The sequence below is a fragment of the Candidatus Thioglobus sp. genome, assembly GCF_028599055.1.
Taxonomy (GTDB): domain Bacteria; phylum Pseudomonadota; class Gammaproteobacteria; order PS1; family Pseudothioglobaceae; genus Thioglobus_A.
In genome coordinates this window covers 1-54066 of sequence record NZ_JAQRMS010000001.1, presented here as the reverse complement: position 1 = coordinate 54066, position 54066 = coordinate 1, and the positions used below count along the sequence as shown (strand labels likewise).

At 39.9% G+C, this 54066-nt stretch carries 68 protein-coding genes and 2 tRNA genes; 23 read left to right on the top strand and 47 right to left on the bottom strand.

The annotated features are described in order from the left end of the window. From PSN35_RS00350 to PSN35_RS00325, 6 genes are all read left to right on the top strand, one after another. Positions 1-508, top strand: a 508-nt coding sequence (locus PSN35_RS00350; RefSeq protein WP_300028147.1) for an indole-3-glycerol-phosphate synthase, incomplete at its 5' end; no start/stop codon positions are given. Positions 509-523: 15 nt separating this feature from the next. Next, positions 524-937, top strand: a complete 414-nt coding sequence (locus tag PSN35_RS00345; RefSeq protein ID WP_300028145.1) for an OsmC family protein — start codon at positions 524-526, stop codon at positions 935-937. Continuing rightward, on the top strand, positions 930-1151 hold the full coding sequence (locus PSN35_RS00340; protein WP_300028143.1) for a hypothetical protein: 222 nt from the start codon (positions 930-932) through the stop codon (positions 1149-1151). Before PSN35_RS00345 ends, PSN35_RS00340 begins: the two co-directional genes overlap by 8 nt. Next, a complete protein-coding gene (locus PSN35_RS00335) occupies positions 1139-1567 on the top strand; it encodes a hypothetical protein (RefSeq protein WP_300028141.1) in 429 nt (142 codons plus the stop codon). The genes PSN35_RS00340 and PSN35_RS00335 overlap by 13 nt, the downstream gene beginning before the upstream one ends. 49 nt (positions 1568-1616) lie before the next feature. Next, a tRNA-Ser gene (locus tag PSN35_RS00330) sits at positions 1617-1708 on the top strand. Positions 1709-1730: 22 nt separating this feature from the next. Beyond that, a complete protein-coding gene (locus PSN35_RS00325; protein ID WP_300028139.1) occupies positions 1731-2510 on the top strand; it encodes a thiazole synthase in 780 nt (259 codons plus the stop codon). A gap of 60 nt (positions 2511-2570) precedes the next feature. Here PSN35_RS00325 and PSN35_RS00320 read toward each other — a convergent pair whose 3' ends face one another. Next, positions 2571-2891 (bottom strand): DUF6172 family protein, encoded by a 321-nt coding sequence (locus tag PSN35_RS00320; protein ID WP_300028137.1) that lies wholly within the window; start codon positions 2889-2891, stop codon positions 2571-2573. Between the two features lie 60 nt (positions 2892-2951). Continuing rightward, positions 2952-4244: an erythromycin esterase family protein gene (locus PSN35_RS00315; protein WP_300028135.1), complete on the bottom strand. Its 1293-nt coding sequence runs from the start codon at positions 4242-4244 to the stop codon at positions 2952-2954. 105 nt (positions 4245-4349) lie between these two features. On the opposite strand from PSN35_RS00315, the gene PSN35_RS00310 reads away from it, so the two are divergent. Genes PSN35_RS00310 through PSN35_RS00300 form a run of 3 tightly spaced genes read left to right on the top strand, consistent with a single transcriptional unit; the run spans position 4350 to position 6743 of the window. Then, on the top strand, positions 4350-5456 hold the full coding sequence (locus PSN35_RS00310; RefSeq protein ID WP_300028133.1) for an 8-amino-7-oxononanoate synthase: 1107 nt from the start codon (positions 4350-4352) through the stop codon (positions 5454-5456). Beyond that, a complete protein-coding gene (locus PSN35_RS00305) occupies positions 5446-6144 on the top strand; it encodes an alpha/beta fold hydrolase (protein WP_300028131.1) in 699 nt (232 codons plus the stop codon). Before PSN35_RS00310 ends, PSN35_RS00305 begins: the two co-directional genes overlap by 11 nt. After that, the gene (locus PSN35_RS00300; RefSeq protein ID WP_300028129.1) at positions 6141-6743 is read left to right on the top strand and encodes a DUF2238 domain-containing protein; all 603 of its coding nucleotides are present in this window, start codon (positions 6141-6143) and stop codon (positions 6741-6743) included. Before PSN35_RS00305 ends, PSN35_RS00300 begins: the two co-directional genes overlap by 4 nt. Here the strand turns inward: PSN35_RS00300 and PSN35_RS00295 are convergent. Beyond that, positions 6738-7325 (bottom strand): hypothetical protein, encoded by a 588-nt coding sequence (locus PSN35_RS00295; RefSeq protein WP_300028127.1) that lies wholly within the window; start codon positions 7323-7325, stop codon positions 6738-6740. The genes PSN35_RS00300 and PSN35_RS00295 overlap by 6 nt on opposite strands. A 122-nt stretch (positions 7326-7447) precedes the next feature. On the opposite strand from PSN35_RS00295, the gene purE reads away from it, so the two are divergent. Genes purE through PSN35_RS00280 form a run of 3 tightly spaced genes read left to right on the top strand, consistent with a single transcriptional unit; the run spans position 7448 to position 9348 of the window. Further along, complete coding sequence (purE, locus tag PSN35_RS00290; protein WP_300028125.1) at positions 7448-7936, top strand: 5-(carboxyamino)imidazole ribonucleotide mutase; 489 nt, start codon at positions 7448-7450, stop codon at positions 7934-7936. A gap of 3 nt (positions 7937-7939) precedes the next feature. Next, the gene (locus PSN35_RS00285; protein WP_300028123.1) at positions 7940-9031 is read left to right on the top strand and encodes a 5-(carboxyamino)imidazole ribonucleotide synthase; all 1092 of its coding nucleotides are present in this window, start codon (positions 7940-7942) and stop codon (positions 9029-9031) included. Between the two features lie 5 nt (positions 9032-9036). Further along, the gene (locus PSN35_RS00280) at positions 9037-9348 is read left to right on the top strand and encodes a hypothetical protein (protein ID WP_300028121.1); all 312 of its coding nucleotides are present in this window, start codon (positions 9037-9039) and stop codon (positions 9346-9348) included. On the opposite strand, the gene PSN35_RS00275 is transcribed toward PSN35_RS00280, so the two are convergent. The 8 genes from PSN35_RS00275 to PSN35_RS00240 form a co-directional block, all read right to left on the bottom strand. Next, complete coding sequence (locus tag PSN35_RS00275) at positions 9343-9573, bottom strand: hypothetical protein (protein ID WP_300028120.1); 231 nt, start codon at positions 9571-9573, stop codon at positions 9343-9345. The two genes, PSN35_RS00280 and PSN35_RS00275, sit on opposite strands and share 6 nt — an antisense overlap. A gap of 138 nt (positions 9574-9711) precedes the next feature. Beyond that, a complete protein-coding gene (locus tag PSN35_RS00270; RefSeq protein WP_300028118.1) occupies positions 9712-10050 on the bottom strand; it encodes a hypothetical protein in 339 nt (112 codons plus the stop codon). 3 nt (positions 10051-10053) lie between these two features. After that, positions 10054-10428: a glutaredoxin domain-containing protein gene (locus PSN35_RS00265; RefSeq protein ID WP_300028116.1), complete on the bottom strand. Its 375-nt coding sequence runs from the start codon at positions 10426-10428 to the stop codon at positions 10054-10056. Positions 10429-10433: 5 nt separating this feature from the next. Next, entirely contained in the window at positions 10434-11267 is an 834-nt protein-coding gene (gene folD, locus PSN35_RS00260) for a bifunctional methylenetetrahydrofolate dehydrogenase/methenyltetrahydrofolate cyclohydrolase FolD (RefSeq protein WP_300028114.1), read from the bottom strand. 4 nt (positions 11268-11271) lie between these two features. Beyond that, positions 11272-12021: a 3-deoxy-manno-octulosonate cytidylyltransferase gene (gene kdsB, locus PSN35_RS00255; protein WP_300028112.1), complete on the bottom strand. Its 750-nt coding sequence runs from the start codon at positions 12019-12021 to the stop codon at positions 11272-11274. Between the two features lie 3 nt (positions 12022-12024). After that, on the bottom strand, positions 12025-12186 hold the full coding sequence (locus PSN35_RS00250) for a Trm112 family protein (protein WP_300028110.1): 162 nt from the start codon (positions 12184-12186) through the stop codon (positions 12025-12027). Then, a complete protein-coding gene (lpxK, locus tag PSN35_RS00245; protein WP_300028107.1) occupies positions 12183-13130 on the bottom strand; it encodes a tetraacyldisaccharide 4'-kinase in 948 nt (315 codons plus the stop codon). Before lpxK ends, PSN35_RS00250 begins: the two co-directional genes overlap by 4 nt. A gap of 6 nt (positions 13131-13136) precedes the next feature. Further along, entirely contained in the window at positions 13137-13568 is a 432-nt protein-coding gene (locus PSN35_RS00240; protein ID WP_300028106.1) for a phosphate-starvation-inducible PsiE family protein, read from the bottom strand. A 59-nt stretch (positions 13569-13627) separates the two neighbouring features. On the opposite strand from PSN35_RS00240, the gene PSN35_RS00235 reads away from it, so the two are divergent. Together PSN35_RS00235 and lolD are read left to right on the top strand one after the other, a co-directional pair. Further along, positions 13628-14863: a lipoprotein-releasing ABC transporter permease subunit gene (locus PSN35_RS00235; RefSeq protein ID WP_300028104.1), complete on the top strand. Its 1236-nt coding sequence runs from the start codon at positions 13628-13630 to the stop codon at positions 14861-14863. Beyond that, positions 14856-15527, top strand: coding sequence for a lipoprotein-releasing ABC transporter ATP-binding protein LolD (gene lolD / locus PSN35_RS00230; RefSeq protein ID WP_300028102.1), 672 nt, complete (start codon positions 14856-14858; stop codon positions 15525-15527). The genes PSN35_RS00235 and lolD overlap by 8 nt, the downstream gene beginning before the upstream one ends. On the opposite strand, the gene panD is transcribed toward lolD, so the two are convergent. The 6 genes from panD to infA all read right to left on the bottom strand — a co-directional run bounded on the left by panD (position 15520) and on the right by infA (position 19632). Continuing rightward, positions 15520-15888 (bottom strand): aspartate 1-decarboxylase, encoded by a 369-nt coding sequence (gene panD / locus PSN35_RS00225; RefSeq protein WP_300028100.1) that lies wholly within the window; start codon positions 15886-15888, stop codon positions 15520-15522. The genes lolD and panD overlap by 8 nt on opposite strands. Before the next feature lie 179 nt (positions 15889-16067). Next, complete coding sequence (locus PSN35_RS00220; protein ID WP_300028098.1) at positions 16068-17198, bottom strand: sodium ion-translocating decarboxylase subunit beta; 1131 nt, start codon at positions 17196-17198, stop codon at positions 16068-16070. Between the two features lie 17 nt (positions 17199-17215). Beyond that, positions 17216-19024 (bottom strand): sodium-extruding oxaloacetate decarboxylase subunit alpha, encoded by a 1809-nt coding sequence (oadA, locus tag PSN35_RS00215; RefSeq protein ID WP_300028096.1) that lies wholly within the window; start codon positions 19022-19024, stop codon positions 17216-17218. 26 nt (positions 19025-19050) lie between these two features. Next, positions 19051-19296, bottom strand: coding sequence for an OadG family protein (locus tag PSN35_RS00210; RefSeq protein ID WP_300028094.1), 246 nt, complete (start codon positions 19294-19296; stop codon positions 19051-19053). A gap of 21 nt (positions 19297-19317) precedes the next feature. Then, positions 19318-19402: transfer RNA gene (locus tag PSN35_RS00205), tRNA-Leu, on the bottom strand. An 11-nt stretch (positions 19403-19413) separates the two neighbouring features. Continuing rightward, positions 19414-19632, bottom strand: coding sequence for a translation initiation factor IF-1 (infA, locus tag PSN35_RS00200; protein WP_010645628.1), 219 nt, complete (start codon positions 19630-19632; stop codon positions 19414-19416). A 135-nt stretch (positions 19633-19767) separates the two neighbouring features. On the opposite strand from infA, the gene metF reads away from it, so the two are divergent. Continuing rightward, on the top strand, positions 19768-20589 hold the full coding sequence (gene metF, locus PSN35_RS00195) for a methylenetetrahydrofolate reductase [NAD(P)H] (protein ID WP_300028075.1): 822 nt from the start codon (positions 19768-19770) through the stop codon (positions 20587-20589). Positions 20590-20592: 3 nt separating this feature from the next. Here metF and PSN35_RS00190 read toward each other — a convergent pair whose 3' ends face one another. From PSN35_RS00190 to PSN35_RS00180, 3 genes are read right to left on the bottom strand one after another with little or no spacing between them, the layout of a single operon-like run. Beyond that, the gene (locus tag PSN35_RS00190) at positions 20593-21030 is read right to left on the bottom strand and encodes a hypothetical protein (protein ID WP_300028073.1); all 438 of its coding nucleotides are present in this window, start codon (positions 21028-21030) and stop codon (positions 20593-20595) included. A gap of 53 nt (positions 21031-21083) precedes the next feature. After that, entirely contained in the window at positions 21084-21821 is a 738-nt protein-coding gene (locus PSN35_RS00185) for a uroporphyrinogen-III synthase (RefSeq protein ID WP_300028071.1), read from the bottom strand. Positions 21822-21825: 4 nt separating this feature from the next. Continuing rightward, entirely contained in the window at positions 21826-22419 is a 594-nt protein-coding gene (locus tag PSN35_RS00180) for a hypothetical protein (RefSeq protein WP_300028068.1), read from the bottom strand. Between the two features lie 50 nt (positions 22420-22469). Here PSN35_RS00180 and PSN35_RS00175 point away from each other — a divergent pair, with 50 nt between their 5' ends. Next, complete coding sequence (locus PSN35_RS00175) at positions 22470-23423, top strand: calcium/sodium antiporter (RefSeq protein ID WP_300028065.1); 954 nt, start codon at positions 22470-22472, stop codon at positions 23421-23423. Next, positions 23408-23878, top strand: coding sequence for a tRNA (adenosine(37)-N6)-threonylcarbamoyltransferase complex ATPase subunit type 1 TsaE (tsaE, locus tag PSN35_RS00170; protein ID WP_300028062.1), 471 nt, complete (start codon positions 23408-23410; stop codon positions 23876-23878). The genes PSN35_RS00175 and tsaE overlap by 16 nt, the downstream gene beginning before the upstream one ends. A gap of 13 nt (positions 23879-23891) precedes the next feature. Here the strand turns inward: tsaE and PSN35_RS00165 are convergent, their stop codons facing one another. The 16 genes from PSN35_RS00165 to PSN35_RS00090 all read right to left on the bottom strand — a co-directional run bounded on the left by PSN35_RS00165 (position 23892) and on the right by PSN35_RS00090 (position 38348). Continuing rightward, positions 23892-24266 carry a YbaN family protein gene (locus tag PSN35_RS00165; RefSeq protein ID WP_300028059.1) on the bottom strand — a complete coding sequence of 125 codons (375 nt, stop codon included), beginning with the start codon at positions 24264-24266 and terminating at the stop codon, positions 23892-23894. Between the two features lie 31 nt (positions 24267-24297). Then, positions 24298-24630 carry an iron-sulfur cluster biosynthesis family protein gene (locus PSN35_RS00160; RefSeq protein ID WP_300028057.1) on the bottom strand — a complete coding sequence of 111 codons (333 nt, stop codon included), beginning with the start codon at positions 24628-24630 and terminating at the stop codon, positions 24298-24300. Next, positions 24627-25982: a cobyrinate a,c-diamide synthase gene (locus tag PSN35_RS00155; RefSeq protein ID WP_300028054.1), complete on the bottom strand. Its 1356-nt coding sequence runs from the start codon at positions 25980-25982 to the stop codon at positions 24627-24629. The genes PSN35_RS00160 and PSN35_RS00155 overlap by 4 nt, the downstream gene beginning before the upstream one ends. A 22-nt stretch (positions 25983-26004) precedes the next feature. Then, positions 26005-27207: an NrfD/PsrC family molybdoenzyme membrane anchor subunit gene (gene nrfD, locus PSN35_RS00150; RefSeq protein ID WP_300028052.1), complete on the bottom strand. Its 1203-nt coding sequence runs from the start codon at positions 27205-27207 to the stop codon at positions 26005-26007. 9 nt (positions 27208-27216) lie between these two features. After that, on the bottom strand, positions 27217-27951 hold the full coding sequence (gene dsrO / locus PSN35_RS00145; protein WP_300028049.1) for a sulfate reduction electron transfer complex DsrMKJOP subunit DsrO: 735 nt from the start codon (positions 27949-27951) through the stop codon (positions 27217-27219). Beyond that, the gene (locus tag PSN35_RS00140) at positions 27951-28355 is read right to left on the bottom strand and encodes a cytochrome c3 family protein (RefSeq protein ID WP_300028046.1); all 405 of its coding nucleotides are present in this window, start codon (positions 28353-28355) and stop codon (positions 27951-27953) included. Before PSN35_RS00140 ends, dsrO begins: the two co-directional genes overlap by 1 nt. A gap of 30 nt (positions 28356-28385) precedes the next feature. After that, complete coding sequence (locus PSN35_RS00135; protein ID WP_300028043.1) at positions 28386-30344, bottom strand: NAD(P)-binding protein; 1959 nt, start codon at positions 30342-30344, stop codon at positions 28386-28388. 17 nt (positions 30345-30361) lie between these two features. Then, positions 30362-31945: a sulfate reduction electron transfer complex DsrMKJOP subunit DsrK gene (gene dsrK, locus PSN35_RS00130; protein WP_300028040.1), complete on the bottom strand. Its 1584-nt coding sequence runs from the start codon at positions 31943-31945 to the stop codon at positions 30362-30364. 1 nt (position 31946) lies between these two features. Further along, the gene (locus PSN35_RS00125; protein ID WP_300028038.1) at positions 31947-32720 is read right to left on the bottom strand and encodes a respiratory nitrate reductase subunit gamma; all 774 of its coding nucleotides are present in this window, start codon (positions 32718-32720) and stop codon (positions 31947-31949) included. Positions 32721-32799: 79 nt separating this feature from the next. Beyond that, positions 32800-33123 (bottom strand): TusE/DsrC/DsvC family sulfur relay protein, encoded by a 324-nt coding sequence (locus PSN35_RS00120; RefSeq protein ID WP_300028036.1) that lies wholly within the window; start codon positions 33121-33123, stop codon positions 32800-32802. A gap of 27 nt (positions 33124-33150) precedes the next feature. Next, entirely contained in the window at positions 33151-33447 is a 297-nt protein-coding gene (tusB, locus tag PSN35_RS00115) for a sulfurtransferase complex subunit TusB (protein ID WP_053951021.1), read from the bottom strand. A 12-nt stretch (positions 33448-33459) separates the two neighbouring features. After that, positions 33460-33864 carry a sulfurtransferase complex subunit TusC gene (gene tusC / locus PSN35_RS00110; RefSeq protein WP_300028032.1) on the bottom strand — a complete coding sequence of 135 codons (405 nt, stop codon included), beginning with the start codon at positions 33862-33864 and terminating at the stop codon, positions 33460-33462. A gap of 1 nt (position 33865) precedes the next feature. After that, positions 33866-34267, bottom strand: coding sequence for a sulfurtransferase complex subunit TusD (gene tusD, locus PSN35_RS00105; RefSeq protein ID WP_300028030.1), 402 nt, complete (start codon positions 34265-34267; stop codon positions 33866-33868). A gap of 12 nt (positions 34268-34279) precedes the next feature. Next, positions 34280-35353 (bottom strand): dissimilatory-type sulfite reductase subunit beta, encoded by a 1074-nt coding sequence (gene dsrB / locus PSN35_RS00100; RefSeq protein WP_300028027.1) that lies wholly within the window; start codon positions 35351-35353, stop codon positions 34280-34282. Between the two features lie 67 nt (positions 35354-35420). After that, a complete protein-coding gene (gene dsrA / locus PSN35_RS00095; RefSeq protein WP_300028024.1) occupies positions 35421-36725 on the bottom strand; it encodes a dissimilatory-type sulfite reductase subunit alpha in 1305 nt (434 codons plus the stop codon). A 186-nt stretch (positions 36726-36911) separates the two neighbouring features. Next, positions 36912-38348: a glutamate synthase subunit beta gene (locus tag PSN35_RS00090; RefSeq protein ID WP_300028020.1), complete on the bottom strand. Its 1437-nt coding sequence runs from the start codon at positions 38346-38348 to the stop codon at positions 36912-36914. Positions 38349-38503: 155 nt separating this feature from the next. On the opposite strand from PSN35_RS00090, the gene rplS reads away from it, so the two are divergent. Together rplS and xerD are read left to right on the top strand one after the other, a co-directional pair. Further along, positions 38504-38854 (top strand): 50S ribosomal protein L19, encoded by a 351-nt coding sequence (gene rplS / locus PSN35_RS00085; protein WP_300028017.1) that lies wholly within the window; start codon positions 38504-38506, stop codon positions 38852-38854. 65 nt (positions 38855-38919) lie between these two features. Further along, positions 38920-39801: a site-specific tyrosine recombinase XerD gene (gene xerD / locus PSN35_RS00080; RefSeq protein ID WP_300028149.1), complete on the top strand. Its 882-nt coding sequence runs from the start codon at positions 38920-38922 to the stop codon at positions 39799-39801. A gap of 422 nt (positions 39802-40223) precedes the next feature. Here the strand turns inward: xerD and greA are convergent, their stop codons facing one another. Genes greA through carA form a run of 4 tightly spaced genes read right to left on the bottom strand, consistent with a single transcriptional unit; the run spans position 40224 to position 45743 of the window. Beyond that, the gene (gene greA / locus PSN35_RS00075; RefSeq protein WP_300028014.1) at positions 40224-40700 is read right to left on the bottom strand and encodes a transcription elongation factor GreA; all 477 of its coding nucleotides are present in this window, start codon (positions 40698-40700) and stop codon (positions 40224-40226) included. 8 nt (positions 40701-40708) lie between these two features. Continuing rightward, on the bottom strand, positions 40709-43918 hold the full coding sequence (gene carB / locus PSN35_RS00070; protein WP_300028011.1) for a carbamoyl-phosphate synthase large subunit: 3210 nt from the start codon (positions 43916-43918) through the stop codon (positions 40709-40711). Positions 43919-43941: 23 nt separating this feature from the next. After that, positions 43942-44625, bottom strand: a complete 684-nt coding sequence (locus PSN35_RS00065) for a VacJ family lipoprotein (RefSeq protein ID WP_300028008.1) — start codon at positions 44623-44625, stop codon at positions 43942-43944. Beyond that, on the bottom strand, positions 44625-45743 hold the full coding sequence (carA, locus tag PSN35_RS00060; RefSeq protein WP_300028005.1) for a glutamine-hydrolyzing carbamoyl-phosphate synthase small subunit: 1119 nt from the start codon (positions 45741-45743) through the stop codon (positions 44625-44627). The genes PSN35_RS00065 and carA overlap by 1 nt, the downstream gene beginning before the upstream one ends. A gap of 115 nt (positions 45744-45858) precedes the next feature. Here carA and PSN35_RS00055 point away from each other — a divergent pair, with 115 nt between their 5' ends. Together PSN35_RS00055 and thiS are read left to right on the top strand one after the other, a co-directional pair. Beyond that, complete coding sequence (locus PSN35_RS00055; protein ID WP_300028002.1) at positions 45859-46128, top strand: heavy-metal-associated domain-containing protein; 270 nt, start codon at positions 45859-45861, stop codon at positions 46126-46128. After that, on the top strand, positions 46125-46325 hold the full coding sequence (thiS, locus tag PSN35_RS00050; protein WP_300027999.1) for a sulfur carrier protein ThiS: 201 nt from the start codon (positions 46125-46127) through the stop codon (positions 46323-46325). The genes PSN35_RS00055 and thiS overlap by 4 nt, the downstream gene beginning before the upstream one ends. Here the strand turns inward: thiS and PSN35_RS00045 are convergent. Together PSN35_RS00045 and prmA are read right to left on the bottom strand one after the other, a co-directional pair. Further along, positions 46322-47365 carry a tRNA (5-methylaminomethyl-2-thiouridylate)-methyltransferase gene (locus PSN35_RS00045; protein ID WP_300027996.1) on the bottom strand — a complete coding sequence of 348 codons (1044 nt, stop codon included), beginning with the start codon at positions 47363-47365 and terminating at the stop codon, positions 46322-46324. The two genes, thiS and PSN35_RS00045, sit on opposite strands and share 4 nt — an antisense overlap. Before the next feature lie 39 nt (positions 47366-47404). Beyond that, on the bottom strand, positions 47405-48319 hold the full coding sequence (gene prmA, locus PSN35_RS00040; protein WP_300027993.1) for a 50S ribosomal protein L11 methyltransferase: 915 nt from the start codon (positions 48317-48319) through the stop codon (positions 47405-47407). Positions 48320-48456: 137 nt separating this feature from the next. Between prmA and PSN35_RS00035 the strand changes: the two genes are divergently transcribed. Beyond that, a complete protein-coding gene (locus tag PSN35_RS00035; RefSeq protein WP_300027990.1) occupies positions 48457-48624 on the top strand; it encodes a hypothetical protein in 168 nt (55 codons plus the stop codon). A 178-nt stretch (positions 48625-48802) separates the two neighbouring features. Beyond that, positions 48803-49093, top strand: a complete 291-nt coding sequence (locus PSN35_RS00030; protein WP_300027987.1) for a TusE/DsrC/DsvC family sulfur relay protein — start codon at positions 48803-48805, stop codon at positions 49091-49093. Positions 49094-49414: 321 nt separating this feature from the next. On the opposite strand, the gene alaS is transcribed toward PSN35_RS00030, so the two are convergent. Genes alaS through PSN35_RS00005 form a run of 5 tightly spaced genes read right to left on the bottom strand, consistent with a single transcriptional unit; the run spans position 49415 to position 53957 of the window. Further along, complete coding sequence (gene alaS / locus PSN35_RS00025; protein ID WP_300027984.1) at positions 49415-52012, bottom strand: alanine--tRNA ligase; 2598 nt, start codon at positions 52010-52012, stop codon at positions 49415-49417. A 50-nt stretch (positions 52013-52062) separates the two neighbouring features. After that, entirely contained in the window at positions 52063-52674 is a 612-nt protein-coding gene (locus PSN35_RS00020; protein ID WP_300027981.1) for an L-threonylcarbamoyladenylate synthase, read from the bottom strand. A 2-nt stretch (positions 52675-52676) separates the two neighbouring features. After that, positions 52677-53501, bottom strand: a complete 825-nt coding sequence (locus tag PSN35_RS00015) for a PHP domain-containing protein (RefSeq protein WP_300027978.1) — start codon at positions 53499-53501, stop codon at positions 52677-52679. Further along, entirely contained in the window at positions 53501-53743 is a 243-nt protein-coding gene (locus tag PSN35_RS00010; RefSeq protein ID WP_300027975.1) for a type II toxin-antitoxin system RelE/ParE family toxin, read from the bottom strand. Before PSN35_RS00010 ends, PSN35_RS00015 begins: the two co-directional genes overlap by 1 nt. 4 nt (positions 53744-53747) lie before the next feature. Beyond that, positions 53748-53957 (bottom strand): ribbon-helix-helix domain-containing protein, encoded by a 210-nt coding sequence (locus tag PSN35_RS00005; RefSeq protein WP_300027972.1) that lies wholly within the window; start codon positions 53955-53957, stop codon positions 53748-53750. Positions 53958-54066: the final 109 nt, after the last annotated feature.

Sequence of the window (54066 nt, the reverse complement as noted above, 5' to 3'; positions counted from 1 at the left end):
AACTGACAAAGATTTCTTTCAAGGTGATGATCAATATGTTGCACAAGTTAGGTCCGTCTCCACGCTGCCAGTATTACGCAAAGAATTCATTATTGAACCATACCAGGTGTTTCAATCAAGAGTTTTGGGCGCAGATTGTATTTTGCTCATTGCCGCTTGTCTTGATGATCAGCGCATGGAGGATTTAGCCATGTTGGCTATTTCTTGCCACATGGATGTATTAATTGAAGTGCACAATCTTGAAGAGCTTAAGCGTGTACAACAGTTACGCCTACCAATGGTGGGTATTAACAACCGTAATTTACGCACTTTTGATGTTACCTTGCAAACCACGATTGATCTATTAGAGGCCATTGACGACGATACACTCGTTATTACTGAAAGCGGCATTCTAGGCGCACAAGATGTTAAGCTCATGAAAGAGCACAATATTCATTCATTCCTAGTGGGTGAAGCATTCATGCGCCAGGATAACCCAGGTCAAGCACTAGAAGATATTTTCGCCTAAAATAGGGATGGCAACATGAACACAACAGTTAAATGGATTGACGGCATGATGATGGTAGGCGAATCTGCCAGCGGACACGCCATTGTGATGGACGGTCCTGAAGAGTTAGGCGGCAATAATTTAGGCGTTAGACCCATGGAAATGCTACTAATTGGCATGGGTGGTTGCACCACGGTTGACGTAGTCTCAACCCTAAAAAAGATGCGCGAAGTGGTTGATGATTGTCGCGTTGAAATTTCAGCTGAGCGTGCTGATGAACACCCTAAGGTATTTACTAAAATCCACCTACACTTTGTTATCAGTGGCAATAATCTTAACGAGAAAAAAATAGCCAAGGCGGTTAGTTTGTCGGCTGACAAATACTGCTCTGCCTCCATCATGCTTGGGAAAATGGCTGACGTTACTCACGATTTTTCTATCAATGACTAACAACTGGGGCTGGCTCGGCACCATTACTGGTATAACCGGAGGTTTACTAGTGGCGCTCAATTTTGAGTATTCTAAATTTGGCTACCTATTCTTCATGGTTTCAGCCATCAGCTGGATTATCCAGGGCGCTAAAAATAACGACAAATCGTTAGTGCTACTAAATGCTGTTTTTGTTTGTGTCAACACTCTAGGACTTTATCATTGGTTTTTTTAAAGCAGCTTAGTAAGGCGTTACTATTATTATCGCTTGGATTCGCACAAGTAGCATTTGCTGAAAATACAACCAATGAAACCATTAACGTTGCTGATGAGATTGAATCCATTAACTATGAAATTCTAGATTTAGAAGTTAGCTATGAAATGGGTGAAGATACGTACAATATCAACCTTGAAGCAACAGACATTCAAAACGAGCTTTTGTTTCATGAGTATCAACTTGGCACCCCTAAAGACGAAAATAGCAATTGGAATGAATCAGAGCAAGCCATTCTCGATGCAAAAATTAAACTTCAAGCCTTGCAAGAGAAAATCAAACTAGAAGGAGACTGGGGTCAACTGCGCTTTAGAATGATTGATTTTAAAGGAGATGACCCTGGCGCACTCAAACTTCGCTATAACTACGGTTTTTGAAACTAGCTATTTAAATTTAAAATATTTAGGGTATAATATTTTTTTTCATGGAGAGTTGGCCGAGTGGCTGAAGGCGCGCCCCTGCTAAGGGTGTATAGGGTTTATCCCCTATCGAGGGTTCAAATCCCTCACTCTCCGCCATAATTAATAAACCTTTATCATTATGACTGACGCACCTCTAGTAATTGCCGGAAAAACTTATAATTCTCGCTTACTGGTCGGCTCAGGAAAGTATAAAGATTTAACCGAAACAAAACTCGCAACGGATGCAGCTGAAGCTGACATTATCACCGTTGCCATTCGTCGTACTAATATTGGCCAGGATGAAAACGAGCCAAATTTACTTGATGTTATCTCGCCAGATAAGTACACCATTTTGCCAAATACGGCAGGCTGCTACACGGCCAAAGATGCTGTGCGCACTTGCCAATTAGCACGTGAATTATTAGGCGGGCATAACTTGGTAAAGCTTGAGGTACTAGGCGATGAAAAAACACTTTATCCAAACATTGTTGAAACACTAGCAGCCGCAAAAACACTAGTTAATGACGGCTTTGATGTGATGGTCTACACCAGTGACGACCCAATTGTTGCTAAAGAGCTTGAGAATATCGGTTGTGCCGCCGTAATGCCACTCGCCTCACTGATTGGCTCAGGCCAAGGCATTGCCAACCCTGCCAACATCAAATTAATCAAAGAACAAGCCAAAGTGCCTGTGTTGGTTGATGCAGGTATTGGCTGTGCCACGGATGCAGCGCGTGCGATGGAGCTTGGCTGTGATGGCGTCCTAATGAACTCTGCTATTGCCAATGCGCAAGACCCTATTTTGATGGCCAGTGCAATGAAACATGCAGTGATTGCTGGCAGAGAGTCCTACCTAGCAGGAAGAATGATGAAAAAAGCTTACGCTTCTGCCTCCTCACCAATGGAAAACTTAATCTAAAAAACTTAAAGATTCAAGTAAAAAATACCGATAAATTAGCGGTATTTTTTTCAATTCAAATTACTCTAAAAAGCTTTCAGGCTCTTTTTCTGATTCTGGCTTTTTAGTTCTTTTGGCGGGTTTGGCTAACACCTCTAGATAAAATGTATCTAGGCCTTCATCATGCGCCTCTGCAATAACCTTGTTAATTTCTGACACATGAATCATGCCAGCAGAGGCTTCATCTGCACCAAAACGACAATCAAAATCCCAAAAATCCATATCATCGGGTAGTTTTTTATTACGCTCGCGCTTAATATATTTTTTTAACTCATGCTTAATGGCATCTGCCACTCTAGGTCTTTGTTTTTTAGGATGGGAAAAGCTAAATGTCTTTTTCATGGCGCTTAGATAATAATAATTAAGTTGTTATTTTAAGCGAGACTTAAAACAGTATTTAAGTTAATCCAACTCTTTCAATTCAGTGGTGTTGTTTATAAAGATAAAACCATCGTAACGTCTCGGCAAAATACTGGGCACATAGTGTTTTGACTTTTCATGGTCTGGATCGTAAACAACGCCAATAGCTCGGTGTTGACGATATTGGTTAAGCAATAAATTTGCCCGATCTCTGTTGTTAAACAATAAGTAAAAACTAGGTTTGTTGATCTGACTTAATATTTGCTCATAACTCCCATCAGCACCAATAGGAACAGTCATTACTTGCATGGGCTCACCCCAACTATGTGCCGCAGACACTTTCCCTTGATTCGTGCCAAACCCTAGAATAAACACTCGGCGTTCTCCAAATTCGGCTCTGCTCAAATGACCAATATTATTTAAACCACTTGAATACATGGGCGTAGCTCGTGCATCGCCCACATGTGTATTATGTGCCCAAATAATACCCTTAGATTGATCGCCGTGCAAAGCTAGCAATCGCTTGATTGATAACCACATGTGGTCGGCTCGACTATTCCAGGAGTCGGTATTTTTATCAAGATCACTTAAACGGTAAAAAGATTCGGCATTTTTAACAATTAGTGCATTTTGCTCAGCCTGAAAAAAATCAATTTCTTTAAAAGTGTTATTAGTCGCAACAAGATAATGCAGAAGATTAGCAACAGCAGTCAAACCCTGTTGACATGAAAAATCGCCACGTGCTATGTTTTGCTCCCAATATTGGCGATACCTCCTGGTAAAGCACTTAAGATTTTGATTAACTTGGGTGTAATAATAAGGAAAATACTGATCGATAAATACCAACAGCCCGTCAATAGCATCCTGTTGTTCGTATACATCCATGCCATAAATACCCACTTTTTCATGATCAGGCAAATTGAAGTTATATTTTCTTAGCCACTCGGCAAGATTTTCAATATAACTATTTTTCCACATCCACTCTGGCCAACGGTTAAAAGTGTGCAAAACCTCTCTAGCCGATGATAAAGAATTTGAGGTATTTTTAACATATTGATTTAAACGAGCAATTGAAGCCCAATCACCCTCCACAACAATAAAATTAAATTTCTTTTCACGGATTAGACGCTTGGTAATTTCCAGACGCTTAGCGTAAAACTCTGCACTGCCATGCGATGATTCTCCCAGCATTACCAATTGACGATCACCCATTAACTCAATCATTTCATTCAGACTGCTTGTAGTGATTAACGGCTTCGCCTTAGATGAAAAATATCCAAGCAGGTAATCGTCTGAAGGTGGCGCATTAGCAAAAGTGACTGATGAAAACAGCATGATGAAAAATAGCCTTATCTTTTTCATAGTGATCAGCAAGATTTACCAAAGAATAAGTTAATTCTACACTCATGCAACGAACAAATAAATATTAAAATAAGGCTTATGAATTTTTCAGAAAAATTATTAGCCATTAAAAAAAGCCATCTTTATCGATCAAGAAAAGTGTCTGAGAGTGCGCAAGATACACAAATAATAATCAATGGAAAATCACTGATTAATTTTTGTTCAAATGATTACCTGTCATTGGCTAACCACGCCCTTGTTAAAGAATCATTCAAACAAGGGGTTGATAAGTTTGGTGTCGGCTCTGGCGCTTCCCATTTGGTCAGCGGACATTCTCGTGCCCATCACGATCTAGAAGAGGCATTAGCCGACTACACGCAACAGGAGCGAGCCTTGCTATTCTCAACGGGCTATAGTGCTAATTTGGGTGTTTTTTCAGCGCTTAGAGATGAGCTAGACTGGGTATTACAAGACAAACTCAACCACGCATCACTCATTGATGCCAATCAACTCATTGGTTTACCATTACAACGATATTTGCACAATAATATCGAATCACTCAATAAAAAAATTAGCAAACAATCGGGCCAAGGCATGATTGTGACTGACAATATCTTTAGTATGGATGGTGACCAGGCAAATATCGATGATTTACAAAAAATCTCAAATTTTTCTAATGCAATTTTAATGCAGGATGATGCGCATGGATTTGGCGTATTTAAGCCAAATATTCCGAAAAATTCTATTTATATGGCCACTTTAGGCAAAGCTGCAGGCACAATGGGCGCTTTTGTAGCTGGAAACGCTGATTTTATTGAATTTTTAATCCAAAAATCGCGCCCGTACATCTACACCACCGCCATCTCGCCTGCCATTTGTACAGCAACACTCAAAAGTCTAGATTTAATCAAACAAGGTGAGCAAAAAGCTAAATTGCTCGCCAATATTGATTTTTTCCGGAATTTTTCCGAAGCTATCGGTCTGCCAATTTCCAAATCTAGTAGTGCCATTCAACCACTCATTATTGGCAATAGTGAAAAAGCCCTAAAAATTAGTCAACAATTATTTGAACAGGGATTTTATGTCAGTGCCATTCGCCCACCAACTGTACCCAAAGGCACAGAGCGATTGAGAATCACCCTGAATGCTAATCACTCTCAAAGTCAAATCGAACAGCTACTAGCTTGTATTAAAAATGCTCTATAGTCAAACCACAGGCGCCGGCCCCGATCTTGTACTGCTTCACGGTTGGGGTTTTAATTCAGATTTATTCGATAGTCTGATTGAAAAATACAAACATCAATATCGAATTACTAAAATTGACCTACCTGGTCATGGCAGAAGTGATGATGTCGCTGGAGGACTGGATGAATGGTGTGATGAAATTATTAAACTATTACCCAACAATCCAATTCTATTAGGCTGGTCATTGGGTGGATTGCTAGCCATTAATCTGGCTAAAAAAATCAAGTTATCAAAATTAATTCTTGTAGCATCTACCCCAAACTTTGTACAGAATTCTCATTGGCAATACGGTATTAATGCTGATAATTTTCAACAGTTTTCTAATGCGTTGTCACTTAATTTATCAAAAGGATTAAAGCGCTTTGTTAGTTTACAAACTCAAAATAAAAATCAGCTGAAAACTTTAATTCAGTCAATTGATACGCTGCCAGCAAGCGCAAGCGCGCTCAATCAGGGTTTGGAAATTTTATTAACCAGTGATTTAACCGAGCACTTTAAACATCTATCAATTCCTATTGAAGCAACTCTAGGTAGCCGTGACACGCTCGTGCCACATACAATCAAACAATGGTACTCAAATCAAAATATATCGGTATCGTTATTGGATACTGGCCACCTGCCTTTTTTACACAACGACTTTAAACTATGAATAAAACTAAATCAATTGCACCAACTCTGCTAATTATATTTTTAGTATTTTGGGGTATTTTAGCGATCAATCCGATGTATCGAGATATCTGGTTTGCGGAAAATATTATTTTAATTATTTGTATTTCTTACTTAATATTTCATTATCCGTCCTATCAATTCTCTAATTCTGCCTACTGGCTTATATTTATTTTTTGCATATTGCAAACTATTGGCGCGCACTACACCTATGCACAAGTGCCATTTGGATTTTGGGTGGCAGAACTGTTAGATTTACAAAGAAACCATTTTGATCGACTTGTGCATTTTGCATTTGGATTTTTAATTATTCTTCCATTTAAAGAAAAATTTGATCGCGTTGTTAGTTTTTCAAATCATCGTATTGAAACTTTTGCGCTGGTTATGATTTTTATTGGCATTGGTGCCAGCTATGAAATACTAGAATGGTGGTATGCAGAAATCTATGAACAAGACAGCGCATCCAACATGTTTCTCGGTTCTCAAGGTGATATTTGGGATGCTGAAAAAGATGTATTTTTAACAGGTGTTGGCGCCTGGTTGTTTTTAATCTTTACCAATAGTAAGAAAAAATTCCTATAATTTTTTAACTTTATTTCGCTGCTCTTTTAAATTGCTGACATAAGTATCAGCATCACCGTAATCAATAAAGTCCCAATACCGATCATGTGGATTTTTCACTCTTCTTGCATGTTTTATAGGGCAAAAATACTGCTCTGTCATAGAGGCTATCTCACCTACATAACTCAATAGGCCATTTGCATAACCACAATACATGCAGCCGATTTTTTCAATAGTATTGAGATAACCAAGCTTATGCCTGTCAATCACAATATAGTCACTTCTTTTAATTTTTTGCACTTTGTAAACTGGAAAACAAATAGCTTGATACAAAGATACAAATAAGTCCAATAAAAGTAATGGCACAATCAAAATATAAATAAGAGGCGCGGTAATGATAATTAACGGATTGGCATCAAATAAATAGCGCAAAGAACCTGTTTTTAGCTTCTTATGAGCTTTAAGCAAAGTTCTTTCAAAGGTAATCCGTTTTTTACTAAATTGATAATTAAATTGTTTTCGCTTGGATTCAACATTTGTTTCTAAGTTTTTCTTAATTTGGTTAAATTGATCAATAAGATCTTGAATGGCTGAATTTGACATAATTAGTCACTAGTTAAAATAAACAATACCTTGATTTTAACCGACTATATCCATCCCATTGCTATCTATGTAGATGCTATTTGAGTATAATTTCCATAAAGTTACAAACCTTGGAGAAGGCTATGAGTGTAGTTGTTGGTGTTATTATGGGGTCTAAATCAGATTGGCCAACCATGAAAAATGCAGTAGAAATGTTGGAAGAATTTGGCGTAGCGCATGAGGTTGAAGTGGTTTCTGCGCATCGCACCCCAGACAAAATGTTTGACTACGCTGCTAGCGCCGAAGATCGAGGCTTAAAAGTAATTATTGCAGGTGCAGGTGGTGCGGCGCATCTACCTGGTATGGTGGCTGCCAAAACCATTGTTCCCGTACTTGGTGTGCCAGTACAATCGCGCGCGCTGAGCGGTCAAGATTCACTACTATCAATCGCACAAATGCCAGGCGGTATTCCTGTTGGAACGCTTGCTATTGGTGAATCAGGTGCTAAGAATGCCGGTATTTTAGCTGCACAAATTATTGCCAATCATGATGATAATGTCAAAGCAAAAGTTGCCGCTTTTAGAGCGAAACAAACTCAAGACGTTTTAGATAATCCAAACCCTGCAGGCTAAACGATGAAAATTGGTGTACTTGGCGCAGGCCAACTTGGCAGAATGATGGCAATTTCAGGCTATCCTTTGAATCATCAATTTGGCTTCTCTGGAAACTCAAACAATGAGCCTTCTGCATTACTTGGACACATGTTTGCACTGGAAGATAATGCAGACAACATTGAATCACTAGTTGCCTTTGCTGATGTTATTACTTATGAAAGTGAAAATACTGATGTTGAGGTAGTCAGAGAAATTAATAAAGACGTTCAAGTTTATCCAGGTGAAAAATCACTATTTATTACGCAACACCGTGGTCGTGAAAAAGCTTTATTTGACCAACTAAGCATTCCTTGTGCGCCATATCAAATGGTTAACTCTGAACAAGATTTGATCGATGCGGTAGATAACATTGGCTTACCGGCTATTTTAAAAACAGCAACTGAAGGCTACGATGGCAAAGGTCAATTTCTAATTCGTGAAACGAGTCAAATTGCTGATGCTTGGAAAAGCATGAATGGTGTTGAGTCCATTCTTGAAGGTTTTGTTAATTTTAAGCGTGAGCTTTCTTTGATTGCAGTGCGCGGTATTGACAATGATCATAAATACTACCCTTTGGTTGAAAATACACATCACGATGGAATTTTACGACTCACCATTGCCCCTGCACAAGCCATTAATTCTGAAGTGCAAAAAACAGCCGAGCATTACATGCAAACCTTGTTAGATGAAATGGATCATGTTGGTGTGCTGACTATTGAGTTATTTGAAACTGAAGATGGTTTAGTCGTAAACGAGATGGCACCCCGTGTTCATAATTCTGGCCACTGGAGCATTGAAGGTGCTAACACATCACAATTTGAAAACCATGTGCGTGCTATTAGTGGCATGCCACTAGGCGATACATCACCCGCTCACCCGTTTAGCGCCATGATTAATATCATTGGTGAAATTGGGCCAACTGATTTGGCACTTAAAATGTCAAATGCACACTTGCATTTATACGATAAAACTGAACGTGCTGATAGAAAGTTGGGACATATTAACATCACTGCTAATACCCTATCTGAACTAAACGCCAGCATTGCCACCTTAACTGACTTTTTACCCAACTAAAAACTATGTCTGACGAATATAACTGGCCTGCATCCATTCTTTATCATCCGATGGGTGACCCAATTAACATCAAGCCGATTGACGACAACCCTTCTTTTGGTGAAGATGAATTAGCAACCTTTATTGGCGGACCTGTTGATCAGATTAAGCTTGATAATGGCATGCTGATAGTCAACGAACAAGGCAAAGAGATGGGATTGGCGCTTAATGATATGGCCAGTAAAAATGGCTACTCACTATATGGCAACGTTATCTTTGTGCCGAAGATTGTGCAACCGGCACCTGAGCCGATTAAGTTTGATATCAAGAATCTATAACACTATTACACTAGGCAACACAGAGACAACCAACAAGATGGCCATGATTCGATTAAACCATCGATAGTGAGTATCTGTTTTAATTAATTTTTTCATCTGAGATCCTAGAAACAACCAGGATCCATTACATGGAAAAATGGCAATCATAAAACTCAAGGCTAAAATCCAGGTTGTTGACTGCATGTCAGCACTTGAGGTAAATACACCAATGCCACTAAAGATCATTACCCAAGCCTTTGGATTAACCCATTGAAACAACACAGCTTGAACAAAGCTCAGTGGCTTGGCTATCTATTAACCGCTGCTTTTTAGTTATAAATAATTTATAAGCCAAATACAGCAAATAGAAAAACGGATAATAAATTATCCATTGCTAAACTTCACCTTGAAGCTTTCTGCCAAACTAGCTTCTAATTGGTAAGCTTCCTTTTCACTGATAGGCTTGTCACGCAAATGCTGAATAACGTGAATCATCTCATGACAAAACGCAGTGATAAACTTATCTATTGATAGATTTTTATCAATATCGATATAGAATTTTCCCTCGCCTTCATGATCCGTCCAAGCCTGAGCATGCTCAACAACTTTGATTTTTAGATCAACATCAATTTGTTTCTTGATGTTTAACGCTTGAGAGCAGAAAACATAAAGATCTTTTGCTAATCTTTGTTGAATACTTGTTCCGCCTTCAACATAGATCATGAACTAGCCAAATTCTTTCTCTAAGTAAGCTTTAATGTCAGCTGATTCAAACATCCAGGTTACTTTGCCGTTCTCAGTAATTTTCAAACAAGGCACTTGTACTTTACCTGTTTCTTTCATCATCTCTTCACGATACATGCCGCCACGAGTTTGTGCATTACGAGTAACAATATTAATGTTTAACCGTCTAATAACGCGTCTAATGATAATGCAAAATGGGCAAGCGAAAAACTGATAAAGCTCAATTGTTTGTGCTTTTGTGTCAGCGACTGCCTGAGCATCCGTATCTCTTTTTACTTTCTTAACCGGAATTAATCGACTGATTAACGCAATTAATGCGCCTAGACCATTTCTAAATGCTTTTAATAAAATTTTCATGTTGTTTATTTCCTATTCTCAAATGCTGTTAATGTGTTTTCAAGTAGTGTGGCAATTGTCATCGGCCCGACACCGCCTGGCACTGGCGTGATCCATGCTGCATTAACGCTCGCCGCATCAAAATCAACATCACCAACTAATTTTCCACTATCAAGGCGGTTAATACCCACATCAATAACAACAGCACCTGGCTTAACCCAATCACCCTGAATCATCTGTGGAATGCCAACAGCGGCCACCACAACATCAGCCTGCTGAAGTTTGCCTGATAAGTCTGTGGTCTTGCTATTACAAATGGTCACGGTTGCACGCGCATTTAAAAGCTCCATCGCCATCGGGCGACCCACAATATTAGACGCGCCAACAACCACACAATTTTTACCCACCAAGTCAATACCTGTTGTGGCCAACATGGTCATTACCCCCTTGGGTGTACATGGGCGCAAATAAGCCTTATTTTGCATCAATTTGCCAATATTCTCGCTATGAAAGCCATCTACATCTTTTTCAGGAGAAATGGTCTCAATCACTAAATTTGCATCTAAATGTTCCGGCAAAGGTAGTTGCACTAAAATGCCGTCAATTTTATCGTCATTGTTAAGACGCTCAATCTCATCGAGTAATTGCTGCTGGGTGATATCGGCTGGTTTGTTAATTTTTTCTGAATAAAAACCTACTTCCCTGCAAGCATTATCCTTGTTACGAACATACACAGCAGAAGCAGGATCATCACCCACTAGAATAACCGCCAAGCCTGGCGCTCGATCAAACTGTTTAACTTTTTTTGCAATATCATTGCGCAAATCTTGGGCAATTTTCTTACCGTCAATAATTTTCATTTTTTTAACCTTTGTTGTTAGGCGCTAATGCTGCCAACACCTTATCCAAATCATCTTGTGTGTCTACACCAAAGCCGGTATCGCCACAAGCATTCTCCACATGGACATCAAACCCTTCATTGAGTACGGTGAGCTGCTCAAGTCTTTCAACTTGCTCCAAACGTGAACTATCCATCTTTAAATATTGCTTAATAAATGCTGATCGATAAGCATAAATACCAATATGTTTATGGCACAATGACAAGTCAAAATCTTGCGCCTCTCTAAAATAAGGAATGGGTGCGCGAGAAAAATATAGCGCTTTGCCAAATTTATCGAATACCACCTTAACGCAATTTGGATCTAGGTATTGCGCTTTATCCGCCACCGGCTCACACAAGGTGGCCATCTGCATTTGACTTTTGTGTAAATTATCAGCTACTTGATTAATCACTGCTGGATCCAACATGGGTTCATCACCCTGCACATTGACAATAATTTCATCATCAGCAATATTTAATTCATTTAATACTTCTGCAATTCTTGAAGTGCCAGAAGTATGATGCTCACCCGTCATACAAACCTTAGCGCCAAAATTTTTGCAAACTTGCGCAATACGCTGATCATCAGTAGCAACAACAACTTGTGACGCACCACTCTTTGTGGCGTTTTCATAGGTAAGCTGAATCAAAGGCTTGCCATGGATGTCTTTTAAGAGTTTTGCGGACAATCTGCTCGATGCATACCGAGCCGGAATGATGACACTAAAACTCATCAGCTAATCTAGCTTTCTAGCTTCTTCTTCTAAAAGTACCGGAATGCCGTCTTCAATTGGATAAGCCAAACCGCTAGTTTTACAAACAAGCTCATCACCCACTTGCTCTAGGGGTGCTTTAGATTTTGGACATACTAATAATTTTAATAATTCTTTATCAATCATAATTTTGCGTCTAGCTTAGTCAGAAAATCTTCGCTCAAATTGACTTCAACATGCAAATACCACATACGGTCATTAGCGAACTCACTACATTTTACACAATCCTTAGCCGTCATAATAATCGGATGCTCGTCATCAAATGCTAAATCCTTATCCACATAAGGGTGATGATCTTTAAATTTATGGCGATACAAAATAGCGCAAAGATGCTTAATCACATCAAAAAACCTTTGTGGATGACCAATGCCTGCCACACCATGACACACCTTTTTAATGAAAAAATCTAGCGGCTGTTGCTCACCTGTTAATACATTGACAAAAAATTTAGGCTCTAGTCTCGCGGTAATTTCACCTGCTTGTATTGCGCCATTATTGATCACAAAATCCACTTCATTAAGTCGTGATTGTGACTCCCTAAGCGGCCCAGCCGGCAAGTAAAATCCATTGCCAAATCGACGTCTACCATCAACAACTGCTATTTCAATGTCTCTACCCATGGCGTAATGTTGCAAACCATCATCACTAATAACAACGTCTGGTTGGCACTGCTCAATAAGATCATAGACTGCTTTGGAACGATCTTTATTAATCATCACAGGCACACCTGTTTGCATGGCGATTAACAATGGCTCGTCACCAGATAAACCGGCGCTCGTACCAACATCCACCAGCAAACTACCGGATGCATGCGAACCGCCATAGCCTCTGGATACTACGCCCACTTTCTTATCTTGCTGTTGAAAATGCTTGACCAGTTTTATAACAATTGGTGTTTTACCACTGCCACCAACGGTAATATTGCCCACCACCACGACCGGCACTTTAAATTGATTAGTCGTAAAAACCCCAATTCGATAGAGCATTCTACGCATGCTACTTAATGCATAGAAAACACCAGAGATCGGTAACAGTAGATAATTAACAACCCCCCGAGTATTTAAATCCATTTAGATTTATTTAAAACACTCATTTGAATTTTCAAATTTCTTCTCAGTAAATCTTAAAAATCCTGCAGCAATGGTTAATATCATAATTGCAACAACCATAATTAACACATTAAACTTATCTGTAGAAACTAACTCTTTCATGTCAATTACTAGGAATCTAGTGATGGCTGTAATCGCAATATAGATCAGGAAAATAACTGGCAGTCGATGAGTTTTAAAATAAATACCCGTCATCGCACCTAATTCTAAATAGATGAATAATAGCAAAATATCTTTGAGTGAGGCAAAACCAGACTCATGTTGCATGATGATTAAATATTCACCAATGGCTGACCAAACGATCGTACCGCCAATAACAAACAAACCCACAACGTGAAAAACCTCAATTAAAAAATCCCCCAATTGATCAATCCGATCTTTAGCTGTTACCTTTGACATTTTCTCCCCTCATTATTTAGTTATTTACAAAGTGCTAATTATGACAAAATATCAGCACCATGAGTATCGAATTTGACATTTCTAACCAGTATTTGCGATCAAATCGCAAAAAAGGCTTTGTATCCTTTATTTCTGGCGTGTCAATGATAGGGTTAATTTTAGGTGTCATGACACTGGTGACGGTTTTATCAGTCATGAATGGCTTTCATCAGGAGCTTCGAGATCGGGTGCTAAGCGCCATATCACATTCAACCATTAGTGATTATGATGGTGCGCTATCTAATTGGCAAGACGCGCAAACAACCATCAATCAAACGCCACATGTTATTAACTCTGCCCCTTATATTGAAAAATATGCCCTACTCAACACCAGCAATGGCGCTCAAGGAATCAGTGTTCGAGGCATTATTCCTGAGCTAGAAACACAAACCTCAGTACTACTAGACAACATGAAACTAGGAGATAGCAACCTTGCCAAATCTGGCATATTACTCGGATCTGGATTAGCAACACAATTAGGAGTCACGCTGGGTGATAAAGTAACATTACTCACCCCACAACTTTCCTCAAGCATTATTGGTGTTCAACCACGCTTTAAGCGCTTTAGTGTCTCAGGTATATTTGATGCTGGCGTTAATGAGTATGATAATAATTTAGCATTTATCCAGCTTAAACAAGCACAACTACTTTACTCAATGAAAAATAAGGTGAGTGGCATTCGACTTAAGGTGGATGACTTATTCAATGCTAGGTCTATCACTCAAACAGCAGTCAAGCGCCTAGGCAATCATCAATACTACGGCATTGACTGGACACAACAAAAAGCTAATTTTATTAAGGCGCTAAATCTTGAAAAACAAATGATTGGCATTGTGCTATCACTCATTATTGCCGTCGCCGCCTTTAACATTGTTTCGATGATGGTGATGGTAGTAACTGATAAAACGGCTGATATTGCTATTTTGCGCACCCTGGGTATGACGCCAAAACGCATTGTCAAAGTGTTCTTCTACCAAGGGCTCACTATTGGCATTATCGGCATTGTGATCGGCCTAATGCTGGGTGTATTGTTAGCATTAAACATTGAAGCTATTGTGAGCAGCATTGAGACATTGCTAGGATTTGAGTTTTTTCCAAAGGATGTGTTTTATATTAATCGCTTCCCTTCTGAAATACAACTTAACGACATTATCATGATTGCCGTAGGCGCCTTTATATTGGTGATATTCGCCTCTATTTATCCTGCCAAACGCGCTGGCAAAGTGGCGATTGCCAAGGTGTTGAATCATGAGTAGTATTATCCGCTGCAAAGATCTCAATTATCATTATGAGGATGGATCTCAACAGAATCAAATTATCAATAATCTCAATTTTGAAGTGCAAGCGCAAGAATCGATCGCAATTCTAGGCCAGTCAGGCTGTGGCAAATCTACTTTGCTAAATTTATTGGGTGGTATTGATCATCCTAGTAGTGGCCAAGTAATTATTAACAATACAGATCTGTCAACCTTAAACGAGACTGAGATTACTCAGCTTAGAGCTGACAATTTAGGTTTTGTTTATCAATTTCACCACTTGCTTAAAGATTTTAACGCGATCAACAATGTCATGATGCCACTACTCATTCAAGGCATTGATAAAAAATCCGCCCAACAGGCAGCCACAAAAATATTGGCAACCATTGGTCTCGAACATCGTCACAACCATTTACCTAGTGAATTATCAGGCGGCGAAAGGCAGCGCGTTGCGATTGCTAGAGCGCTAATTACCCAGCCAAAATGTTTATTAGCAGATGAACCAACTGGCAATCTTGATCGTCAAAATGCTGATGAAGTATTGAATTTAATGATTAAACTTAACCAAACGCACAACAGCGCTTTGATTATTGTTACTCACGATGAACGAATTGCAGAAAAAATGCAGCGAGTATTGGTATTGGAGAATGGTCAGTTTAGCTAATGGACGAACTCTTTCTCGTCAGCACGTTGTTTTCATCAACGTAACATAAAGTTGGCGCAAAGTTTTTAACCTCTTCTTCATCATAGCTTGCATAAGAAGCAATAATCAACAAGTCCCCAACCGCTGCTTTATGGGCTGCTGCACCATTAACTGAAATAACCCCAGTGTTTTCTTTGCCACGAATAGCGTATGTGGTAAAGCGATTACCATTAGCAATATTATAAATTTGAATTTGTTCAAAAGTACCAATACCAGCTGCATCTAATAACGCACCATCAATTTCACACGAGCCTTCGTAATCAACCTCTGAGGCGGTTGCAGTTACTCGATGAAGTTTAGCTTTTAAAAATGTTCTTTGCATAATCGTTTATTTTGAATTTAATACCTTAGGGTTTTGCAAGTATTTTTTTATTTTCTACGAAGTAAGTTAAGTAAAGTTTTTTTAGAATTTTCAAGACAAATTAGTTTTATAACGTAGGCGCTTACACAAAGTATATAGCAAGTGATAAAACTAATTCAACACAGAAAAAATAACAAAAATTAGCTTAACAGTTGGATCATAATACCTGCCGCAATAGCAGAGCCAATAACACCCGCCACATTAGGACCCATAGCATGCATTAACAAGAAGTTATGCGGATTTGACTCTAACCCTACTTTGTTAGAGACACGCGCCGCCATTGGTACAGCAGACACGCCAGCCGAACCAATTAATGGGTTAATTTTATTCTTGCTAAACAGGTTCATGGCTTTGGCCATTAACAAGCCACTAGCCGTGCCAATCGCAAATGCAACCATACCCAGTACCAAAATACCTAGGGTTTCTGGTTGCAAGAACTTGTCCGCCATAAGCTTTGAGCCAACTGCCAAGCCTAAGAAGATTGTAACAATGTTGATTAGTGCATTTTGAGTAGTATCACTTAAGCGATCAACCACGCCAGATTCTTTCATCAAATTACCAAAGGCAAACATACCTAATAATGGTGCTGCATCTGGCAATAGTAGTGCAACCAACATTAACAACATAACTGGGAAAATGATTTTTTCTGCTGTTGACACTTCACGCAATTGCACCATTTCAATTTGACGCTCTTTTTCAGTGGTTAGTGCGCGCATGATTGGCGGCTGAATTAATGGCACTAATGCCATGTATGAATAAGATGCCACAGCAATTGCACCTAATAACTCTGGTGCCAGTTTACTGGCCACATAAATACTGGTTGGGCCATCTGCACCACCAATAATACCAATAGCGGCGGCGTCAGTTAAACTGAAATCAAATACGCCGGCGGCGGTTAATGCCATCGCACCAAGTAGCGTTGCAAAAATACCAAATTGTGCAGCGGCGCCGAGTAACAAGGTTTTAGGATTGGCCAAAAGTGGGCCGAAATCGGTTAATGCACCTACACCCATAAAAATAATCAACGGGAAAGCGCCTGACTCAATACCAATGACATAAAACAAATGCAATATACCCTCACCTTCAGCAATGCCGGCACCGGGAATATTAGCCAGAATCGCGCCAAAACCAATCGGTAGCAGTAATAAAGGCTCAAAATTCTTAATAATGGCTAGATACAATAGCAACATGCCAACTAATAACATTAGCCCTTGACCCCATACCATTTGATATAGACCCGTATTTAACCAAAGTGAATTTAACTGTTCCATATAAAAACTCTAATTAATTATGCCAATGATAATAACGTTTGGCCTACAGTTACTGCATCACCTTCTCTAATGCTAATATCTGTTACCACACCACTTCTGGCTGCTTTAATTTCTGTTTCCATCTTCATGGCTTCAAGAATGACCAGCACATCACCCTCATTTACTTTTTGATTAACAGAAACCATTACTTTCCAAATATTGCCAGATAATGGTGCGCCAATTGCCTCGCCACCTGTAGCTGGCACTTCGCTAACGATTTCTTTTTGCGCAGCAGGCGCTGCTGTAGGTTCAGCAGAAGCAGGTTGCATTGATGTAATATCACCGCCTGCTGACACATCAACCGTATAAGAATTACCCTTGAATGACACAGTGTAAGTACCTTCTTCACTATCTGGTGCTGAGCAATTATCACTCTCTTGAGGCTTAGGCTCAAAGAAATCTGGATTATTACGATTTTCTAAGAACGAAATACCCACTTGCGGGAATAAAGCATAGGTCATTAAATCATCAATCTTATTAGGTGCCAACTGAATATTTTTCTCAGCAACAATTTTGTCAAATTCTTGCTCTAGAATATGCATTTCCGGGGCAATGTTGTCCGCTGGACGACAAGTAATTGGTTCCGAACCCTCTAATACTTTAACTTGCAAAGCTTGATCAACATCAGCTGGCGTCGCGCCATATTCACCTTTTAAAACACCTGCAGCCTCTTTGGTAATGGTTTTATAACGCTCACCCGTTAATACATTGAGTACTGATTGCGTACCTACAATCTGTGATGTTGGTGTTACCAATGGAATGTAGCCTAAATCTTTTCTAACACGCGGAATTTCGGCCAATACTTCGCCCATCTTGTCAGCTGCATTTTGCTCACGCAATTGATTTTCCATATTGGTCAACATGCCACCAGGCACTTGAGATAACAAAATGCGTGAATCTACACCTTTTAATGAACCTTCAAATTTGGCATATTTACAACGAATTGGACGGAAATAAGCATCAATTTCTTCTAATTTTTCTAAATTTAATCCAGTTTTTCTAGGGCTGTTTTCTAAAATAGAAACTACTGAGTTGGTTGCAGAGTGTCCGTAAGTCATACTCATAGAGCCAATCGCTGTATCAACACGATCAATACCCGCTTCAACCGATTTAATAATGGTCGCTGTAGAAAGGCCTGTGGTTGCATGTGCGTGCAGCTGAATCGGAATGTCAATGGTCTCTTTAAGTTGTTTGACTAAATCATAGGCAACATATGGTTGCAATAAGCCAGCCATATCCTTAATACACAAAGAATGTGCACCCATGTCTTCAATACGCTTAGCCATGTCTAGCCAGGTTTGTGTATTGTGTACCGGACTTACTGTGTAAGAAATAGTACCTTGAGCATGCTGATCCAACTTAACCGCTTGATCCACAGCAGTTTTTAGATTTCTAACATCATTCATGGCATCAAAAATTCTAAACACACCAACACCGTTTTCTGCGCAACGATCTACAAATTTACGCACCACATCATCACTATAATGACGATAGCCCAATAGGTTTTGACCACGCAACAACATCTGCTGCGGGGTGTTTGGCATTACTGCTTTAATTTCACGAATACGATCCCACGGATCTTCGCCCAAATAGCGAATACATGAATCAAACGTTGCACCACCCCATGACTCTACAGACCAGTAGCCAATTTTGTCTAGCTTGTCAGCAATCGGCAGCATGTCGTCAATGCGCATGCGCGTTGCAAAAAGGGATTGATGTGCATCTCTAAAAACAAGCTCAGTAATCTCTACCTTTTTGCCTTCAGTATTGGTTGATTTTTTAGTCATATTCCTTAGAAAATTTAGCATGATCCTTATGCTCCCCTATGCATCTTGATTGCTTGTTCAATAACAAACTTTGTCTCCTCGTCAATCTCTTGTTCGAGGGTTGTTGTATTGTTATTTTGCTCAGGCTCATCGATTGATTTAGCCTGAAGTTTTTGAATAATAGCTGACATTAGCTTGGTCACAAAAACCAGCAATGTTAAAAACAAGAAAACAAAACCCATACCAAACATGGTTAGGTTTAAAGCTTGTGCTAATAAGTCTGCTTGTTCCATACTATTACTCTTTTATTAATTTGGTACCGATGGACGGGGTCGAACCGTCACTCCGTGAGGAACCGGATTTTGAATCCGGCGTGTCTACCAATTCCACCACATCGGCAATAAACTGTACTACTTGTGTCTAAAAGTAATTCTACCCTTAGTTAAATCATACGGTGTCATCTCAACGGTTACTTTGTCACCTGGAAGAATTCGAATATAGTGTTTACGAATCTTGCCTGAGATGTGTGCCAGAACACTATGGCCATTTTCCAATTCAACCGTGAAAGTTGTATTAGGTAGCTTTTCTTTGACCACGCCTTCTAACTCAATGTAATCGCTTTTTGACATAAATATTTTTAAATTTAAACTTAGTAAATTGGAACATTTTACCCGAATGTCGCCTCGTTAACAAATAAAGGGAAACACTCTTATAGATTTGAAATAAGCTATAATTAGCCTATTTTTAGCCAACGTTACAAACAAATGCAGTTAAGTTTTGAATTTTTCCCGCCCAGAACCGAACAAGGTAAATTAAATCTTAAGCAGGTTCGTCAAGAATTATCTGTCATTAACCCGCATTATTTCTCAACCACTTTCGGTGCTGGCGGCACCACACAAGATGCCACACTTGAAACGGTTTTGGATATTCAGGCTAATGACGGCGTATCGGCAGCGCCACATCTTTCTTGTATCGATTCGGATAAATCAAATATATTAGCGTTATTAAATCAATACAAGGCTGCTGGCATTAATCGTATTGTTGCACTACGTGGCGACATTCCTTCAGGTGTTCGAGATATTGGCGATTTTCATTATGCCAATGAACTGGTTGCTTTTATTCGTCAAGAATTTAACGATCATTTTCATATTGAAGTGGCAGCCTACCCTGAAATGCACCCGCAAGCAAAAAATATGAATACTGATATTGAGCACTTTATCAATAAAGTTAAAGCCGGTGCAGATGGCGCTATTACTCAATATTTTTACAACGCAGACGCTTACTTTCGCTTTGTTGACGAAGTGCAAAAACAAGGTGTTGATACGCCAATTACCCCCGGTATTATGCCAATTACCAATCATGATCAATTGTTGCGATTTTCCAATATGTGTGGCGCTGAAATACCTCGCTGGATTGAGAAGCGCTTAGCTGCTTTTAATGATGACAATGAATCACTAAGGGCTTTTGGCTTTGAGGTTGTTGCGCAACTGTGCGACCAATTAAAATCCCAAGGGGTTGATCATTTTCATTTTTACTCAATGAACAAAAGCCAGCCCACTTTACAGTTGGCTCAAACGCTAATTTAAAAACTAGTGTGTCTGCTGATCAACCCAACTTTGCAACTCGTTAAGCGGCTGCTTGTCTTGTTGGTGACAACATTTCTCCAATAACTCTAAACGCTCGCCCAGCTCCAAAAACACCAATTGATAATGCTTGTTCTTGAGCTCTTCTTTATAAAGTTTAGATTTTAATGAAGCAATAATTGTCATTAATGCTTGCTCATTTTCTTGTTTAATAGTATCAGCTGCGCCTGCTTTATACATTGCATCAGCCTTAATGCGCTGCATTTTTTGCAAATGTAAATCACGCTCTGAATGTAGGCTATGATTTGGATAAGCCAGGCGAATACTGTCCGTGGTTACGTAACCTTCATGGGTTTGCAATTTACCCGAATTGATTTGCTCTTGAATATTAGCACGGCTTAAGCCTAATCGACGAGCCGCTTGTGAAACGCTAAGTTTAACCATGTTATTCCCTCTCCCCAGAAAAATATCATTTATTACTGACTAAATTAATCAACTTATGATTGTTTGTCAAGTGTATCAATGGTTGCTAATACATCGATAATTGCTTGATCACCAATATCGTCTGTTACTAATACCTGTAAAAATCCCCTAGATAAAGCATGCTGGCGAATGCGTTGACTCAATACAATCAGCGGATAAACTGTTATTTTTTCTAGCTGATTAAGCTGGCCAGCCAACGCTATCAAGCCATCCAAATTTTCATTACTAGTTACACTAATCACACCCTGATCATTGGCAAGAAATGTTGTTAATGCTTGCTCGTGGGCACTTGTTTTATCACATACCACTCGATCATACACTTGTGCATACTCAACTTGATTATGGTTTTTTTCCAAACCCAATCTTAGTGTTTCGCGCCCACCCTTACCCCTAAAAATTAAGATATTTTTATGACGCAATTTCGCAACTGATTCAAGCGCTAACAACGCCTCACTTGAGGCTTTTTCTAAAGGAAAGCCATCAACTGTAATAGCTTGATCGGTTAAGCGTTTAGCCGTTGCTGCCCCTACCGCATAAACAGCTAAATAGTCTAGGGCATTTAGCAATTCCAACCCATGGTCAACCGCATTAGCGCTGATAAATATCACTGCATCATAGTGCATGTGCTCAACCTTTGTCTGCAAGGCAACAATTTCTAAGGTTGGAAATAGCAAAGGCTTCCAGCCCTGGTTGGCCACCAATGCCTCAAGTGGTTTAACTTGAGCGAGCGGACGTGTTAATAAAACATTCACTAATTTAACAACCTAAAATTTCTGCAATCACTCTAATTTTGTTTAACGCCTCACTTTCGGCATTTTGACAAATAAGAACACTCTGCTTATTAATGGTTGAAACTGATTCAATATAATTGCGCATCTGAACCTCATTCCAACTTTCACGTGTATACAAAACCGGAATGTGGTTGTAATACAGCCATTGACCAGCCAGTGTTTCAACGGGTAAAGTGCACGCCAGCTGCTTGGTTGATTGAAAAGACAGTCGATAACCTGCTAATAATGCCATAACATCCTGACTAGGCACTTGCTCCAATTCACAAAATAAAGTGAAATCCGCTTTATAATCTGCCACCGAATCTAACAATGAACTCAGTGTATTAGTATCATTGAGTTGCTCATTGGTAATGCTCAACACCAGCTCAAACACCTCTTTCGATTCACTTAATTCATCAAAAACAAGCTCCAAATCTTCTTGGGTATCAATGGGCAAGCATAGTGCTTTAAATTGGGTTGAATAGTAGTCAAAGCGCCATTCACTGGGTAAATCATCTGGGTAAAAATCATCTACCAAATCAAGGTCACAACGACCAATTAAAAACTCTGTTTCGTTCATCTTCTAATGCCTGGGCTTTATAATAAGCAAAAATTTAACAAAAAATCAATATGCCCGATATTCTACTACCAATTATTGCCTTGCTATCAGGTTTTGCACTTTTAATTTGGAGTGCAGATGAGTTCACTGATAATGGCGCAAAAATAGCGAATATATTTAATGTTTCACCACTTATTATCGGTCTGCTTATTTTTGGTTTTGGTACTTCTGCGCCAGAGATGTTGGTATCTGGATTGGCCGCCATGGATGGCAACACTGGGCTCGCCATCGGTAATGCAGTTGGCTCCAATATTTTCAACATTGCTTTGGTTTTAGGTATTAGCGCAATTATTGTACCCATTGAAGTGCATAAAGATATTTTGAAAAAAGAGTGGGTGTTTTTAATGATTGCCACTCTATGCGCAGGACTGTTGCTAATGGATCAACAATTAGACCGCACAGACGGATTAATTTTATTAGTTTTGCTCATATTATTTTTAACTTACACCTTTAAAGAATCTAAAAACTCCTCTCATCATGAATTTGGTGATCTGGCACAAACGATTGATAAAAGCCAAACCACCAAAGCCTGGGTGATGCTGTTGGTTGGACTAATTATGTTAATTTCTAGCGCGAAATTGGTGGTTTGGGGCGGTGTTGAAGTGGCGAAAGCTTTTGGTGTCTCTGATCTAGTAATTGGACTCACCGTAGTTGCCCTAGGCACTAGTCTGCCAGAGCTAGCAGTTTCAATTGCCAGTGTACTTAAAAAACAATATGAAATGGTGGTAGGCAATGTGATTGGATCAAACCTATTTAACACCATTGCGGTACTTGCTATTCCTGGCTTAATCCACCCTTCAGATGTGCCACTAGAAGTCATGCAGCGCGATTACCCCATCATGCTACTGCTGACCGTATTACTATTTATTGTGTCTTATAAATTTGGCAAAAAGCACATTATCAATCGATTTGAAGGCGGAGTTTTAGTGACTGTGTTTGGCTTATACATGTGGCAATTATTTTGATTATTGAGCTAGAGGACGTCAATCAAACTCAGGCTTTCGCCAGTCAATTAGCCAGTTGTGCGGCTCACTCAAAACAAGGCCTGGTTATTTACCTCGAGGGTGATTTGGGCGCTGGAAAAACAACGCTAGCTCGTCAATTTATTCAACACTTTGGGTTTGACCGGGTTAAAAGCCCAACTTATTCTTTGGTTGAAAGCTACATTAACGAACAAATCAGCATTCATCATTTTGACTGCTATCGCCTCAGTGATCCTGAAGAATTAGAATATATTGGTATTCGTGAATATTCAGGCGCAGGACATATTCAATTAATCGAATGGGCCGAGTTAGGCCGAGGCATGATTGAACCCGCTGACATGGTGATTAACCTCAAAGGTGAAGATGATCATCGCACCCTAACCATCAACACACATAGTAACGCCGGCGAACAGCTTTTAGCGTGCATCAATAATTAGTATTGTAATGTTGTTAATCGCACTCCTTTAAACGCCAAATAAAAAATAGCAAAATAGCAGCGATTGCAAGCAACATCCACTGCAATAAGCGCACCTCTCTAACCAAATAAATCGAGATTGAAAAACTAACAACTGTTAACAAACTGGCGCGAATTTTGATTTTACGGCTGACGGTTTTAGTTTTCTCCCATTGTCTTAATAAATCACCAAACCAGGGGTGCTCAAGTAGCATTTGATGAAATTTTGGCGAGCTTTTGGCAAACAGTGCTAATGCCAAAATAAGAAAAGGTGTGGTTGGCAAAATGGGTAGAATTACACCAATCGCCGCTAGAATAACAAATATCCAACCCAGTGAGATGAATAGATTTTTTTGTATGGTTTTTTTCATGCAATCAGCTTAAATTGCATTGGCAAACGATTTAAGCTTTAGTTGGTGCGTGACCTTGTTCAGGTTCGGTGTAATCTGGATCGTTCGGATTCATGAACACAAAGCTATAGTCTTCACCTACCTGGATCTGGTCAAAATCAACCACCATCCCTTCAAGCAAGGCTTTTTGCTCGTAGGCAAGAATGTATTCAAGCCCATTGGATTCAAGATGGATATCACCATCACGACGCTCATCAAAACCCATTAAGTATTGAAAACCATTGTCGGTTTGATCAACAGCAAAGCGGATAATTAACCCTTGCGTTTCAGGATTGTGAGTTGATAGAGAGATCTCTTCTGCTGCTTTTTTAGTAATAGTGATCATAATGAATTTTTCTTAGTTTTGATAAAATCAACAAATTGCTCAACCCACTGATTACCAGCAAGATTGCGTAGATGTGTATAGCTAGCTAGTAAATTATACTTAACGATACCATCACGCTTATTATCCACACCCACGCCACGCAAAACCTCAAAAGCGTAGCGTGTATTGGGATCAATGTTTTCTAAAGTTGAGTAATGAAATTCGTGTGCTTTAATCGTGCTAGCAACTGATTGCCAAGGGTGTGTTGTTAGTGGTGCTAACTGCACATATCCACGGCCAATTGGCTTGGGCGTCATTTTAGTATCTGCATCAATAACACCAACCATTGAATAACACTCGTCTTTGCTGGTAATTTGATTGGTTAAGTACATCAAGCCACCACATTCTGCATAAGTAGGCAGCCCTTGCTCTATTTTGTGTTTAATATCGCTTAATAATGATTGATTATTACTAAGTGACGATAATTGCATTTCTGGAAATCCACCACCAATAAATAGCCCATCACAGGCCGGCAACTGTTGATCACTCAAGCTATCAAAATATTTAATCTTAACACCAAGCGCTTCAAATTTGTCCAAGTCATCTTGATAATAAAAACCAAAACACTGATCTTTTGCTACAGCAACAGTAAGTTTGGACTCAACTAGGTTGATTGCCACTTGACTAGTTTTTTCTGTTTCTGCCTGACGTTTAACCATACGCTCAAGATTAACCTGATCTGCAATTAGGCGTGATGCGGTATTAATAAATGCTTGTGATTGTGGCGTTTCATTGGCAGGCATTAAGCCTAAATGACGCTCATCAATAATTAACTCTTTAGAACGTCGCACTGAGCCAATCACCTCAAGATCTGTGTAGTGTTCAATAGCTTGAACCAGTTTTGACTGATGACGCTCACCCGCTACTTTATTAAGAATAACACCGGCAATATTAACCGCTGGATCAAAATCTTGATAGCCTTTTACCAGTGGTGCCACACCTCGAGTAATGCCGGTTGTATCCACCACCAAGACCACAGGAATATTTAATAGTTTGGCCAGGTCAGCATTGGCATCACCACCAGCAACACTCATACCATCATACAAGCCCTTATTACCTTCAATAATAGAGACATCAGCTAATGAATGTTTAGACTGATACAGCTCAATAATCTCAGCCTCAGTCATGTTATAAAAATCAAGGTTATAACATGACTGTCCACTGGCTTGTGTCAGCCAAATTGGGTCAATGTAATCTGGGCCTTTTTTAAATGGCTGTACAGTTAATTTTTGAGCGCTCAGAGCGCCACAAATCCCCAGACTAACAACAGTTTTGCCTGAGGATTTGTGTGCTGCAGATAAATAGACAGACATGAATGCCTTGCCCTAATGGCTATTAGCCCTTATGATGAGGATCAGCCACATCATCTGCCAAACTCTCTGGCAAAAACGGCAAGAACTTAACTAGGTAAGTTACTGCAATTAACGATACTGCAATACCACCCAAGCCTAACATTAGCTCAGCCAATGTTGGTGTGTAAGCAGCAATACCACCGTAGCCTTCAAGAATTTCTTTACCTGGGAATAGCTCCATTGGGTAAGCCTGGCCACCAATAATAATGACGTATAACTGCACAAGGCCGCCAACAATAATCAACACTGAAGCCAATCCAAGCATTGTACGGTTACCTCTAGTTGCAGGTGAATACAATAAAGCTAAGGGTACCAAGCTACCTAAGATGATTTGACCGTACCAGAATAATTGAGTATAAATACCACCATCAACTAAGATGAAATTCTCAACACCCGAATTTTCAACAAGATATAAATTACCTACATGGTATACCGCAACAAAGTAAAGTACTGCCGCTACAAATACACCCAAAAGATTACTTAAGCGATTGACAATAGCATCACCTAACTGGCGCTCAGTCCACTTGTAACTTGCCATTAAAATCAAAATGAAGAATGCTAAACCAAATGCAAAAGACATAATTACAAACATTGGTGCCATCATAACGGCATCATAAGCTTGTCTAGCCACCAAGAAGCCGAAAATTGAACCGGTACCAGTCGTTAAAATTAAACGCCAAGTAAAGGCAGCAACACCCACTGTACGGCTGTATTTATTCATACGACGCTCGAACATCATCCATAAATAAACAGCAACAATTGCAAAGAAACCGTTATATAAAATAATATTCCAAGCAAAAATTGAATTGAAGTTGTACTCAGTCATCGCCACAATCAAACGATCTGGACGACCTAGGTCAAGCACTAACACCATCAAACCACCTGCAAGCAAGGCCAAAGCAACTAAGCCTGATAAGCGTGATAACGGTTTGTAGATTTTCTTTTGAAAAACTGATGCAATTGAAGCAACATTAAGCGCACCTGAAGCGGCAACAATCAAGAATAAGGCAAATACATGTGGCAAACCCCAAACAATACGATTACTCATACCAGTCACGTGATGACCGTTATGCTCCATGTAATAAACACCTGCCAAAGCAGCTAAAATAAAAGCGCCCAAGCCAGCAATCAATGCATAAAAACCAAGACTCTTACCCTGTGTTTGTTCGTAACGAATAATACTCATAATCTACTCTTAAATTCCACTGTAACGTACGCCCGTATTCAGATTTAAATCTGCACGGATTTGTGTACTTTGAACTTTCTTTAATGTCTGATTGATCTTACTAGTTGGATCGTACAAATCACCAAAGATAACCGCATCGCTAGAAACACTAGCAACACAAGCGGGCGCCTCACCCTTGTCAACTTTGTGTACACACATCGTACAAGCTTCAACTGTACCTTTACCACGAGGCATATGGGTTTTTTGATTCGTTAATGATTCGTGTACGAATGAACGGGCGTCATATGGGCATGCCATCATACAATAACGACAACCAATACATAGATGCTTATCGACCAGCACAATGCCGTCTTCGCGCTTCATTGAAGCGTTAGTTGGACACACATCCACACAAGGTGGTTCTTCACAATGCTGACACATTAATGCCAAATTGCTAATGCGCTCAGTTGCCTTATCTTTAACCTTAATTTTCTTAATCCAGCCTGCTTGCTGATCACCCGTTGAGTGGGTTTCATTGCCCCAGCCATGCTCTTCTTGACAGGCGTTAACCATATCGTCAATATTAGACTCAGTTAACTTATTGGTGTCAATTAGCATACCCCAACGTTTTTCGTTGGTTACCGGATTAGATTCTTTTGGTAGTGCTGCATAGGTTGTTAATGTAATACCACTGGCAATGGTTGCCACACCAGCTGTAGTTGCTGTAGTAGTTTTAATAAAATCACGACGATTTAATTCTTTCATTACATTTCCTCCGCAGGTGTTGTACGATGACAAGAGAAACAATCAAGACTCGTTCCTACCTTTTTATGACAAGTAGAACAAAATTGATCCGGCGCATTAACTGGAATAAATTCGCCATCTTTATCAACTGACGTATGACATTCCACACATTTGCTCAGTTGAACAACACCACCACGCACACCTTGGCGCAATGTTTTATCACGCTTGTGTGACAACAGCTCAGGATGCATTTTACGTTGCAAAATTAAGCTTGCCGCATGGCTCATGCCATCACGCTTATGCGCTTCTTTACCCTCATCCTTAAACTCAGTAGCTTTCTCACCAAGATTAGGAATGTGGTGATCAGCCTGTGCAACAACACTGCTTAACATCACACTTAAGAACACAATCAATAAACGACTCATAATCACTCTCTTTAAAAAAATTAAATCGTATTACTCACCAAGACCCATCTGAATGTAGCCTGTAGGACATACGTCAGCACAAATATGACAACCAACACACTTATTGTAATCAGTATCTACGTAACGACCTAAAGTAGCTTTGTCAGCTTTCACTTTAAATACTGCATCCTGAGGACAATACATGACACAGTTATCACACTCAAAACATAAACCACATGACATACAACGCGCCGCTTCTGTTTGTACTTCTTCTTCTGTGTAGCCAATTAAACGTTCTTCAAAGTTACCCAATACGTTTTCAGTATCAACCACTTTATGATTACGCGCATTACGCTCTTCGTTATCAAAGTGACCTAGGAATAATTCAGTGTGAGAAACGATTGATGCATACGCACGATCTTCGTAGTTATGAATTGCATAATCAGCTGTATCTGTACCTTCACCAGCAGTACCGCCCGCTTCATAACCTTCTGGAGATAAATCCCACTCATCAAGCTTCTTAGCCAAATCAAAGTAATGCACGTCAACCTTGTTACGTGCTTTTTGATTATTGCCTACTAAATAATCATCAATACTTTCAGCAACAATACCTGCTTGTCCAATTGCAGTAGTTAATAAGTGAGGGCGCACAACGTCACCACAAACAAAGAAACCTGGCTTATTAGGTACCTGGTAATTTTTGTCAGCATCAATAAAGCCATATTCGTTAAAGAATGAATCATCCATACCTTCAGAGTCAACACCTTGACCAATCGCTGATACGATTAACTCACACTCAATATCAAACTCAGAACCTTCAATTGGAGTATTGCCATCATCTTCTAGGCGAACAAAACGTAATGCGGTTGCACGACCCTCACCATCAGTAATTACTTCAACTGGGCTTAATTGACCTTGAATATCAACACCTTCACGCGTTGCATCATCAATTTCTTCTTGTGCTGCAGGCATGTCTTCTAGGGTAGAACGCGTTGTCAATAATACATCTGCACCTAAACGCTTAGACGTATCAACCACGTCGTGCGCTGTGTCGTTAAAGATGATGTGCTCTGGACGATCCTTATCAGCAATATTAGTAATATTACCCAAACGACGAGCAACTGATACAACGTCGATTGATGTATCACCACCACCAATACAAATTACTTTACCGGTAATGTGTTGCAAACGACCTTGGTTGTAAGCTTCAAGGAAAGCCACACCAGATACACAGTTAGAAGCGTCACCACCCGGAATTGGCAGTGTACGACCACTCATTGCACCGATTGCAAATAATACTGCGTCATATTCTTTTTCTAATTCTTCAACCGTTACATCGACACCTACTTTAGTGTTCATCTTAGTTTCAACACCGGTTGCAATAATACGATCAATTTCGTGACCTAATACATCACGCGGAACACGGTAATCAGGAATACCGTACATCATCATGCCGCCTAATTGGTCGTACTTTTCAAATACTGTTACTGCATGACCACTACGACGCAATTGCAATGCAGCCGCAAGACCACCACAACCACCACCGATAATCGCTACTTTCTTGCCTGTATCTGCCGCATCGATTTCAAATGTGTAACCCTCTTTCTTAGCGTTATCACCAATAAATTGCTCAACCGCATTAATACCAACCGTGTCTTCAACTTCATTACGGTTACAGCCATCTTCACAAGGTGCTGGACATACACGACCCATAACCGATGGGAATGGATTTGCAGATGTAGAACGACGGAAAGCGTACTCTTGCCATGACATATCGCCTGATGGCTTTTCCATACCGCGAACGATATCTAACCAACCACGGATATTATGACCAGAAGGGCATGAACCTTGACAAGGAGGTGTTTGAGTTACGTAAGTAGGACACTTATGAGAAGTATCTTCTTTAAAGATCATCTGATTCCAAGGTACTGCACCCTGTTCATCATCTTTATATAATCTAAACGTATGGTTTTCACCTTTAGTGGGTTGACCGTAAGCATTCTTTTGCATAATAAATCTCCTTGTTTTTATTCAGTTTCTGCTTCCTGAGCCTGTTCAGCGTCAGTTGCATCAGTTTGTGGCTTGTCCAAAATAATTGCATTACTCACCAATTGGTGAACACTAACAATCATGTAAGGATCAAAATCAAATTTAGGTAATACTTTGGTAAATTGTGACTTACAAATTGCACAAATTGCGGCTAAAGTATCAACACCATTGTTCTTTTCTACTTCTTTTAGGGCTTGCATTCTCGGCATAGCGCCCTTAACACGAATCTCCATTAAGTCATCGGTTAACAGGCCGCCGCCACCGCCACAACAGAATGTAGATTCTTTAATGGTTGATCTTTCCATGTCAACGTAATTATTACAAACCGCTTTAATTACCTCACGTGGAAGAATGAATTGACCGCCTTCAATACCGCCCATGTTTGTTGCACGTGCAACGTTACATGAATCGTGGAAAGTAACCGTACGGTCGTCATTTTCTGACTTATCGAATTCTAGCTTATTTCTTTGAATTAAATCATAAGTGTATTCAATAATATGTTGTGGCTGTGGGTAACGATGATCCAACTGCTTTTGCAATTTCATCGCATGCTCATCACTAGATTGCGCACCAGCACCAACACCACTTAACGTGTTCCAGAAGCTATAAGCCACACGCCAAGCATGGCCACACTCACCAACCATTACACGCGATACTTCTAAATCTAGTGCTGCTTTACGAATTCTTAATGCTGCTTTACGCATAATGTCATAAGAACCAATAAACATACCAAAGTTTGCACCTTCAGAGGCGTATGAACTTAATGTCCAGCTAACACCGTCTTGATAGAAAACTTTACCATAACCAATTAAACCGTCAATGTGCGGCTCAGCAAAGAAATCCGCTGAAGGGGTGATGAGTAAAATTTCACTACCCTTAACATCCAAAGGATATTTAACTGGCGCACCAAAATCCTCTTCAACTTCTTCTTCTAAATCTAGCAAAGTATCTTTTAATGCTGGCTCAGGAAGGCCAAGGTTATTACCAACGGTAAGCGCCTTGCCTAAAATTTGGTTACAGTATTTTTGACCCAAACCAACGGCATCTAACACTTCACGAGCTGCCATCGAAATTTCAGCTGTATCAATACCGTACGGGCAAAATACTGAACAACGACGACACTGTGAACACTGGTGAAAATAGTTGTACCAATCATCCAACATGTCATCGTCAAGTTCCTTAGCGCCCACTAACTTAGGGAAGTATTTACCCGCAAAAGTAAAGTGACGGCGATAAACACTACGGAATAAATCTTGACGCGCAACCGGCATGTTTTTCGGATCAGATGAACCTAGGAAATAATGACACTTATCAGTACACGCACCACATTTAACACATGAATCTAGAAATACCTGAACTGAACGGTATTTAGATTTAAGCTCACCCATTTTGGCAATGGCAACTTCTTGCCAGTTGTCAACCTTTTCACCTGGAAAACCTAATGGATTCTGAAACTCTTCAGAAGATTTAAACGGACCCTCACCTTCCATAACACCTGGATTTAATTCAGGTATCTCAATGTAAGTGGGTAGTTTAGGGATATCAAATTCTTTAGCAGCCATTTTATTCGTCCTTACCTAATGTTTGTTCAAGCTTTACCGCATGCTCTTTTTCTTGTTGCAATGCCCAAGGAGAAATGTGACGCTTTTTACGCGCATCATCAACTTGGTTACGTGTTGGGCTAAAGAAAACGCCTGGTACGTGCAATAATTTAGAAATTGGAAACACTGCCAATAATACAAATACTAAGAATAAATGCACTAGGAAGTGTATTTCAGTTGGTAGATTGGCCCAATCAAAAGTAACCAAGCCGCTGGCAAATGCTTTAACTGCCATCACATCTGTATGATTATCAGTAAACGTCATGATCACACCACTAACGCCGATTACAATCAGCATTAACAACATTAAGTAATCACTTGGTGCAGAAATGTAGCGAATGCGTGGGACAAAAATACGACGTGCCAATAAACCAGCTAGACCAATTACCATGGCGAAGGCGGCGTATTTAAAGGGTTGCATTAATAAGAAAATCTCAGGCAAATCACCTGGGATAAAGTAACGCAAATGACGCACTAATACTAATAGTAAGCCAAAATGAAATAGGAATCCGAATAACCAGATCCACTTATTTGAACGGAAAAGACTTTCAAATAAAGTCACTTCACGAATCATTCTAAAAACCACACCTGTTTGTGTTAATTGGGTTGGTGCAGTTGGAATTTTTAACGGTGCCGGGGTGATCCAAAATTGATAGATCTTCTTACCCATGCCCACGATAAAAACGAATAGGGAAATGTAAAATAAAGCGGTAAAAATAATGCTTAATGTTGACATATTGCTCTCAAACTTTATGTTTAAAAAATAAAAAAACACCTGCATAAACTGCAGATGTTTTTCAATTAGCTATATCTATTTAGATACAACCAGTCGGCTTAGGAAGACCAGCGAAACGACAACCTTGCTTACCAGGACCGTAAGGGAATAAAGAGTAAAGGTACTTAGAGTTACCCTTGTCTTTACCCATTCTCTTAGCGATTGCTTTTGTTAATACACGAACTGCAGGTGCAATTTGGTACTCTTCAAAATACTCACGTAAGAAATTAATAACGTCCCAATGCTCGTCTGTTAACTCTACATCGTCGTCTTGAGCCATTTGCTTACAAATGTCTTCGTTCCAATCTTTAAGGTCTACTAAGAAACCTTCTTCATCTACTTCAGCGCCACAAATTTGTGCCATAATCGTACTCCTATATAAAAATTTTAGTTAAACCCAAGAAACCGCAGTTCCATGTTCAACAACTAGATCAACGAAACCAGCATAATCAACTAATTTGATATTATCTGCTAATTTTGAAGAAATTCCTCTTGCCTCAACATCGCCTTGTAATGCAAATACACGGCCATTAGCGGCAAGATCTGCAATCATTGATGAATTAGCGTTATTCGCTGCATTAATCACACCATCTTCAATAAATAAAATAACGCTAGTGTCGTCAATTGTATTTAAACAAGATTGTAGTGAATTACGCTCGAAAGATGATTTGTTTACTGTATGTAACATATTAAACCTCTCTTAGAAACTTAAGCAAACGTCTTGTTCAGACATGATTGCTTTAAGTTCATCATTAGTAACAACTTTAATAGAAGGCTTTTCTTCCCAGTCGTCATCTTCATCTTCATACACCAAAGGCATTAGATCAGATTCAGACAAACCTCTTTCCTCTAAAGACTCTTTAGAAACATAAAGTTTGTTGATGTCGTAATCACCTAGTGCGTGAAACGTTTTAGAAAAGTTTTTCATGCCAATGCCATCAGTTTCTTGACCTTCAACGATTTGGTAAACACCATCGTCCATAAAGGCTAAAGATACGTCTTGCTCAAAAGCAGCAGCGATTAATACCACTTCTAATGATTCAATAGCATACACCGTACCAAATGAAGATCGGCGATTTAAATACATAAATTTCTTTGTAGCCATATTAATCTCCAAATACTACTAAACGATCACACTGAATACCTGCTTCGATTAGCTGACCTAAGCCAGAAATACGAAACGCAGGGTGAATGTTGTTACCATCAATAGAGTTCTTTGATGCTTCTGACTCGTCAAGCATGCCTCGACGTAGTGCAGCAGCAACACAAACTACTAATTCAGGATTACCCTCAGCATCTTTAATGTCTAAAGATGCCCAGTTATTAACAACATGACGATCATCTTGAGGTGGTAAAGTGAAACGAGATGCATTATTCACACCATCATGGTAGAAAAATACACGCATAATTTCATGTCCATTTTCAATCGCCGCTTTAGCGAATTGAAAAGCCGTATCAGCAGCTTGGTGCTGGTACGGACCTTCGTTAACTTGAATAGCAAACTTCATCGTAAACTAACCTTAGAAACGGATGTGTGCTGAAGAGTTTAACTGGTGACGTGAACCTTTCCAATCATTGATATGGAATTTAGTAAACGGTAAGCCAGTCTTCTCAAAGAATGACGGCCAACCGATACGGTCAACCCATTCACCAACTCTTTCCCAGTCTTTTGCGTCGTCTTTGTAAACACTTAAGATGTTCTTAACAACCGCACCAACTTCCGGCCATCTTGGCGGGTTATTAGGTAGGTTAGAAGCAACTAACTTATGGAAAGAAGGCTTAGATCTCGCATTAGAGTTCTTACCACCGATCCATAAAGCAATCTTAGAGTTTTCAGGATCGTTAATTTGCATTGGCGGACATGGTGGGAAACACGCACCACAACAGATACATTTTTTCTCATCAACTTCCAATGTAGGCTTGCCATTAACCATTGCAGGACGAATCGCAGCAACTGGACAACGAGCAACAACCGTAGGACGCTCACAAACCATTGATACTAGATCATGGTTAATCTTAGGCGGCTTAGTGTGTTGAATGTTTAACGCGATATCACCTTGACCACCACAGTTAATCTGACAACATGAAGTTGTCATGTGAACACGGTTAGGCATTTCTTCACGAGTGAATTCTTCATGCATCTCGTCCATCAATGACTTAACCACACCCGATGCGTCAGTACCTGGAATATCACAGTGTAACCAACCTTGAGTGTGTGAAATCATAGTAACTGATGGGCCAGTACCGCCCACAGGGAAGCCAGCTTCAGTTAACGCGTTAACTAACGGCTCAACTTTAGCTTCATCTGCAACCATGAATTCAACATTTGAACGCATGGTGAAACGAACAAATCCGTCAGCGTAGTCATCAGCAATATCTGCTAATTTTTTAATGGTGTAAACGTCCATTTGACGTGCTGTACCACAACGAACCGTGTAAATTACTTCATTGTTTTTTGAAGTATGACGTAATACGCCTGCACGAGGACGGTCATGGTAAGCCCATTGACCGTAGTTACGACGCATTGTTGGATGCATGTATTGAACAGGATCTGGAACTCCAGATTCGATAGGCATAATTGGTGCTGCTGCCATAATATTTCTCCTTGATATAATCGGGCAATTAAAATTGCCCTAAAATTTTTAAAACTAGTAGGGTGTCTTAAGCGTTAGCTTCGGCTTTATTTTCAAACCATTTAACCGCTTCCTCATCCCAATCGTCCATACGAACGTATGAAGATGTACGAGTTTGGTTAATCATGTTTGGATCAACATTGATGCCGATACCTTCTAAGAAGTTTACAACACCGATACGCTCAATCATTTCACCAGTTCTTTCGTGCTCTAATGCATTCTCAGCAAAGAAGTCGATTACTTCACCAGCTAGATCTTCAATAGTTTCTAAATCATCAGCATTGTCCATCTTCATAAATGGCACGATTACTGAACCGAATAAGTCACCAATCTTAAGTGTACGCTTACCACCCATAATAATCATTACACCTTTATCGTCGCCTGTAGCTAAGATAGGCTCAACATCACCTTCAGCAATATAGTTGTGAGTTAATGGAGAAGTTACGTTTAAACAATGCATACATTTAACACAGTTTTTATTGTCAATTGACAATGAGTTGTCGTCGTTTAATGTCATTGCAGAAGTAGGACAACGAGAAGTAATATTATCAACTACGTATTGAGTACCTTTGTCTGCAACCATTGCTTTCCAAAGATCTTGGTTGATTTTAATATCATCTCTCCAAGTACCGATGGTTGCAAAGTCAGCACGTTGTACTGAGTTCATACAATCATTAGCACAACCAGAAACCTTAAATTTCATTTTGTATGGTAATGCTGGACGGTGCATATCATCTAGGAATGCATTAACAAGAGTTCTTAATACTGCTTGCTCATTAACATTTGACATTTCACAACGTGAAGCGCCAACACATGACATACCAGTACGTACCGCAGGACCCGCGCCACCCATGTCAAAACCGTAAGCATTGAATTCGTTGAAAATCTTCTGAGTAGTTTCTTCAGTTGCACCTTGTAACATAATGTCACCAGATTGACCATGGAAACCGATAAGACCTGAACCGCCGTTCTCGGTAAACATATCACACATATCTCTTAATAGAGTAGATGTGTAGTGCATACCTGCTGGTGGTTGAATACGTAACGTATGGAATTCACCTGCTGCAGGGAATTTGTAATCACCGTTATCATCTTTTAATTCGTTAAAACGTGGAATTACGCCACCACCATAACCGATAACACCAACTGTACCACCTTTCCAGTAACCTTTTTTAGTTACGTAAGATGTTTCAAGTGTACCTAGTACGTCGCGTGCCATGTCAGCACCTGCGTGGGTATCGTTTGCTAATCTCTTAAGACCAGTTACAAACGAAGGCCATGGACCTTTTTCCAACTCATCAAGGTTGGGTGTGTTATATAGCTCTTTTGCCATTTTATCTCTCCGATATATTTATATAAATCTTTAAAACCGTTCGCTTTAAAGATGTGAACGGGACAAATTATACTTAAATGCAAGCGAAAACCACCGTTTTATAGTGGTATCACCATCTATCCCTTAGGGGATATAAATAAGATTTTTAAGAAAAAACCGGCTATGGATAGCCGATTTAGATTGATATTATGACGCTAAATATTCGTCAACACGTTGAGCAACACCGCGACCTTCGTTAATCGCCCATACCACTAATGATTGTCCACGACGACAGTCACCCGCGGTAAAAATGCCCGCTTGTGATGTTTGGTATTGATCATACTCAGCTTTGTAATTACCACGATCATCTAGCTCAATTTGTGCGTCATCACTTAGATAATACTCTGGTGAGACAAAACCCATAGATAACAACACTAATTGCGTATCCCAAGTTTTTTCACTGCCAGCAATTTCAGTTAATTGGCCGTCATTGAATTCAACGTCAATAGTATTTAGACCCACTAAATTACCTTGGTCATCTTTAATGAATGACTTAGTCATTAATTGATATTGTCTTGGATCTTTACCAAAAACACTTTGTGCTTCAGCGTGACCATAATCAACCCGGTAGATCAATGGCCAAAGAGGCCATGGGTTGTCTTCTGCACGCTCTACAGGTGGCTGTGACATTAACTCAAAGTTAACCACTGATTTAGCGCCTTGGCGTACAGCTGTACCGATACAATCTGTACCTGTATCACCACCACCAATAACAATCACATCTTTACCTTTTGCTGATAGATCTGAGCGATCCTCATGACCTGTATCCAGCAAACTCTTAGTATTTAGCGTTAGATATTTCATGGCCATATGTATACCCTTGGCGTCACGATTATCAACTGGTAAATCTCTGGCTTCACTAGCACCTGTGGTAAAAACAAGTGCATCGAAATCTTTTTGTAGAGCTTGTGTGGTGATGTCTTTACCAACATTAACATTAGTGATAAATTCAATACCACAATCTTTCATCAAATTAATACGGCGATCAATCACGTCTTTGCCTAATTTCATATTTGGAATGCCGTACATCAACAAGCCGCCAATACGATCATCGCGCTCAAACACAGTAACACCATGACCTAACTTATTCAACTCTTCAGCGGCTGCTAAACCGGCTGGTCCTGAGCCAATAATAGCAATCTTCTTGCCTGTTCTGTATTCCACACTATACGGCTTGATCCAGCCTTGTTCATAGCCTTTATCAATAATTGCTTGCTCGATATTTTTAATGGTAACCGCTGGGTTATTCATACCCAATACGCACGAACCTTCACAAGGCGCGGGGCAAACACGGCCGGTAAATTCAGGGAAATTGTTGGTCTTTAATAGACGCGTTAATGCCTCTTCCCATTTATCGTTATAGACTAAATCATTCCATTCAGGAATTAAGTTGTTAATAGGACAGCCATCGTCTGATTGACAAAAGGGCACGCCACAATCCATGCATCGAGCACCTTGCTGCTTTAAATTCGCCTCGTCATAAGTACCAGTAAAAATCTCACCATAGTCTTTAAGTCGTAACTCAACAGGACGATAATCTTCTGTTTTTCTATCAAATTCTTTAAAGCCAGTTACTTTTCCCATCTCTCAAAACGTGTCAATCTAAAGCGCGTAATTATGCCATATTTGCCTTGAAAATGCATCTATAAAAAAAGATGAAATAGTTTGCTTGAACGCTTCAAGGTTTAACTGTATAATTGCCCTTTTTTATAGAAACAAATATTTAAGGATACGTTCAAATGAATTTAATTGATCAAATTGAAAGCGAACAACTTCGAACTGACATTCCTGAGTTCGGCGCAGGCGATACAGTAATCGTGCAAGTTAAAGTGCGTGAAGGCGACCGTGAAAGATTACAGGCGTTTGAAGGTGTTGTAATTGCTAAGAAAAACCGTGGCATCGGCTCAGCATTCACTGTTAGAAAAATCTCTCATGGCGAAGGCGTTGAAAGAGTTTTTCAAACACACTCTACCATGATTGATTCAGTTGAAGTAAAACGTCGCGGTAAGGTTCGTCAAGCGAAACTTTACTACCTTCGCGAGCTTACTGGTAAGAAAGCAAGAATTAAAGAGAAGTTGGTTAAGAAATAATCTTAGCTTAATTCTTTTAACAATACCGGCTACTAGCCGGTATTTTTTTGGCTAAAATTTATGTAATGAATAACGACACGTTAATTAATCAATTCTTAGATCATTACTGGCTTTCATCGGGTGCAACTGACAATACACTGAAAGCTTATCGATCTGATCTTGCTATGTTTGCAAAATGGCTTGATCACTCATTAACAAAAGTCAGTGATCAAACTATTACACAATATTTTGATTATCGTCAACAAAACCAATTTAGCAGTGCCACTCAGGCGCGCGTGCTGACTTGTCTCAGGGTTTTTTATCAATATTTATTAACTCAAGATATTATTCGAACAAACCCTACCAACAAACTCAATCATCCCAAGCAAACGCAAAAATTACCTGTTTTTCTAGCCATTGATGAGGTGAGTAATTTGTTAGATGCGCCCGACACAAAAACCTTATTTGGCTTGCGCGATCGCGCCATGCTTGAACTTTTGTATTCATGCGGATTGCGTGTTAGTGAATTAATTAAACTTGATCTTCAGCATTTAAATTTGACCGAAGAATACATTCGCATTATCGGCAAAGGTGAGAAAGAAAGAATCCTACCCTTGGGTGAGCTTGCTATTGAGCATTTGCAAAATTATGAGCAAAAATCTCGCCCTCACTTATTGAAAAAAGGTCAGACCAATGGTTATTTTTTAACTAACCGCGGCACTAGCATGAGTCGACAAAATTTCTTTTATATCATTAAAGCTTATGCACTTAAAGCTGGCATTGACAAGCCACTTTCCCCTCATACACTACGTCATGCATTTGCCACTCACCTCGTACAACAAGGTGCTGATTTACGCTCTGTGCAATTGATGCTGGGGCATAGTGATATTGCCACTACGCAAATTTACACACACATTCAAAATGTGCAGCTTAAAGCGCAGCATTCAAAACACCACCCTAGAGGCTAATTTTTACCTCGTCTTTTTCCTTTCCACTGTGTTGACTTTAAAAAAATATTCAATCACATAGTTGCATCTATGTTCAATCATATTTTTTATCGTCGCCTTATGGAAAGAAAAAAATACTTGTAAAAAACGATTTAGAAAATTTAGGAAATCTTAAGAATTAATTGAGTTTTAACCAAATTTAGTGTTTTTTAAGTATTTTTAATGACTTTTAACCACTAAATATCGACTTTTAGCGCATTTTGTCGACAAGTTTTAGAAAATTTCGTAAATTTTCACTTTCATCAATACTTTGCTATTTTTTGTGTGATTTTTTGATGTTTTGCAAGGCAAATCTTTTTTATCTTTTAGGAGTGCACAATCTAGTGCATGACTGAAAATAAAAATAGATTTAACAAAGCAAAATGCGAAAACTCGCGCAAAGACTACAAATACTGAACTTCGAGTATCTCGTAGATAATATCACCCGCCGGCGCTTTGACTGTCACCTCATCACCTTCTTCATTGCCCATTAGTGCAGCGGCAATTGGCGAATGACAAGAGATTTTATTCAGATCGATATCTGCCTCATCTTCACCCACGATTTGATAGGTAATTTCACTATCATCTTCGATGTTCATCAAGCTAATGGTGGTGCCAAAAACACAGCGACCGTTTTGTGCAAGCTTGGCGACATCAATCACTTGCATGCGTGACAGCTTAGATTCCACCTCTTTAATACGACCTTCAATAAAACCCTGTTCTTCTTTAGCGGCGTGATATTCTGCATTTTCTTTTAGATCGCCGTGCGCTCTTGCGGTGGCAATTTCTTCAATGATGCGTGGTCGATCTTCGTCTTTAAGTTTTAGTAATTCAACTTCAAGTGCTTTCGCACCAGCAACGGTCATTGGAATGCTATCCATACTAAACCCTAAGCATTCAGAGATTGCACAGTTCTAACTGTAATCTCTTCATGAGTTTTAAGTCCGTCTAGCATGGCAAAGGCCGCAGCAACGGTTGTGGTGAACGGCACCTTATGTACTAGCGCCTGACAGCGAATAGCCGCTGCATCTGTAGCACCTTGGGTGTCTTCGGTTGAATTAATGATTAAATCAATGTCGTCATTTTTAATCATATCAACAATATGTGGCGAACCTTCTGAGACCTTATTAACCATCTCACATTCAAGGCCAGCATCCATTAATGCTTCTCTATTACTGCGAGTGGCAACCAAGCTAAAACCTTGTTGTGTCAATTGTTTACCCAAATCAACCAAATCGTCACGATCAAGCTTTCTAAGACTGACAAATACTTTACCATTTTCTGGTGCACGCGAACCTGCTGCTAATTGGGCTTTATCAAACGCTGAGGCGAAATCATCACCAACACCCATCACTTCACCCGTTGAGCGCATTTCTGGGCCTAAAATTGGATCCACACCTAAGAATTTATTAAACGGGAATACCGCTTCTTTAACACTGTAATGTGTTGGGATAATCTCTGAGGTAAAGTTAAGTTCTTTTAGGGTTTTGCCCGACATAACGCGCGCTGCAATCGCGGCCAATGGCTCACTAATTGCTTTTGACACAAATGGCACTGTTCTTGAGGCACGCGGGTTAACCTCAATGACATAAATTTCGCCATCTTGATACGCCAGCTGTGTATTCATCAAACCAACCACACCAAGTTTTTTTGCCATAGCGATAACCTGTGCACGCATTTGATCAAGCACCTCGTTATCTAATGAGTATGGTGGCAATGAACAAGCCGAGTCACCTGAGTGAATACCCGCCTGCTCAATATGCTGCATAATACCACCAATAACCACATCCTCGCCATCACAAATAACGTCAATATCAACCTCAATAGCATGATCTAAAAATGAATCAAGTAGCACTGGAGAGTCGTTTGACACTTGTACAGCGGTGTGCATGTAGTGATCTAGAGAATCTTTATCGTAGACAATTTCCATTGCGCGACCACCCAATACATAAGATGGACGCACCACCAATGGGAAGCCAATTGCATCAGCAATATCTTGTGCCTGCTCTAATGAGCGCGCTGTGCCATTAAGCGGCTGCTTTAACTCTAACTCTTGCAACATGGCTGAGAAACGCTCACGGTCTTCAGCCAAATCAATGGCATCTGGCGTCGTGCCGATAATTTTAGCACCACTCTTTTCTAGCGCTTCAGCCAACTTAAGTGGTGTTTGACCACCATAATGCACAATAATACCATCTGGATTTTCAATATCAACCACGGCCAATACATCTTCAAGTGTTAGTGGCTCAAAATACAAACGATCTGAAATGTCGTAATCGGTTGAAACCGTTTCAGGGTTGCAATTCACCATGATGGTTTCAAAGCCGTCTTCGCGCAACGCCAAAGAGGCATGTACACAGCAGTAGTCAAATTCAATACCTTGACCAATACGATTCGGGCCACCACCCAGAATCATGATTTTTTTCTTATCAGTCGGATTAGCTTCACACTGTTGTTGATACGTAGAGTATAGGTAGGCGGTCTCTGTATCAAACTCAGCCGCACAACTATCTACACGCTTAAATACTGGTTTAATGTTTAATGCCTTGCGACGCTCTCTAACCGATGATTCGCTACAATGCAGTAGTTGGCTCAAACGCGCATCTGAAAAACCTTTACGCTTAAGACTAAACATTTGCACTGCATCCACATCAGAAATACTATCGCCATTAATTTGCATCTCAGTTGACACAATGTCTTCGATTTGCGCCAAGAACCAAGGATCCACTTTTGATAAATCAAACACTTCCTCAAGACTCATACCTAATCTAAAGGCATCAGCTAGATAAAAAATTCGCTCACTACGTGCGGTAATACATTCAGATTTAATCTTATTGCGCGCATCATCGGCACCCAAATCAACCACAGGGTCAAGACCAACTTTATCTGTTTCTAGGCCGCGCAAGGCTTTTTGTAAAGACTCTTGGAAGGTTGAGCCCATAGCCATCACCTCGCCCACAGATTTCATCTGTGTGGTTAAACGGTCATCCGCTTTAGGGAATTTTTCAAAGGCAAAACGTGGAATTTTAGTAACTACATAATCAATGCTTGGCTCAAATGAAGCGGGTGTTTTGCCGCCAGTAATATCATTATCAAGCTCATCAAGCGTATAGCCTACTGCTAATTTCGCTGCCACTTTGGCAATTGGGAATCCGGTCGCTTTTGAAGCCAATGCTGACGAGCGTGACACACGTGGATTCATCTCAATAATAGTCAAGCGACCATTTTCAGGGTTAAGTGCAAACTGTACGTTTGAGCCACCGGTATCTACACCAATTTCACGCAGCACTGCTAATGAGGCATTACGCATTACTTGATACTCCTTGTCCGTCAAGGTTTGTGCAGGTGCCACGGTTATAGAATCACCGGTGTGTACACCCATTGGATCAAAGTTTTCGATTGAACAAATAATAATGCAATTATCTTTGGTGTCACGCACCACTTCCATTTCAAACTCTTTCCAGCCTAAGATTGACTCTTCAACGAGTAATTCATTGGTTGGCGATAAGTCTAATCCACGCTCACAAATTTCAATAAATTCATCTTTATTAAAAGCAATACCGCCACCTGAGCCACCCATGGTGAAAGATGGGCGAATCACTGTTGGATAACCAACAGTTTCTTGTACAGCAAAAGCCTCTTCTAAGGTATGTGCAACCGCCGCTTTAGGCATATCTAGGCCAATTTTAAGCATGGCTTCACGGAATAAATCGCGATCTTCCGCTTTATCGATGGCTTCTTTTCTAGCGCCGATCATCTCCACACCGTGCTTTTCAAGCACACCATGACGCTCTAAATCTAGCGCACAGTTAAGTGCTGTTTGGCCACCCATGGTTGGCAACAATGCATCAGGCTGTTCAACTTCAATAATCTTTTCAACCGTACGCCATTCAATTGGCTCAATGTAGGTTGCATCCGCCATTTGCGGATCAGTCATAATAGTGGCCGGATTAGAGTTAACCAAAATAACACGGTAGCCTTCTTCACGCAACGCTTTACAAGCTTGCGCACCTGAATAATCAAATTCACAAGCCTGGCCAATTACAATGGGGCCAGCGCCGATAATTAAAATACTTTTGAGGTCTTGTCTTTTTGGCATTATTTTTTAACTGTTAATGGGTGTTAGAAGTCATCATCTGAAACTGGCACATTGCCATCATAGATATCATTTTCTCGTTTTTGTAAATAAGAAGATCGCATCGTAATGTACGGATCATCAGAATTATCTAATAGATCGGTAATTGGTAATAGCTCAACACGCTTATCAATAATATTCATTGCGCTAGTAGTAATAGCGCCAATATCATTCATATCGTTAATTAAATTAGCATCTGAAGTTAAATCAACATAAACGCCAACCCCATCTCTTGCGGTAGATGGACCCAATAATGGCAACATAACATAAGGGCCTTCCTTAACACCCCATACTGCCATGGTTTGACCAAAATCCTCATCCTTAGTAGTAAGATTCATATTAGATGCCATATCAATCATACCACCAAGTCCAATAGTAGAGTTCACCAAAATACGTGTAAACGTCTCAACACTTTCTACTGGTTTAAACTGCAATATTTGATTGAATAAAGTACTTACATCACGCAAATTACCAAAAAAGTTACTAACACCATCTTGTGCGATTTCTGGAACATGGGCTTTATAAACTCTAGACACTGGCTCTAATAGGTTGTCATCAACAGTTTCATTAAACCCATACACAGATCTATTAACATCCTCAAAAGGATCAACTTCTGCCACTGCAAAGGTGCTACTCATTAGCAGCGCAAAACTGATTAATAATTTTTTCATCAGCTCATCTCCTCAATAAAGCTGTCAAATAAACCGCTTACATCATGTGGGCCAGGGGATGCTTCTGGGTGACCTTGAAAACTGAACGCTTTTTTATCTTTAACGCGCACACCTTGAATGGTGTTGTCAAATAATGAGCGATGAGTTACTTCAAGATTGGCTGGCATACTTTCTTCAGCCACAGCAAAACCATGGTTTTGCGAAGTAATCATCACTTGTTTAGACGCTAAATCTTGCACTGGGTGATTGGCGCCATGATGACCAAACTTCATTTTTTCGGTTTTTGCACCACTGGCCAAAGACAACAATTGATGACCTAGACAAATACCGAACATCGGAATATTCTTTTCCAATAAAGCTTCAATATTAGCAATGGCGTAATCGCACGGCTCAGGATCACCCGGACCATTGGATAAAAATACACCATCTGGATTCATAGCTAACACGTCCGCCACTGGGGTTTGTGCATTAACCACAGTTAAATCACAACCGCGATCAACCAACATTCTTAAAATATTAGTTTTAACGCCGTAATCATAAACCACGACATTAAATTTTGCATCAAGCTGGGCAAACTCGCCTGTTTCTAGAAAATAAGAGCCGCTGTTAAACTGGTATTGTTCAGGGGTTGAAACCACCTTGGCCAAGTCCATATTCTTTAAACCAGCAAATGATTGCGCTTTTTCAATAGCAGCCGCTTCGTCAATGTTGTCACCTGCTACAATACAGCCTTTTAATGAGCCATGTTCACGTAAATGACGCGTTAATGCACGCGTGTCAATATCACTAATAGCAACAATATTGTTGGTTTGTAAATATTCATCCAATGGCATTTCATTACGCCAGTTGCTATGCAAAAGTGGCAAGTCACGAATGATTAAACCTGCAGCATAAACTTTGGCAGATTCTTCGTCAACATTGTTAGTGCCTGTGCTACCAATATGAGGGTAAGTAAGCGCAACAATTTGCTGCGTATATGAAGGGTCAGTCAGGATTTCTTGATAGCCGGTCATTGAAGTATTAAATACGACTTCACCCAGTGTATCTCCACTAGCGCCAATAGATTTTCCATGAAAAATCTGACCATCTTCTAATGCTAATAAGGCAACTTGTGACACCGGACACTCCTGAATGAAAAACTTCGGGAATTTTACCATATTGTCTTAACACCCTGAAGAGCAAATACTCAAATCTAAGGGTATAATTAATTACAAATAATAATGGAGAAATATCATGGAAATTACTGTAGACAATATCAAATGTGGCGGTTGTGCCGGCTCAATTACCAAAAAATTATCGGCAACTTTTGAAACTGACAAAATTGACATAAATATTGAACAAGGTGTTGTTAGCATAGATCTTGATGAATCTAAAAGAGCTGATCTAATCCAGGTGCTACTTGATCTAGGCTATCCAGAAACCGATTCAGTTCATGGTTTTGATTCTGCTAAAGCTAAAGCCAAATCATTTGTTTCTTGCGCCATTGGTAAAATGGACAAATGATTGTAATTGTTAACGGCAAAGAATTAGACATTAACAATTCATCAACTGCTGAGAGTTTGATTGTTCAACTTAACTATCAGGATCAACGCATTGCGCTCGAAGTTAATGAAGCGATTATTCCAAAATCCAAGCATGCTGCATTTGGCTTGAACGCTGGCGATAAAATAGAAATTATTAAAGCGGTTGGTGGCGGTTAGACAAACCAGTTTTTTGGAATTTCGTCCACACCAAATGGTTTAACACTCAACTGCTGAGCAACACCTGCTGATAGCTTAACCTCAACATCCACACTACTTTCTTCTCGACCCTGGGAATAACGCGCCAATACTTGAGCGGCAATTTTAAGATCCTCTTGATTTGGCTCTCCATCAATTAACGCAATAGGGCCATTACAGCTAACTGGATATAAATTAGCGTATTGGTTGCGATAACCCTCTAAGAATTTAACCTCACCCTCTTCCCTGGCAACAATCATCTTGAAACGTTGATTAGGTCTAATGTGGCGTCCTACTTTAAGCATCATTAAATCATCCAGTTGATAATCACGATTACCGCGTGCTTGCCACATATCAACCAATTTATCGGAGTACTGTTTATCCGTTAAGAAGCAACAGCCGCCAGCAGGCGTGGCGTAATCTTCAAATCCGTATTCTTTGGCCAGGGCCATTTGCGGCTTGCGCGTACGCCCAGAAAAATCCAGCAATTGTTCACGATCAACCCAACCTTCTTTTTCCGCTTTACTTGGTGATAGGTGCTTAGCGCACAATGGGCGCAATAATAAATCATCGGCGCCTGATTCTTCTTGTACAACTGGCATGGTGTCTTTACGTTGTGACATTGGGCGCTGACCCATTACCTCGCCAGTAATAATGAAATCAAACTCATTTTCCTCCATCCACTGCTTGGCTTTTTTCACCATAAAACCTTTACAGTCCAAACAAGGGTTCATGTTTTTGCCGTAACCATGCTTTGGGTTTAATAAAACATCGCGATATTCCTCAATCACATCAATAATGTGTAATTTAATACCAAGTTGTTCAGCCACCCATAATGCGTTATTACGCTTTTGCTTGTCGCTCTTTTGCTTGCGAATGGCGTGTGTATGCCCTTCTACGCAAAATCCAGTAAAAAAGTTAATACCCTCAACATGAATGCCTTGATCCAACATTAACTTGGTGCTTAATAGTGAATCTAATCCACCTGATATTAACGAAACTGCTTTAACTTGTTTGCTCATAATTCTCTCATATAACGGTTATAGGCCTTGCCTATAACCTTATTTTCTAATACCATCAACACGACACCAATCATCTTTTTGAACAACGTGCAAATTTTTAAAAAATTCACCATACACCTCAAGGATCATAGGCAATTGATCCGCCATAATGCCTGATAATGCAAGACGTCCGTTTGGCTTGACTAAATTGGAAAAATGTTCACATAAGCCAACTAAAGGGTTGGCCAAAATATTGGCAATCAGTAGATCTACTGGATCCAGCTTACCTTCATCATCTGTATGCAATACTTTAATTTGATCTTGGCAATGGTTAGTCTTAATATTGTTATTCGTCGCAATAACTGCCTGTGGATCATTATCAACAGCAATAGCATACTTAGCGCCAAGTTTAATTCCGGCAATGGCCAAAATGCCCGTACCTGAGCCATAGTCAATCATGGTTTGACTTAAAGGCGGGTTTTCATCTAAATACTGCAAACATAAATCTGTGGTTTGGTGGGTGCCCGTACCAAATGCCAAACCAGGATCCATGTCAATGACGATTGCATCTTTTGGCAATTGGGACGAGTCTTCCCAAGAAGGGCAAATCCAAATCCGTTTACCAAACTGCATAGGATGAAAATCCTTTTTGCATTCATCTTCCCAAACTCTATCTTTTAATAATTCAAAAGTTGCTTGCTCTATTTTGCAAATTTGTTTAAGCATTTGCTTGACGTGCATTTGGTCAACTGCTAAATCAAATAAGGCGGTAATAGTAATATCTGGCCATAGTGGGGTTTCACCCACTGGCGGCTCATAAATAGCATCATCTTTAGAATCACTAAACGTGACTGACACACTACCAAGTCCCATTAGTATTTCACTAACAAAATCAGCTTGCTCTTCAGTGGTTTTTAAAGTTAATTGCATCCAATCCATAGCGTGCAGATTATACCTATGTTCATTATCCAGCATTAATCCCCGTATACCCCCTTAGGGATAGTTTGAAATATCACTATAAAATGGTGATAAAAACTTAAATTTCAGTATAATTTCTCTGGTTCGTACCTTTAACTTTAAACTTAAAGGTTTATTAATTATCAGGAGATATCATGGCTAACGGCATTACAAAAGGCAACAGACCACCATTACAAGGCAATTTAGATTCATTAAGCAAAGCTAACCCTTTAAACTCTAGAAGCGGTAACGAAACTGTTACTTCAACTCAAGATTATAAAAAAGGCATGAAGTCTGCTGAAGAGTTAGAAGAGTACAGATAGTCACTAACGACTTACGTAACTCATAAAAACCCTCGTCAGAGGGTTTTTTATTGCCCAGCGATTTACTATATTGTTTTGCGCAATAAGCATACACCTACAAACAAAATGTGTATTTATAAAACTTGACTTCAATCAATCTTATATAATATACCCAATTAAATTACTATGGTATTAAAAAATGGCATTAGATAGAACAGGAAACGGCTACTTAGTAGACCCATCAATTTGGACTGAAGAGATCATGCATGAAATGGCTGCAGAAGATGAAATTACGCTATCAGACTCTCAAGTTGAGCAAATTCGCTCAGCCAGAGAATACTTTGCAGATAACTCATCGGTTCCGCCAATCAGAACATTTTCTAAATACGTTGGTATTGATAAAAAAATCTTATTTAAAGAATGGCTAACTGGCCCAATGAAACCGATCACAAAATACGGAGGAATGCCACAGCCAACCGGTTGCGTATAACTCTTTACTTCGTCTTTTTCCTTGCTACAGCGTTAAAAAATTAAAATACTCAATCATATAGATTAACTATATTCAATCGAATTTTAATTTTTCGCCTTGTAGAAAGAAAAAATACTCGCAATTAGATTTGAATTAAAAAACCCTCGAAAGAGGGTTTTTTAATGTCTAAGATTTACAAAAATCTTTCTATAGATACCTATTGAGATGTGATTTTTTCATAGATTAAGGCGTAAAGAATTTGAAAATTAGGAGTTTACAATTTAGTAAATGACTGATTTGATAATTCTGACAACAAAAATATATGGAAAAAGCACACTCAACTTATAATAGGCTTTTGACTGAAGCGAGAGCTTCAGTTAGCTTAGACGGGTCTGTACCACCACCCTGCGCCATATCTGGCCTACCACCACCTTTGCCGCCCACTTGCTGGGCAACATGGTTAAGAATCTTCCCTGCTTGATATTGCTTAGTTAAATCTTTAGTTACACCAGCCACTAGCGATACTTTATCACCACTCACTGCAGCCAGCACCACAACGGCAGATCTTAGCTTGTCTTTTAGCTTGTCAGCAATATCGCGCAGATCTTTGCCACTCACGCCATCAACCACAGTAGCAAGCAATTTAACCCCGTTAACATCTTGCGCTTGATTAACTAAATCATCACCTTGGTTGCTGGCCAACTGCTTTTGGAATGTGGCAATTTGCTTTTCTAATTCTTTTTGCTGTTTAATCAGTTGCGCTACTTTCTCTACGGCTTGCGCATTGCTCGATTTTGTCATTTGCGCAATTTCACTCAAACTGTCTTCAGTTTGCTTATCGAACTGATAGGCGTCATAACCAGTCATTGCCTCAATTCGACGCACGCCAGCAGCAATACCACCTTCTGAGGTAATTCTAAACAAACCAATATCGCCCAATTGATTAACGTGTGTACCGCCACAAAGCTCCACTGAAAAATCACCCTTGCCCATGCTTAATACGCGCACCGTATCGCCATATTTTTCACCAAACAGTGCCATGGCGCCTTTCTTTTTAGCAGTTTCAATATCGGTTACATCCGTATGAACAATTGAATTCCCTAAGATGCGACGGTTAACCATCGCTTCAATCTTATCTAGATCAGCTTTAGCAATCACCTCATCATGAGAGAAATCAAAACGTAATTTATCACCGTCTACCAACGAGCCCTTCTGGGTAACCGTTTCACCTAAAACACCACGAAGTGCAGCATGTAATAAGTGTGTTGCTGAGTGATTTCGAGCAATACGCTTACGCCTACGCGCATCAACTTTAGCTTCAAGCACATCACCCACTTTAATCACGCCACTTAGTGCAATACCATGATGCTCAAATGCACCTGTTTTTTGTTTTTGCGTATTGGTAACTTCAAATTCAACACCCTTCGCGCTCAATGTGCCACTGTCGCCCACCTGGCCACCTGACTCGCCATAAAAACTAGATTGCGCCAATACAATAATGCCGTGATCGCCCGCTTCAATCGAATCAACCAGCTCGCCATTTTTAATCAACGCTTGCACTGATGAGCTATTTTCTAATTGCTCATAGCCTAAAAATTCAGTTACTTCGCTAACATCAACACCTTTTTGTGTGGTCTTAAAATCACCGGCTGAACGCGCTCTATCACGCTGTTTGGTCATTTCCGCTTCAAAGCCTGGCATGTCAATGGTGAGGCTACGCTCACGAGCCACATCAGCTGTTAAATCAACCGGAAAACCATAAGTATCATAAAGTTTAAACACAGTTTCGCCGTCAATTTCATTGCCTGTTAGATTGGCAATTGCGGCTTCTAAAATACCCATGCCCTGGTCTAGTGTTTGCGCAAAGCGCTCTTCTTCACGCTTTAATACTTTTTCAACATTCGCTAAAGATTTCTTAAGCTCCGGATAAGCCTCTTTAAACTCTAATGCCAATACCGGCGCCAAACGATAGAAGAACGTTTTCTCAATACCAATTTTATGACCGTGGCGAATCGCACGACGAATAATACGGCGCAGTACATACCCACGCCCTTCGTTTGATGGAATCACCCCATCCACAATCATAAAAGCCGTTGAGCGAATATGATCAGCAATCACACGAACTGATGCGTTATCAGTTTTGATACCCGCCTCTTTAGGGGTTAGCTCAACCACTGCCTTAGTTAGACTGTTAAAGCCATCGGTATCATAATTATTGTTTTCATGTTGCAATACAGCAGCTAAACGCTCAAGCCCCATGCCAGTGTCTACACAAGGTGCATCAAGTGGTTTTAAATAGCCGTCTTCTTGTTTGTCATACTGAGTAAACACCAAGTTCCAAATTTCAATATAACGATCACCATCTTCATCTGCATGTCCTGGCGGACCACCTGCAATCTCTTCACCGTGGTCATAAAAAATTTCACTCGATGGCCCACACGGGCCGGTATCACCCATTTGCCAAAAGTTATCTTTAGCGCCACAACGAGAGATACGATTTTTAGGAAAACCAATTTCATTTACCCAAATAGCTTCAGCTTCATCATCTTCTTCAAAGACACTAACCCAAAGTTTATCCTTAGGCAGGCCAAGCTCTACTGTTAAAAATTCCCAGGCATATTGAATGGCTTCACGTTTGAAATAATCACCAAACGAGAAATTGCCCAGCATTTCAAAAAAAGTATGGTGGCGCGCGGTATAGCCGACATTTTCAAGATCATTATGTTTGCCACCAGCACGCACACAACGCTGACAACTAACTGCACGTGTGTATGGGCGCTTTTCTAAGCCACTAAACACATCCTTAAACGGCACCATGCCAGCATTTACAAATAATAAGGTTTTGTCATTATGCGGAATAAGTGACGAGCTCTTTTCAACGGTATGGTCTTTTGAGGCGTAAAAATCTAAGAATTTTTGTCTAATTTGTGCAGTTTTCATGCGCGTAAACATTGTATAAAAAGGCTTTATTATACTGATTAACTCACTACTTAGACGATAAGCGAGGTATCGCCAGCGCCTTGTCGGATAATTTCAACCTGTCCAGAAGTTAGGTTAATCACTGTGGTTGGCTGTGGTGGACAATAGCCATCATCTACAATCACATCAACCAATTTTTCAACTGCATCACGCACGTCGTCAATATCGTAAAACTCACAACCAGGTAATATCAGTGACACGCTCATCAATGGCTCATCAAGTGAGGCGAGCAAGGCTTGTACCACACCGTGTTCAGTAATGCGCAGGCCAATGGTTTTTTTCTTATCATGCAACAGACGCTTAGGCACATCGCGCGTCCCTTCTAGGATAAATGTATAAGGACCAGGTAAAATTTTCTTTAGTAGGCGAAAGGCATTATTATCCAATTTGGCGTACTCACCAATATGCGCCAAATCACGCATCATTAAGGTGAAATCATGGCGCTTCGAGAGTTGTCTGATTTGACGAATGCGCTCCAATCCAGCTTTATTACCCAAAGCTGTGCCGAGTGCATAGCCTGAATCTGTTGGATAAACAATAACACCACCAGATTTAAGCTCGCTCACCACTTGATCAATTAAGCGTTGCTGAGGGTTTTGTGGGTGAATTTTCAATAGTTTCATTACTACCAATTTCTCCATATTGTGGTTTCAGGATTGGGCATTTCCAGTAGTTTGCCAATCACCATACGTTGGTTTGGCCAGCCATGATAATCAGAGCCTTGAGAGGATAACAAATTAAGCTCCTTTGCCCATTGGCCCACTAACGTTATTTCATCTGCACTACTAGATCCAGTCACTACTTCAACACCATCTAATCCCGCGCCAGCCAAATGGCTTAATAATCGTTTAACTTTTGTATTGGTCATACGATAACGTAATGGATGCGCCAAAACAGCTTGCCCGCCTGCCGCATGTATCCAAGAAATTACCTCATCATACTCAGCCCACTTGCCACCCACGCCGCCGGGTTTTTTACCGGTTAAAAAACGCTTAAACACACTACGCATATCTTTGCACACACCCTCTTGAACCAACATTTGAGCAAAATGTGTTCGAGTAATCATGTCTGTTTTGGCGATAGCCTGCGTTTTTTCCAGCGCGCCAAACACACCAGCACCACCTAGACCTCGCGCCATCTTCTCGGCGCGAACTCGTCGAAATTCTTGATGCCGCTTAAGCCCATCTTGGAGTGTTGCATTATTAATATCAACCCCCAAACCCACGATATGAACCGTCATATTACCCCACATGGCTGACACCTCAACACCATGGATTAGTCTTAAACCGACCTTATCTGCCTGTTGTTGCGCCTCGATCAATCCATCAGTCGTATCGTGGTCAGTTAGTGCAAATACATTACACTCTTGCGCTTTGGCTAAATTGACCACTTCAGTGGGTGATAGAACACCGTCAGAATAATAAGAATGGTTATGCAAATCAATAATCATTATTTATATACATTTTTACGATGTTTGACTTTAACGATAATAATCATTAATTTATTTTCAATAATCTCATACAACACTCGATAATCTCCCACCCTTAATCGATAATAAGGTGACAAATCCCCTACTAATTTCTTTCCCAAATATGGATTTTCAACGAGTTTGGTTTTTATTGCAATTAATATTTTTGCACGCCAATTGTGATCAATTTTCTTTAGATCCTTAATAACCTTATCATCAATCAACAACTTATACATTTAATGCTTTTTCTAATTCCTCAACGCTAATTAAGTTTCTAGAACTATCTTGAGAGCGGCTCTGCACTTCATAATAATCAACCATATCATCTAAATAATTCTCTAAAGCCTCTTTTACAAAAAAACTCTTTGGACGTTTTGTGGCATTAGACAAACCATCTAACTTAGATTGCATTTCTTCATTTAACCTTACAGACAACATATTTAACTCCTAATTTATTTTGTATTATATGTATGACAAGTATAACATTCTTAATAGAGCCAGATAACAAGATTTCGGAAAAGTCTTCAAAAAGCAAAAAAAAAAAAAC

Excerpts from the sequence above, each read along its gene's own strand:
- PSN35_RS00345 (WP_300028145.1), top strand. The coding sequence starts at position 524 with ATGAACACAACAGTTAAATGGATTGACGGCATGATGATGGTAGGCGAA.
- PSN35_RS00340 (WP_300028143.1), top strand. The coding sequence starts at position 930 with ATGACTAACAACTGGGGCTGGCTCGGCACCATTACTGGTATAACCGGA.
- PSN35_RS00325 (WP_300028139.1), top strand. The coding sequence starts at position 1,731 with ATGACTGACGCACCTCTAGTAATTGCCGGAAAAACTTATAATTCTCGC.
- PSN35_RS00320 (WP_300028137.1), bottom strand. The coding sequence starts at position 2,891 with ATGAAAAAGACATTTAGCTTTTCCCATCCTAAAAAACAAAGACCTAGA.
- PSN35_RS00315 (WP_300028135.1), bottom strand. The coding sequence starts at position 4,244 with ATGCTGTTTTCATCAGTCACTTTTGCTAATGCGCCACCTTCAGACGAT.
- PSN35_RS00310 (WP_300028133.1), top strand. The coding sequence starts at position 4,350 with ATGAATTTTTCAGAAAAATTATTAGCCATTAAAAAAAGCCATCTTTAT.
- PSN35_RS00305 (WP_300028131.1), top strand. The coding sequence starts at position 5,446 with ATGCTCTATAGTCAAACCACAGGCGCCGGCCCCGATCTTGTACTGCTT.
- PSN35_RS00300 (WP_300028129.1), top strand. The coding sequence starts at position 6,141 with ATGAATAAAACTAAATCAATTGCACCAACTCTGCTAATTATATTTTTA.
- PSN35_RS00295 (WP_300028127.1), bottom strand. The coding sequence starts at position 7,325 with ATGTCAAATTCAGCCATTCAAGATCTTATTGATCAATTTAACCAAATT.
- purE (WP_300028125.1), top strand. The coding sequence starts at position 7,448 with ATGAGTGTAGTTGTTGGTGTTATTATGGGGTCTAAATCAGATTGGCCA.
- PSN35_RS00285 (WP_300028123.1), top strand. The coding sequence starts at position 7,940 with ATGAAAATTGGTGTACTTGGCGCAGGCCAACTTGGCAGAATGATGGCA.
- PSN35_RS00280 (WP_300028121.1), top strand. The coding sequence starts at position 9,037 with ATGTCTGACGAATATAACTGGCCTGCATCCATTCTTTATCATCCGATG.
- PSN35_RS00275 (WP_300028120.1), bottom strand. The coding sequence starts at position 9,573 with ATGATCTTTAGTGGCATTGGTGTATTTACCTCAAGTGCTGACATGCAG.
- PSN35_RS00270 (WP_300028118.1), bottom strand. The coding sequence starts at position 10,050 with ATGATCTATGTTGAAGGCGGAACAAGTATTCAACAAAGATTAGCAAAA.
- PSN35_RS00265 (WP_300028116.1), bottom strand. The coding sequence starts at position 10,428 with ATGAAAATTTTATTAAAAGCATTTAGAAATGGTCTAGGCGCATTAATT.
- folD (WP_300028114.1), bottom strand. The coding sequence starts at position 11,267 with ATGAAAATTATTGACGGTAAGAAAATTGCCCAAGATTTGCGCAATGAT.
- kdsB (WP_300028112.1), bottom strand. The coding sequence starts at position 12,021 with ATGAGTTTTAGTGTCATCATTCCGGCTCGGTATGCATCGAGCAGATTG.
- PSN35_RS00250 (WP_300028110.1), bottom strand. The coding sequence starts at position 12,186 with ATGATTGATAAAGAATTATTAAAATTATTAGTATGTCCAAAATCTAAA.
- lpxK (WP_300028107.1), bottom strand. The coding sequence starts at position 13,130 with ATGGATTTAAATACTCGGGGGGTTGTTAATTATCTACTGTTACCGATC.
- PSN35_RS00240 (WP_300028106.1), bottom strand. The coding sequence starts at position 13,568 with ATGTCAAAGGTAACAGCTAAAGATCGGATTGATCAATTGGGGGATTTT.
- PSN35_RS00235 (WP_300028104.1), top strand. The coding sequence starts at position 13,628 with ATGAGTATCGAATTTGACATTTCTAACCAGTATTTGCGATCAAATCGC.
- lolD (WP_300028102.1), top strand. The coding sequence starts at position 14,856 with ATGAGTAGTATTATCCGCTGCAAAGATCTCAATTATCATTATGAGGAT.
- panD (WP_300028100.1), bottom strand. The coding sequence starts at position 15,888 with ATGCAAAGAACATTTTTAAAAGCTAAACTTCATCGAGTAACTGCAACC.
- PSN35_RS00220 (WP_300028098.1), bottom strand. The coding sequence starts at position 17,198 with ATGGAACAGTTAAATTCACTTTGGTTAAATACGGGTCTATATCAAATG.
- oadA (WP_300028096.1), bottom strand. The coding sequence starts at position 19,024 with ATGACTAAAAAATCAACCAATACTGAAGGCAAAAAGGTAGAGATTACT.
- PSN35_RS00210 (WP_300028094.1), bottom strand. The coding sequence starts at position 19,296 with ATGGAACAAGCAGACTTATTAGCACAAGCTTTAAACCTAACCATGTTT.
- infA (WP_010645628.1), bottom strand. The coding sequence starts at position 19,632 with ATGTCAAAAAGCGATTACATTGAGTTAGAAGGCGTGGTCAAAGAAAAG.
- metF (WP_300028075.1), top strand. The coding sequence starts at position 19,768 with ATGCAGTTAAGTTTTGAATTTTTCCCGCCCAGAACCGAACAAGGTAAA.
- PSN35_RS00190 (WP_300028073.1), bottom strand. The coding sequence starts at position 21,030 with ATGGTTAAACTTAGCGTTTCACAAGCGGCTCGTCGATTAGGCTTAAGC.
- PSN35_RS00180 (WP_300028068.1), bottom strand. The coding sequence starts at position 22,419 with ATGAACGAAACAGAGTTTTTAATTGGTCGTTGTGACCTTGATTTGGTA.
- PSN35_RS00175 (WP_300028065.1), top strand. The coding sequence starts at position 22,470 with ATGCCCGATATTCTACTACCAATTATTGCCTTGCTATCAGGTTTTGCA.
- PSN35_RS00165 (WP_300028059.1), bottom strand. The coding sequence starts at position 24,266 with ATGAAAAAAACCATACAAAAAAATCTATTCATCTCACTGGGTTGGATA.
- PSN35_RS00160 (WP_300028057.1), bottom strand. The coding sequence starts at position 24,630 with ATGATCACTATTACTAAAAAAGCAGCAGAAGAGATCTCTCTATCAACT.
- PSN35_RS00155 (WP_300028054.1), bottom strand. The coding sequence starts at position 25,982 with ATGTCTGTCTATTTATCTGCAGCACACAAATCCTCAGGCAAAACTGTT.
- nrfD (WP_300028052.1), bottom strand. The coding sequence starts at position 27,207 with ATGAGTATTATTCGTTACGAACAAACACAGGGTAAGAGTCTTGGTTTT.
- dsrO (WP_300028049.1), bottom strand. The coding sequence starts at position 27,951 with ATGAAAGAATTAAATCGTCGTGATTTTATTAAAACTACTACAGCAACT.
- PSN35_RS00140 (WP_300028046.1), bottom strand. The coding sequence starts at position 28,355 with ATGAGTCGTTTATTGATTGTGTTCTTAAGTGTGATGTTAAGCAGTGTT.
- PSN35_RS00135 (WP_300028043.1), bottom strand. The coding sequence starts at position 30,344 with ATGCAAAAGAATGCTTACGGTCAACCCACTAAAGGTGAAAACCATACG.
- dsrK (WP_300028040.1), bottom strand. The coding sequence starts at position 31,945 with ATGGCTGCTAAAGAATTTGATATCCCTAAACTACCCACTTACATTGAG.
- PSN35_RS00125 (WP_300028038.1), bottom strand. The coding sequence starts at position 32,720 with ATGTCAACATTAAGCATTATTTTTACCGCTTTATTTTACATTTCCCTA.
- PSN35_RS00120 (WP_300028036.1), bottom strand. The coding sequence starts at position 33,123 with ATGGCACAAATTTGTGGCGCTGAAGTAGATGAAGAAGGTTTCTTAGTA.
- tusB (WP_053951021.1), bottom strand. The coding sequence starts at position 33,447 with ATGTTACATACAGTAAACAAATCATCTTTCGAGCGTAATTCACTACAA.
- tusC (WP_300028032.1), bottom strand. The coding sequence starts at position 33,864 with ATGGCTACAAAGAAATTTATGTATTTAAATCGCCGATCTTCATTTGGT.
- tusD (WP_300028030.1), bottom strand. The coding sequence starts at position 34,267 with ATGAAGTTTGCTATTCAAGTTAACGAAGGTCCGTACCAGCACCAAGCT.
- dsrB (WP_300028027.1), bottom strand. The coding sequence starts at position 35,353 with ATGGCAGCAGCACCAATTATGCCTATCGAATCTGGAGTTCCAGATCCT.
- dsrA (WP_300028024.1), bottom strand. The coding sequence starts at position 36,725 with ATGGCAAAAGAGCTATATAACACACCCAACCTTGATGAGTTGGAAAAA.
- PSN35_RS00090 (WP_300028020.1), bottom strand. The coding sequence starts at position 38,348 with ATGGGAAAAGTAACTGGCTTTAAAGAATTTGATAGAAAAACAGAAGAT.
- rplS (WP_300028017.1), top strand. The coding sequence starts at position 38,504 with ATGAATTTAATTGATCAAATTGAAAGCGAACAACTTCGAACTGACATT.
- xerD (WP_300028149.1), top strand. The coding sequence starts at position 38,920 with ATGAATAACGACACGTTAATTAATCAATTCTTAGATCATTACTGGCTT.
- greA (WP_300028014.1), bottom strand. The coding sequence starts at position 40,700 with ATGGATAGCATTCCAATGACCGTTGCTGGTGCGAAAGCACTTGAAGTT.
- carB (WP_300028011.1), bottom strand. The coding sequence starts at position 43,918 with ATGCCAAAAAGACAAGACCTCAAAAGTATTTTAATTATCGGCGCTGGC.
- PSN35_RS00065 (WP_300028008.1), bottom strand. The coding sequence starts at position 44,625 with ATGAAAAAATTATTAATCAGTTTTGCGCTGCTAATGAGTAGCACCTTT.
- PSN35_RS00055 (WP_300028002.1), top strand. The coding sequence starts at position 45,859 with ATGGAAATTACTGTAGACAATATCAAATGTGGCGGTTGTGCCGGCTCA.
- thiS (WP_300027999.1), top strand. The coding sequence starts at position 46,125 with ATGATTGTAATTGTTAACGGCAAAGAATTAGACATTAACAATTCATCA.
- PSN35_RS00045 (WP_300027996.1), bottom strand. The coding sequence starts at position 47,365 with ATGAGCAAACAAGTTAAAGCAGTTTCGTTAATATCAGGTGGATTAGAT.
- prmA (WP_300027993.1), bottom strand. The coding sequence starts at position 48,319 with ATGCTGGATAATGAACATAGGTATAATCTGCACGCTATGGATTGGATG.
- PSN35_RS00035 (WP_300027990.1), top strand. The coding sequence starts at position 48,457 with ATGGCTAACGGCATTACAAAAGGCAACAGACCACCATTACAAGGCAAT.
- PSN35_RS00030 (WP_300027987.1), top strand. The coding sequence starts at position 48,803 with ATGGCATTAGATAGAACAGGAAACGGCTACTTAGTAGACCCATCAATT.
- alaS (WP_300027984.1), bottom strand. The coding sequence starts at position 52,012 with ATGAAAACTGCACAAATTAGACAAAAATTCTTAGATTTTTACGCCTCA.
- PSN35_RS00020 (WP_300027981.1), bottom strand. The coding sequence starts at position 52,674 with ATGAAACTATTGAAAATTCACCCACAAAACCCTCAGCAACGCTTAATT.
- PSN35_RS00015 (WP_300027978.1), bottom strand. The coding sequence starts at position 53,501 with ATGATTATTGATTTGCATAACCATTCTTATTATTCTGACGGTGTTCTA.
- PSN35_RS00005 (WP_300027972.1), bottom strand. The coding sequence starts at position 53,957 with ATGTTGTCTGTAAGGTTAAATGAAGAAATGCAATCTAAGTTAGATGGT.